Source organism: Streptomyces sp. NPDC091282, assembly GCF_044757385.1.
Classification (GTDB): Bacteria; Actinomycetota; Actinomycetes; order Streptomycetales; family Streptomycetaceae; genus Streptomyces; species Streptomyces gramineus.
This window is the reverse complement of record NZ_JBIVUX010000004.1, coordinates 56891-114561: the sequence shown is the minus strand read 5'-3', so window position 1 is coordinate 114561 and position 57671 is coordinate 56891. Positions and strand designations below refer to the sequence as shown.

38 protein-coding genes (2 of these 38 running past the window's edge) are annotated in these 57671 nt (G+C 74.3%); 16 read left to right on the top strand and 22 right to left on the bottom strand.

The window, feature by feature from the left end:
• The 4 genes from ACIQOE_RS19570 to ACIQOE_RS19555 form a co-directional block, all read right to left on the bottom strand.
• A protein-coding gene (locus tag ACIQOE_RS19570; protein ID WP_401412631.1) for a thiolase family protein crosses the window boundary here: on the bottom strand, positions 1-394 show its beginning. The gene continues 779 nt to the left of window position 1, outside the view; 394 of the gene's 1173 nt are visible here — the first part of the coding sequence; the start codon lies at positions 392-394; the stop codon falls past the left edge of the window.
• A 175-nt stretch (positions 395-569) separates the two neighbouring features.
• A complete protein-coding gene (locus ACIQOE_RS19565; RefSeq protein ID WP_399009644.1) occupies positions 570-1307 on the bottom strand; it encodes a cupin domain-containing protein in 738 nt (245 codons plus the stop codon).
• Positions 1301-2230: a PmoA family protein gene (locus ACIQOE_RS19560; protein ID WP_401412629.1), complete on the bottom strand. Its 930-nt coding sequence runs from the start codon at positions 2228-2230 to the stop codon at positions 1301-1303. Before ACIQOE_RS19560 ends, ACIQOE_RS19565 begins: the two co-directional genes overlap by 7 nt.
• The gene (locus tag ACIQOE_RS19555) at positions 2227-3396 is read right to left on the bottom strand and encodes a Gfo/Idh/MocA family protein (protein WP_401412627.1); all 1170 of its coding nucleotides are present in this window, start codon (positions 3394-3396) and stop codon (positions 2227-2229) included. The genes ACIQOE_RS19560 and ACIQOE_RS19555 overlap by 4 nt, the downstream gene beginning before the upstream one ends.
• Before the next feature lie 276 nt (positions 3397-3672).
• Between ACIQOE_RS19555 and ACIQOE_RS19550 the strand changes: the two genes are divergently transcribed.
• On the top strand, positions 3673-4548 hold the full coding sequence (locus tag ACIQOE_RS19550) for an undecaprenyl-diphosphate phosphatase (RefSeq protein WP_351326917.1): 876 nt from the start codon (positions 3673-3675) through the stop codon (positions 4546-4548).
• Between the two features lie 66 nt (positions 4549-4614).
• On the opposite strand, the gene ACIQOE_RS19545 is transcribed toward ACIQOE_RS19550, so the two are convergent.
• Positions 4615-4980, bottom strand: a complete 366-nt coding sequence (locus ACIQOE_RS19545; protein ID WP_365553596.1) for a DUF4440 domain-containing protein — start codon at positions 4978-4980, stop codon at positions 4615-4617.
• 412 nt (positions 4981-5392) lie between these two features.
• Between ACIQOE_RS19545 and ACIQOE_RS19540 the strand changes: the two genes are divergently transcribed.
• Complete coding sequence (locus ACIQOE_RS19540) at positions 5393-5572, top strand: hypothetical protein (RefSeq protein ID WP_351326921.1); 180 nt, start codon at positions 5393-5395, stop codon at positions 5570-5572.
• 13 nt (positions 5573-5585) lie between these two features.
• On the opposite strand, the gene ACIQOE_RS19535 is transcribed toward ACIQOE_RS19540, so the two are convergent.
• Both ACIQOE_RS19535 and ACIQOE_RS19530 read right to left on the bottom strand, forming a co-directional pair.
• Complete coding sequence (locus ACIQOE_RS19535) at positions 5586-6326, bottom strand: SDR family oxidoreductase (protein ID WP_365553591.1); 741 nt, start codon at positions 6324-6326, stop codon at positions 5586-5588.
• Positions 6327-6358: 32 nt separating this feature from the next.
• On the bottom strand, positions 6359-6991 hold the full coding sequence (locus ACIQOE_RS19530) for a hypothetical protein (protein ID WP_365571094.1): 633 nt from the start codon (positions 6989-6991) through the stop codon (positions 6359-6361).
• Between the two features lie 200 nt (positions 6992-7191).
• Here ACIQOE_RS19530 and ACIQOE_RS19525 point away from each other — a divergent pair, with 200 nt between their 5' ends.
• Positions 7192-7677 carry a nuclear transport factor 2 family protein gene (locus tag ACIQOE_RS19525; RefSeq protein ID WP_365571091.1) on the top strand — a complete coding sequence of 162 codons (486 nt, stop codon included), beginning with the start codon at positions 7192-7194 and terminating at the stop codon, positions 7675-7677.
• A 76-nt stretch (positions 7678-7753) separates the two neighbouring features.
• Positions 7754-9352, top strand: a complete 1599-nt coding sequence (lnt, locus tag ACIQOE_RS19520; protein ID WP_401412623.1) for an apolipoprotein N-acyltransferase — start codon at positions 7754-7756, stop codon at positions 9350-9352.
• Here lnt and ACIQOE_RS19515 read toward each other — a convergent pair.
• Positions 9270-10181: a Gfo/Idh/MocA family oxidoreductase gene (locus ACIQOE_RS19515; protein WP_362642110.1), complete on the bottom strand. Its 912-nt coding sequence runs from the start codon at positions 10179-10181 to the stop codon at positions 9270-9272. The two genes, lnt and ACIQOE_RS19515, sit on opposite strands and share 83 nt — an antisense overlap.
• A 95-nt stretch (positions 10182-10276) precedes the next feature.
• Between ACIQOE_RS19515 and ACIQOE_RS19510 the strand changes: the two genes are divergently transcribed.
• Together ACIQOE_RS19510 and ACIQOE_RS19505 are read left to right on the top strand one after the other, a co-directional pair.
• A complete protein-coding gene (locus ACIQOE_RS19510; RefSeq protein WP_399009636.1) occupies positions 10277-10789 on the top strand; it encodes a DinB family protein in 513 nt (170 codons plus the stop codon).
• A gap of 112 nt (positions 10790-10901) precedes the next feature.
• Positions 10902-11390, top strand: a complete 489-nt coding sequence (locus tag ACIQOE_RS19505) for a hypothetical protein (protein WP_401412621.1) — start codon at positions 10902-10904, stop codon at positions 11388-11390.
• 138 nt (positions 11391-11528) lie between these two features.
• Here ACIQOE_RS19505 and ACIQOE_RS19500 read toward each other — a convergent pair whose 3' ends face one another.
• The 7 genes from ACIQOE_RS19500 to ACIQOE_RS19470 all read right to left on the bottom strand — a co-directional run bounded on the left by ACIQOE_RS19500 (position 11529) and on the right by ACIQOE_RS19470 (position 17848).
• Positions 11529-12029 carry a hypothetical protein gene (locus ACIQOE_RS19500; RefSeq protein WP_401412619.1) on the bottom strand — a complete coding sequence of 167 codons (501 nt, stop codon included), beginning with the start codon at positions 12027-12029 and terminating at the stop codon, positions 11529-11531.
• 301 nt (positions 12030-12330) lie between these two features.
• A complete protein-coding gene (gene ung / locus ACIQOE_RS19495; protein ID WP_351326934.1) occupies positions 12331-13017 on the bottom strand; it encodes a uracil-DNA glycosylase in 687 nt (228 codons plus the stop codon).
• A gap of 92 nt (positions 13018-13109) precedes the next feature.
• A complete protein-coding gene (locus tag ACIQOE_RS19490) occupies positions 13110-14687 on the bottom strand; it encodes an ABC transporter substrate-binding protein (RefSeq protein ID WP_365553570.1) in 1578 nt (525 codons plus the stop codon).
• A gap of 231 nt (positions 14688-14918) precedes the next feature.
• Positions 14919-15680: an SDR family oxidoreductase gene (locus ACIQOE_RS19485; RefSeq protein ID WP_365571073.1), complete on the bottom strand. Its 762-nt coding sequence runs from the start codon at positions 15678-15680 to the stop codon at positions 14919-14921.
• Positions 15681-15711: 31 nt separating this feature from the next.
• Positions 15712-16473, bottom strand: a complete 762-nt coding sequence (gene fabG, locus ACIQOE_RS19480; RefSeq protein ID WP_365553567.1) for a 3-oxoacyl-ACP reductase FabG — start codon at positions 16471-16473, stop codon at positions 15712-15714.
• A 152-nt stretch (positions 16474-16625) separates the two neighbouring features.
• The gene (locus ACIQOE_RS19475; protein WP_351326941.1) at positions 16626-17075 is read right to left on the bottom strand and encodes a DUF3037 domain-containing protein; all 450 of its coding nucleotides are present in this window, start codon (positions 17073-17075) and stop codon (positions 16626-16628) included.
• Positions 17072-17848: a HipA family kinase gene (locus ACIQOE_RS19470; protein WP_365553564.1), complete on the bottom strand. Its 777-nt coding sequence runs from the start codon at positions 17846-17848 to the stop codon at positions 17072-17074. Before ACIQOE_RS19470 ends, ACIQOE_RS19475 begins: the two co-directional genes overlap by 4 nt.
• A 230-nt stretch (positions 17849-18078) precedes the next feature.
• Here ACIQOE_RS19470 and ACIQOE_RS19465 point away from each other — a divergent pair, with 230 nt between their 5' ends.
• Genes ACIQOE_RS19465 through ACIQOE_RS19455 form a run of 3 tightly spaced genes read left to right on the top strand, consistent with a single transcriptional unit; the run spans position 18079 to position 22706 of the window.
• Positions 18079-19779 (top strand): ABC transporter ATP-binding protein, encoded by a 1701-nt coding sequence (locus ACIQOE_RS19465; protein ID WP_401412615.1) that lies wholly within the window; start codon positions 18079-18081, stop codon positions 19777-19779.
• Entirely contained in the window at positions 19776-21584 is a 1809-nt protein-coding gene (locus ACIQOE_RS19460) for an ABC transporter ATP-binding protein (RefSeq protein WP_401412613.1), read from the top strand. Before ACIQOE_RS19465 ends, ACIQOE_RS19460 begins: the two co-directional genes overlap by 4 nt.
• A 51-nt stretch (positions 21585-21635) precedes the next feature.
• Positions 21636-22706 (top strand): iron-siderophore ABC transporter substrate-binding protein, encoded by a 1071-nt coding sequence (locus ACIQOE_RS19455; RefSeq protein ID WP_365571064.1) that lies wholly within the window; start codon positions 21636-21638, stop codon positions 22704-22706.
• Between the two features lie 69 nt (positions 22707-22775).
• On the opposite strand, the gene ACIQOE_RS19450 is transcribed toward ACIQOE_RS19455, so the two are convergent.
• Both ACIQOE_RS19450 and ACIQOE_RS19445 read right to left on the bottom strand, forming a co-directional pair.
• Entirely contained in the window at positions 22776-22979 is a 204-nt protein-coding gene (locus ACIQOE_RS19450) for an MbtH family protein (protein ID WP_351326950.1), read from the bottom strand.
• A gap of 41 nt (positions 22980-23020) precedes the next feature.
• Positions 23021-44998, bottom strand: a complete 21978-nt coding sequence (locus ACIQOE_RS19445; RefSeq protein WP_401412610.1) for a non-ribosomal peptide synthase/polyketide synthase — start codon at positions 44996-44998, stop codon at positions 23021-23023.
• 296 nt (positions 44999-45294) lie between these two features.
• Between ACIQOE_RS19445 and ACIQOE_RS19440 the strand changes: the two genes are divergently transcribed.
• Genes ACIQOE_RS19440 through ACIQOE_RS19430 form a run of 3 tightly spaced genes read left to right on the top strand, consistent with a single transcriptional unit; the run spans position 45295 to position 48264 of the window.
• Positions 45295-46281, top strand: a complete 987-nt coding sequence (locus ACIQOE_RS19440; protein WP_401413384.1) for a FecCD family ABC transporter permease — start codon at positions 45295-45297, stop codon at positions 46279-46281.
• Positions 46282-46283: 2 nt separating this feature from the next.
• The gene (locus ACIQOE_RS19435) at positions 46284-47372 is read left to right on the top strand and encodes an iron chelate uptake ABC transporter family permease subunit (RefSeq protein WP_365553547.1); all 1089 of its coding nucleotides are present in this window, start codon (positions 46284-46286) and stop codon (positions 47370-47372) included.
• Between the two features lie 4 nt (positions 47373-47376).
• Positions 47377-48264: an ABC transporter ATP-binding protein gene (locus ACIQOE_RS19430; protein ID WP_365553544.1), complete on the top strand. Its 888-nt coding sequence runs from the start codon at positions 47377-47379 to the stop codon at positions 48262-48264.
• A 101-nt stretch (positions 48265-48365) separates the two neighbouring features.
• Here ACIQOE_RS19430 and ACIQOE_RS19425 read toward each other — a convergent pair whose 3' ends face one another.
• Positions 48366-49319: a methionyl-tRNA formyltransferase gene (locus ACIQOE_RS19425; RefSeq protein WP_351326961.1), complete on the bottom strand. Its 954-nt coding sequence runs from the start codon at positions 49317-49319 to the stop codon at positions 48366-48368.
• Positions 49320-49373: 54 nt separating this feature from the next.
• On the opposite strand from ACIQOE_RS19425, the gene ACIQOE_RS19420 reads away from it, so the two are divergent.
• Complete coding sequence (locus tag ACIQOE_RS19420; protein ID WP_401412607.1) at positions 49374-50729, top strand: lysine N(6)-hydroxylase/L-ornithine N(5)-oxygenase family protein; 1356 nt, start codon at positions 49374-49376, stop codon at positions 50727-50729.
• Positions 50730-50810: 81 nt separating this feature from the next.
• Here the strand turns inward: ACIQOE_RS19420 and ACIQOE_RS19415 are convergent, their stop codons facing one another.
• Positions 50811-52319, bottom strand: a complete 1509-nt coding sequence (locus ACIQOE_RS19415) for an amidohydrolase (protein WP_401413382.1) — start codon at positions 52317-52319, stop codon at positions 50811-50813.
• Positions 52320-52609: 290 nt separating this feature from the next.
• Between ACIQOE_RS19415 and ACIQOE_RS19410 the strand changes: the two genes are divergently transcribed.
• The gene (locus ACIQOE_RS19410) at positions 52610-53101 is read left to right on the top strand and encodes a Rieske (2Fe-2S) protein (protein WP_365553537.1); all 492 of its coding nucleotides are present in this window, start codon (positions 52610-52612) and stop codon (positions 53099-53101) included.
• An 8-nt stretch (positions 53102-53109) separates the two neighbouring features.
• Here the strand turns inward: ACIQOE_RS19410 and ACIQOE_RS19405 are convergent, their stop codons facing one another.
• Positions 53110-53754, bottom strand: coding sequence for a cysteine hydrolase (locus tag ACIQOE_RS19405; protein ID WP_351326968.1), 645 nt, complete (start codon positions 53752-53754; stop codon positions 53110-53112).
• A gap of 78 nt (positions 53755-53832) precedes the next feature.
• Here ACIQOE_RS19405 and ACIQOE_RS19400 point away from each other — a divergent pair, with 78 nt between their 5' ends.
• Positions 53833-54297, top strand: a complete 465-nt coding sequence (locus tag ACIQOE_RS19400) for a pyridoxamine 5'-phosphate oxidase family protein (protein WP_351326970.1) — start codon at positions 53833-53835, stop codon at positions 54295-54297.
• 143 nt (positions 54298-54440) lie between these two features.
• Here the strand turns inward: ACIQOE_RS19400 and ACIQOE_RS19395 are convergent, their stop codons facing one another.
• Positions 54441-55343: a LysR family transcriptional regulator gene (locus tag ACIQOE_RS19395; RefSeq protein WP_401412603.1), complete on the bottom strand. Its 903-nt coding sequence runs from the start codon at positions 55341-55343 to the stop codon at positions 54441-54443.
• Positions 55344-55417: 74 nt separating this feature from the next.
• On the opposite strand from ACIQOE_RS19395, the gene ACIQOE_RS19390 reads away from it, so the two are divergent.
• On the top strand, positions 55418-56362 hold the full coding sequence (locus ACIQOE_RS19390; RefSeq protein WP_399009618.1) for a DMT family transporter: 945 nt from the start codon (positions 55418-55420) through the stop codon (positions 56360-56362).
• Between the two features lie 108 nt (positions 56363-56470).
• On the opposite strand, the gene ACIQOE_RS19385 is transcribed toward ACIQOE_RS19390, so the two are convergent.
• Positions 56471-57671, bottom strand: partial view of an aminotransferase class I/II-fold pyridoxal phosphate-dependent enzyme gene (locus ACIQOE_RS19385; RefSeq protein WP_401412599.1) — the 3' portion only. The gene runs 134 nt beyond the window's last position; only the last 1201 of its 1335 coding nucleotides appear in the window; its start codon lies off the right edge, out of view; it ends in the stop codon at positions 56471-56473.

Genomic DNA, 57671 nt, shown 5'->3' with positions numbered 1-57671 from the left:
GCGGCACGTTGGACCACATCGGCACCCGGCTCATCGACTCGACGCCGCAGGCCACCACGACGTCGTAGGCGCCGGACATGACCCCCTGCGCCGCGAAGTGCACGGCCTGCTGGGAGGAGCCGCACTGCCGGTCGACGGTGGTCGCGGGGACGGTCTCCGGGAAGCCCGCGGAGAGCACGGCGTACCGGGTGGTGTTCATGGCCTGCTCGCCGACCTGGTCGACGGTGCCGCCGATCACGTCGTCGATCAGGGCCGGGTCGACGCCCGAGCGCTCGACGAGGGTGCGCAGGGTGTGCGCGAGGAGTTCGACGGGGTGGACGTGTGCCAGGGACCCGTTCGGCTTGCCCTTCCCGACGGGGGTGCGTACGGCTTCGACGATGACTGCGTCACGCATCAGGGACCTCGATCGCGAGTCTCGATTACCGGTGAGTAGGAAATCCGGACTCACCATAACTCCGTGAGTAGGAAAATCCAACCGTCTCCGGCGGAGGCGCCTCGGCGCCCGCCCGCGCACACGCCGCGGGGCGCGACCGGTCCGAAGACCGGCCACGCCCCGCGGCCCCGCACCCCTACGGTCCCTCCTGCCCCTGCCGGTACACCTCCAGCCGCCCGCACATGCCGAACCGCCCCTGCTCAACAGGCTGTTCGGCCCGTACGACGGCATCGGCGAGGTGGCCGGCGTCACCCCGGCCCAGGCGGTCCAGCTGCTCCCCGGTGGCCTCGGCCGCCGCCCGGGCGCCGCGCTCCCAGCGGGCCCGCCAGTCGGCCAGCCGGGGCCGTACGAGGGCGGCCGCGGCCCGGTGGAAGGCGGCCAGCGGCTCCGGGCCGGTGGCCTCGCACAGCGCCCGGTAGCCCTCCAGGGCCAGGTCGCGGCGGGCGCGGACGATCCGCTCCCGTTCCGCCTCGGGCGCGTCGGCCGGAACGGTGGTCGCCGCGGCGTACGCCTCCGGGTCGGCGAGGTGGCGCGGCGGCAGCGTCAGCACCGCGTCCCCGGCCTCCGGGAGGCCGCCGTTCTGCATCAGCACGGTGATGCGGAGACCGTCCTCGTTGACGAGGCGGTGCACGGTGCCCGGCGTGAACCAGGCGACCGTGCCGGCCGTGAGCGGCGTGACCCGGTACCCGGAGGCGGTGAGCGTCTGCACCGCACCCCGGCCGCCGGTGACCACGTACCCCTCCGAGCAGACCAGGTGCAGATGCGGGGTCCCGCCGCGCACCCCGTCCGCCGCCGGCCAGTCGTACACGCACAGGTGCGAGACCGCGACCCCGCCCGGAAGCCCCGCGAACCCGGACGCCCCGCCGCTCACCACGGATGGTCCGCGAGGTAGGCGGCGATGTCCGCGCGTTCCCAGGCGCCGTCCGCGACGACGACCCGGTAGCGGCGCCGGAGGGTGTCGCCCGGAGCCAGTTCGAGCTCGTCGTGGAAGGCCCAGGAGGGGGCGATGCCGGCGAACGGGTCGTTGCGCACGAACCAGTGCGCCGGATGGGTGCCGCCCGCGCCCGACTGGTCGTTCTCCGGGGCGTGCTCGAAGACGACGGTGGCATGGCCGTCGGCGCCGTCGTGCTCGCCGGACAGCGCGAGCCAGGACGACTGGGAGCCCATCAGCTCCGGCCCCTCCCCGTCGGGGCCGATGATCCTGCCGTCCCGGAAGGCCCGCGGGCCGCGCCAGAACAGGCCGGTGTAGCCCGCCCGTTCGCGTCCCGCGGTGGTCGGGCTGCCGAACCGGAGCGGCTGGTCGCGGACGTTGGTGACGGCGCTGGACCAGGTCAGCGTCCACACGCCGGATTCGAGGTCGACGTCCTGGACCTCGATGCGCCGCCGCTCCCGCGCCCACTGCGTCCCGTCGTACGGATGCCAGGTCAGCCGCTCCGCGACGGTCAGCCGGCCGTCCGCCGCGGACAGTTCGTCGAAGCCGGCGTGCCGCATCGATCCGACCCGCTCCGGCAGGACGAGGTAACCCTCGCCGTGGACATAGGAGTTGCCGCCCCACAGGTTCGCGCCGGACAGGTGCGAGGCGGTCAGGGACAGCCCCTTGTGCCAGCGGTGGTCGTTGGGCCGGTAGTCGGTGACGACGTTCCCGGACAGGGTGCGGACCGGGTGCAGATACGGCTTGGGGGCCTCCCAGGCCGCCTCGGGCCGGTAGACGTACACGAAGAGCCGTACCCCGGTGACCGGTTCGGTCACGGTGACCCGGTCGCCGTGCGTGTGCGTGATCCGCAGTCCGCCGCTCACGCGGGCACCTCCTCGCGCTCGCCGGGCGCCCAGCCCGCGGCACCGCCGTGCAGGGCCGTGTAATAGGGATCGCCGGGACCGATCTCGCCCGCACGTACGGTGGTGTCGGTGAACGCCGACCTGTACAGCGCGGTGATCAGCTCCAGGCTGGTGCGTCCGTCGGCGCCGCTGCTGCGCGGCCGCTCCCCCGCCCGCATCGAGGCGATCAGCTCGCGCAGCTGGGCCAGGTGCGAACTGGGCACGTCCGGGCCGAAGTCCTGCCAGGCCGCCGCCTCGCCGGCGGGCACGCCCGGGGCCGGGGTGATGCGCCAGTCCGCGTTGGAGTGGCCGTAGAGGTGGGTCAGTTCGACGGTGGCGCGCTCGCAGTCGATACGGATGCGGCTGACCTCGTCGGGGCTGAGCACGCTGTTGACGACGGTCGCCAGGGCGCCGTTGCCGAACCGGACCAGAGCGGTGGACACGTCCTCGGTCTCCACGTCGTGCACCAGCCGGGCGGCCATGCCCCGCACCTCGCTCCACGGCCCGAGCAGGTCGAGGAGGAGGTCCATCTGATGGATGCCGTGGCCCATCGCCGGGCCGCCGCCCTCGGTCGCCCAGCGGCCCCGCCAGGGCACGGCGTAGTACGCGGTGTCCCGGTACCAGGTGGTCTGGCAGTGCGCGACCAGCGGCCGGCCCAGCGCACCCCGCGCCAGCAGCCGCCGCACGTGGGTGGCGGCGGAGCCGAACCGGTGCTGGAAGACGATCGAGGCGTACGGCCCCCCGTCGGTGCCCTCCGCCGCCTCGATCGCGTCGAAGTCCGCGAGCGAGGGCACCGGCGGCTTCTCGCACCACACCCAGGCGCCGGCCCGCAGCGCGGCCAGCGTCTGGTCCCGGTGCAGGGTCGGCGGGGTGCAGATGGTGACCAGGTCGGGCCGCTGCTCGGCGAGCATCCGGTCCAGGTCCGTGTAGGCGTGCGGGATGCCGGCCTCGGCGCGGAACGCCTCGACGGCCTCGGCATCGATGTCGACGGCGGCGACGACCTCGGTCTCGCCCTCCGCGGCCAGCCGGGCGAGCGCGGGCAGGTGCGAGCCGCGCCCGATGGCACCGGCGCCGACGACGGCGCCCCGGATCCGGCGGCCGACGAACGGCGAGGAGACGGTCGAGGGGGCGTTGGGCGTGCGAGGCATGGACGTGATCAGCACTCCTCGGGTGGGACCGACGATGGGCGCGAACCGTCGCCCTGCGTGCGCCACACCCGCACCCCGATGTGCGGAGCAAGCGCTTTCTCCTGGGGAAACGTAAGCGCCGGTGGCCGGGCCGGTCAACACCCCCGCGCGTCCGCCCGCCCGCCGAACCCCTGTGTCCGCGCCGCCGTCGCCGCCCGCTACGCTGCCGTTGCACACGCATGATCACGCGCGCCCGCGCGTCCGCCAGCCCTCTCACCCCTGGGACGCCGTACCTTCATGTCTTGGTTTGAATCGCTGATCCTCGGACTCGTCCAGGGGCTGACCGAGTTCCTGCCCGTCTCCTCCAGCGCGCATCTGCGGCTGACCGCGGCCTTCTCCGGCTGGAAGGATCCGGGCGCGGCCTTCACGGCGATCACCCAGATCGGCACGGAGGCGGCGGTGCTGATCTACTTCCGCAAGGACATCGGGCGGATCGTTTCCGCCTGGTTCCGGTCGCTGTTCGACAAGGCGGTGCGCGGCGACCACGACGCCAAGATGGGCTGGCTGGTGATCGTCGGCTCGATCCCGATCGGGCTGCTGGGCGTGACGCTCAAGGACCAGATCGAGGGCCCGTTCCGCGACCTGCGGATCACCGCGACGATGCTCATCGTGGTGGGCATCGTCATCGGCGTCGCCGACCGGATGGCCGCCCGCGACGAGAAGGGCGGGCGGCACCGGGCACCGAAGCAGCGCAAGACGCTGGAGAACCTGAGCGTCAAGGACGGCCTGATCTACGGCTTCTGCCAGGCCTGCGCCCTGATCCCCGGCGTCTCCCGCTCCGGCGCGACCATCAGCGGCGGCCTGTTCATGGGCTACCGGCGTGAGGCGGCGGCCCGCTACTCCTTCCTGCTCGCCATCCCGGCGGTGCTGGCCTCCGGTGCGTTCGAGGTCAAGGACTCGGTGGGCGAGGGCCACGTGGCCTGGGGCCCGACGCTCTTCGCCACGGTGATCGCGTTCGCGTCGGGATATGCCGTCATCGCGTGGTTCATGAAGTGGATCTCCAACAAGAGCTTCATGCCGTTCGTCTGGTACCGCATCGCCCTCGGCGTCGTGATCATCGCCCTGGTCTCGGCGGACGTCCTGAGCCCGCACGCGGCGGAGTCGGCCGGCTAGGGGTACTCCCCCACGCGTCAAGTGCTCTCGGCGGCTCGGTAGCGGTCGTGCGGTCGTGCGGTCGGTTCAGGGGACCAGGGTGCCCTGGTGGAAGTACACCCGCCAGCCGCTCTCCGTCAGCCGCCACACGGAGCTGCGGCGGGCCCGGCGGCCCTGGTTGTCGGCGCGGTACGTCAGGTGGACGATGCCCGGTGCGAGCACGGTCGCGGACATCTCGGAGACCTCGACCGGCGACTGCGCGGACACCGATCCGTCGCCGGTCACCGAGAGGATCGACACCGCGTCCCAGCGGCGGCCGGACGCCCCGATCTCGGTGAACTCCGGGTCGAGGAGTTCCAGGACGAGGTCCGGGCGGGCGCGCACCTCGGGATCGAGCAGCCGCAGCTCGCCGTCGATGGCCGCCTGTACCGCCTGTACGTCCTGGTCCGTCATGCCGGGATGTTATGTCCCCGCACCACGCCCCGACCAGCGGAATTCCGCACGGCCGCCGGGACCGGGGCGGTCGTTCGCGCGTCACCGGCCCGGCGGAGGGCTTCCCGTGGCTTCCCCTCGCCGGACCGCGCGTCCGCGATACGGACAGCGGCGCCCGGATCCGGCCCCGGCGGCGGTCTGTCTCGGCCAATCCGGAGCGCCACCCGCCCGCAGGGGCGCCGGGAGCGCCGTACCGGCTCCGGAGCGAGGAAGTCCAGGGCAGAGGCCTGCCGCCCGGTCCGTGAGGCGACCACTCGCCCGGCACATGCCAGGGCGTGGCGCCCCGACCGCGGCGCCGCCCGTGACCAACCCCATACGGTCTGCGTAGCCGCCCGGTGGCGCACGGTCAGGTTCTGCCCCTACGCTGTTCGGTATGTCCCCCGATTCCCGAACCCCTGGTTCCGCGCGGTCTGCTGCCGAGGTCAACGAGCACATCCGTGCGCTGTGGCTGCGTGCGGGCGGAATCCTGTCGGCACAGGAGCGGGCGGAGTACGAGCTGTTGGTGGTCGAGTGGGCCGAGGCGATCCGCGCGCGGATCATCGAGGCGGCCTGAGCGCGGACCGGGCTCAGCGCCCGCCGGAGACCCGCAGCACCGCGCCCGTCGTGTAGGAGGCGTCAGGCGAGAGCAGCCAGGCGATGGCCGCGGCGATCTCCTCCGGCCGGGCCGCACGGCCCAACGGCACGGCGGCGCCGATCCGTCGGGCGCGGCCCGGGTCGCCCATCGCCGCGTGCATGTCGGTGTCGACGGCTCCGGGCGCGACCGCGTTGACCCGCACCCCGTCCGGGCCGAGTTCCTTGGCGAGGCCCACCGTCAGGGCGTCGACGGCCGCCTTCGTCGCCGCGTAGTGGACGTACTCGCCGGGACTGCCGAGCGTGGCCGCGGCCGAGGACACGTTCACGATCGCGCCCTCGCCCCGCGGGGCCATCAGCCGGGCCGCGCGCCGTGAACACAGCAGCGCGCCCAGCAGGTTGACCTCGACGACCCGGCGCAGATCGGCGGTCCCGGTGTCCGCCAGCCGTCCCAGCGGCCCGGTCACGGCAGCGTTGTTGACCAGCCCGGTGACGGCGCCCAGTTCGCGTTCGGCGGTGTCGAACAGCCGCTCCACGTCGGCCTCCACGGCGGTGTCCACCGGGACGACGGCACAGCGCGCCCCGGTCCCGCGCACCCCTCGCGCGACCGACTCGGCGGCGTCCGCGTCCCGGACGTAGCCGATCACGACGTCGTGGCCGTCGGCCGCGAGCCGCAGACAGGTCGCGGCGCCGATGCCGCGGCTCCCGCCGGTGACGACGGTGACGGGACGGGCCATGCGAACCTCCTGGGACGGACCGGGCGATGATCTTAAGGCCGGCGGGCCCACAGGGACAGATCGCCGCTGGTCGCCACGGCGATGGTCCGCCCGGACGGGGAGAAGCCCGCGGCCCGCAGCTCGCAGTGGCGGGCGTGGAAGAGGTGCCACCAGCGCTCGCCGTGCGGACCGGCGTGCGGCAGCCCGCCGTCGCGGGACAGCAGGACCCGCTCGTGGGGCCAGGCCGGGACGACGACCTCCAGCAGCCACCCGTCGCCGGTGACGGCGTGCAGGCCGCCGCCGAAGAGCCCGGCGATCCGCACCCGGCTCCCGGCGACCGGTCCGAGGCCGGGGCACGACAGCTCGGGATCCGACTCCGGCGTGCTGTCCTCGGGGCCGGGGTCGCGGTCCCGTGCGATCTTCTCGCCGGTCACGGCGTCGAAGAGACCGTGACCGTCGTGCGAGACGACCATCACCAGGTCGTGCCCGGTGTCGGGGTGCACGGTGAAGCCGATCCCGAGGAGACCGCCGACCGGGACGGACGTGACGTCCCGCCAGGGCTCCGGCGCGGGGACCTCGGGGGCGGCGAGGAGCCGGTCCCGCAGCGCCCGCTGGTAGGAGGTGAGCCCCGGCTCGGGCACCGGCTGCCCGGCGGCGGACCCGCTCGTCCTCGTCCACTTCGTCACGCGGCCATGATCCGGACTCCGGCGGCCGTGTCCAAGGGGTTTGTCACCGGACGCCGTTGACCGAACCCGCGTTCCCGCGCGGACCGCCGGTCGCGCACCTGACCGAGATCCGGTCAGGTGCTGTTCGAACATCGCCGAATATCACGCGCAGATCGTCCGCACCCCTTGGCTGTGCCCGTCCCGTGCCCAACACTGAGCCGATGACGCAGCGTGTGGAGCTCGCGACCGTGATGGACCGGCTGGCCGTGGACGGACTGGTCACCGACTACGCGGTGGCCGTCGACGACGGGGACTGGACGGCGTACCGCGGGCTGTTCAGCACGGACGGGCGGGCCGACTACCGGTCGGCCGGCGGGATCGAGGGGGATGCCGCGGAGGTGGCCGGGTGGCTCGCGGAGAGCCTGACGCTGTTCTCGATGCGGCAGCACCTGATCGTCAACCGCCGGGTGCGGTTCGAGGTCCTGGAACACGACACGGGCGACACGGCACAGCTGCAGGCCGACTACATCAACCCCATGCGGTTCGCCGGCGGCGGCACCGCCGCGACCGCCCCGGACTTCGTGTGCGGCGGCCGCTACGCCTTCGCGTTCCTGCGCACCGGCGACGGCTGGCGGCTGCGCCGGGTGGTCGTCGAGGAGAAGTGGCGCAGAACGGCCGGACCGCGCGCGGCGGTCGCACCGGACTGACCCCGCTCCCACGCCCCCTGTCGGAGATCGCCGCCGGTCCCGCACACTGGAAGGACCCGCAGGCAGGAGGCGACGCATGAGGACCGTCGAGCGCTGGCTCACCTCGCCCTGGCGGCGTTCCTGCGTGGCGGCGCTCGCGGGCGCGCTGCCCGTACTGGCCTTCCCCGCACCGTCGCTGTGGTGGTTCGCCTACGTCGCGCTGGTCCCCTGGCTGCTGCTGGCCCGGTCGGCGCCGACCGGGCGGCGGGCGGCGTACGACGGCTGGTGCGGCGGGTTCGGGTTCATGGTCGCCGTGCACCACTGGCTGCTGCCGAGCCTGCACGTCTTCATCTTCCTGATAGCCGGGCTGCTGAGCGTCCTGTGGGCGCCCTGGGGTCTGCTGACGCGGCGGCTGCTGGGCGGCACGCCCTCACCGGGGCGGGCGGCGGCCGCGGTGCTGGTGCTGCCGTCGGCGTGGCTGACGGTGGAACTGGTGCGGTCCTGGCAGGGCCTGGGCGGCCCGTGGGGCATGCTCGGCGCCACCCAGTGGCAGGTGACGCCCGCGCTGCGGCTGGCCTCCGTCGGCGGGGTGTGGCTGCTGAGCTTCCTGGTGGTGGCCGTGAACGTGGCGGTGACGGTGCTCGTCCGCGTGCGCGAGGCGCGGGTGCCTGCGGTGGCCTCGCTGGTGGCCACCGCCGCCGCGACCTCCGCCGCCTGGGTCTGGTCGCCGCGCCCCGACGTCGAGGGGCAGGTGCGCGTCGCGGTCGTACAGCCCGGCGTCGTGGAGGGCGGTGCGGGTACGGACGGCACCGCCGGAGCCGACCGGCGCTTCGCGATCGAGGAGCGGCTGACCCGGCAACTGGCCGGGCAGCGCCCCGACCTGATCGTCTGGGGCGAGAGCAGCGTCGGGTACGACCTCGGTGACCGGCCCGACCTCGCCCGGCGGATCGCCGCCCTGTCCCGCGAGACCGGAGCGGACATCCTGGTCAACGTGGACGCCAGGCGCTCCGACCGGCCCGGCATCTACAAGAGTTCCCTCCTGGTCGGCGCGGACGGCCCCACCGGGGACCGGTACGACAAGATGCGGCTGGTCCCGTTCGGCGAGTACATACCGGCCCGTTCGCTGCTCGGCTGGGCCACCTCGGTCGGCAAGGCGGCCGGCGAGGACCGGCGCCGCGGCACCGAGCAGGTGGTGATGAACGTCGGCCACGGGCTGCGGATCGGGCCCCTGGTCTGCTTCGAGACCGCGTTCCCGGACATGAGCCGGCAGCTCGCGCGGGACGGCGCCGAGGTGCTGATAGGCCAGACGTCCACCTCGTCCTTCCAGCACAGCTGGGCCCCCGAACAGCACGCCTCGCTGGCCGCCCTGCGGGCCGCCGAGACCGGCCGCACCATGGTCCACGCCACGCTGACCGGCGTCTCCGCCGTGTACGGCCCGGACGGGAGGCGGCTGGGCCCGTGGCTGGGCACGGACACCGTCGCGGCGCGGGTCTACGAGGTGCCGCTCGCGCACGGGACCACGCCGTTCGTGCGGTTCGGCGACTGGACCGTGGACGGCGCGCTGCTGGTGCTGGCCGGGTACTGCCTGGGCGAGGGGCTGCGGCTGCGGGCGGTCAGGCTGCGCCGGGGTACCGCCCGACCTCTCGTACCACCCGCTCGCACAGCTCATGAGTCGCCAGTGCGTCCCGGGCGCTGAGCACCTTGCCGGCGCCGACCGCGTCGAGGAACGTGAGCACGGCCTGCTCGATGCCGCGCTGGCGGGCCACCGGCACCCAGTCGCCGCGCCGCCTGAGCGTCGGCTGCCCCTTGTGGTCGATCACCTCGGCGAGGTTGAGGACCTGACGCTTGGTGTCCTGGCCGGAGACCTCCAGGATCTCCTCGGCGGAGCCGCTGAGCCGGTTCATCACGCCGAGCGCGGTGAAGCCGTCGCCGGACAGCTGCAGGACCACGTGGTGCAGCAGGCCCTCGGCGACCCGGGCGCGCACGGTGATGTCGTCGACCGGGCCGGGCACCAGGAAGCGGAGGGTGTCGACGACGTGGATGAAGTCGTCGAGGATCATCGCGCGCGGCTCCTCGGGCAGCCCGACGCGGTTCTTCTGCATCAGGATCAGCTCGCGGGGGTGGTCGGCGCACTGGACGTAACCGGGCGCGTGGCGGCGGTTGAAGCCGACGGCCAGCGACACGTTCCGCGCCTCGGCGAGTGCCACGAGCCGCTCGGAGTCGGCGAAGCGGTACGCGAGGGGCTTGTCGACGTACGTCGGGACGCCCGCCTCCAGGAGCCGGGTGACGATCTCGGGGTGGACGGCGGTGGGCGCGTGGACGAAGGCGGCGTCGAGGTCCTGGGCGAGGAGGTCGTCGAGGGTCGCGTGCCGGTTGCCTTCGGGCAGCCGGAGGCTGTCGGCGACCTCGGTGAGGGTGGCCGGGGTGCGGGTCTGGAGATGGAGGTCCAGGCCCGGCCGGGCGCCCAGTACCGGCAGGTACGCCTTCCGCGCGATGTCGCCGAGTCCGATGCAGCCGACCTTCACCGATGCGCTCCCCGTGGTTGCCCCTGTGCCTGCCGGGAAGCATACGGGCCGATAATCCGTGGTGGGACGGGGCGGGGTGGGCGAGGATGCCGGGCATGACGACGGAACGCCGCGAGCCCGCCTTCGACGCCGACGAGCGCACCTCGCTGGAGGGCTGGCTGGAGTTCCACCGGCGGACACTCGCGATGAAGTGCGAGGGCCTGACCGACGCCCAGCTCAAGACCGCGTCCGTGGAGCCGTCGCCCATGTCCCTGATGGGGCTGGTGCGGCACATGACCGACGTGGAGCGGTTCTGGTACCGCACCGTCCTCGTCGACGAGGCGGTGACGCCGCTCTACTGGACCGACGAGGACCCGGACGCCGATTTCCGTCTCGGCGAGGGCACCGGCTGGCCAGAGGCGTACGCGAACTGGCGGGCCGAGATCGGGACGGCCCGGCACAACGCGGCCGGCTTCGCCCTGGACGACCTCTCCCGGGGCCGCCACCGGCGCAGCGGGCAGCGGATGAACCTGCGCTGGATCCACACCCACATGATCGAGGAGTACGCCCGGCACAACGGCCACGCCGACCTGATCCGGGAGCGGATCGACGGCGTGACGGGCGACTGACGTCAGCCTCGCACCCGCCCGTCCCCCGTACGGGCCACGAGATCACCCGGGCGGGTCACCGAACTCCCGTGGACGGTGTCAACCGTCGTGCGGACCCAGCAGAGTTGCGCGGGTGCATCGAACGACCACCACCGCAGCGCTCCTGGTCACCGTGACCGTCGCGGCCCTCTCCGGCTGCGTGACGGTCCAGCGTCCGGCGGCGCCCGGCTCGCCGCCCGGTTCCGCGCCCCTGCAGCCGTCGGTGCCCCGCCCGGACGGCTCCGCGGAGCCCCGGGTGGTGCAGGCGCCGGCCAAGGAGGCACTGGAGATGGTCGGCCCGTCCCGCCCGTCCCGCCCGTCCCGCCGGGCCGCCCCGGCCTCGCCCCGGACCGCGGTGCCCCCGCCTCCGCCGCCGGCGCACCCGCACTCCGCCGCTCCGCACGCGGCCGCCCCGCAGCCGCAGCCGCGTCCGCGGCGGACCCTCGGCCCGCGGGCCGAGGCCCCGGGCCTCTCCGGCCCCGTCCCGAAGGCCCCGGACGTGTGCTCCCTGGGCAGGCAGTACGGCGGCTGGCCCCAGGACAGCCCCCAGGCGCGGATCTGCGACCAGACGTACGGCCACTGACGGCCCGGCCTGGCACGGGACGGCGTCACGGGACGGCGTCACGGGACGACAGCCACGTCCGCGGACAGGGGCCTGCGACGACGGGGCCACGGGACCGCGGTCACCGGTAGGGCGGTGGCCGCGGCGGCCGGCCGGGCGCTAGTTCGGGCGCTGGCGAGGCGGGCCCCAGGACTCGCCGTCCGGCCTGTCGTCCTCGCCCAGCCGCAGCTCCAGGCGGCTGATCGCGGCCCGCACCCCGTCGCCGTACCCGTCGTCGCCGAGGGCGACGGCCGCGCCGCGGGCCCGGCGCAGGTGGGTACGGGCGGCTTCGGCGCGGCCGAGCTTGACGTAGTCGGCGGCGAGGTTCAGGTGCAGGGAGGGGTAGAAGGCGCGCAGCCCCGCCGCTCCCTCCGCCTCGTCCGCCGCCGACAACGCCCTGAGGTCCCAGGCGAGTTCGTCGGACGGGTCGTCCTGGGTGTCGGCCAGATAGTGGGCCAGGGTGCAGCGGTGCAGCGGGTCGCCGTGTTCGCCCAGCTCGGCCCAGAGGTCGAGCAGGCGCCCCCGGGCCTCCTCGCGGTCCCCGGCGTGGTGCAGCATCACGACCTGCCCGATCCGTGTGAGCACGGCATCGGGTGCCGTGCGCTCCTGTCGCTCCGCCACCGCGTCCCTCCGAGCTCGCCGGCTGTCTGCCACGACGCTAACCGCCACCGCGCCCCCACCCGGCCATCCGACCCGCCCCGGCCCCCACGTGTCCCCACCCATGGTCCCGCCGGCCTCCCGCCGGACACCCCCTCGCGCCCCGCGCCGAGCCGCCCCCGGCGGCCCACCCCCGTCAGCGGTTCCCCGCGGCTGCTCCCCCGGCGGCCCGGTGCCCCTCCGGCCGTGATGCCCCGACCGGCGTGCCGCCCCCACGGATCCACCGCCCCGTCTCACAGCCTCTCGGCCTCTCGGCCGTCCGGCCTCAGCCCAGGTTCGGGATCCGCCAGTCGATCGGCTCGTGGCCCTGCGCCGCGACCGCCTCGTCGATCTGCGTGAAGGGGCGCGAGCCGAAGAACTTCTTCGCCGACAGGGGCGACGGGTGGGCGCCCTGGACGACGACGTGCCGACTCTCGTCGATCAGCCGGAGCTTCTTCTGCGCGTACCCGCCCCAGAGGACGAAGACCGCCGGGTCGGGCCGCTCGGCGACCGCGCGGATCACCGCGTCCGTGAACTTCTCCCAACCTTTGTTCTTGTGCGAGTTGGCCTCACCGGCGCGGACGGTGAGCACCGCGTTGAGCAGCAGGACGCCCTGCCGGGCCCACGGCATCAGATAGCCGTTGTCCGGCGTCTCCTCCCAGCCCAGCTCGCCCTTCATCTCCTTGTAGATGTTCCGCAGGGACGGCGGGATCCGCACTCCGGGACGGACGGAGAAGCACAGGCCGTGTCCCTGGCCCTCGCCGTGGTACGGGTCCTGGCCGAGGACCAGCACCTTGACCTGGTCGTAGGGCGTGGCGTCCAGCGCGGCGAAGACCTCCTCGCGGGGCGGGTAGACAGGGCCGTTCGCCCGCTCCTCCTCGACGAACTCGGTCAGCTCCTTGAAGTAGGGCTGCTGCAGTTCGTCGCCCAGAACCCCGCGCCAGGACTCGGGCAGCATGGCGATGTCGGTCACGTCAACGTCCTCACGATCTACGGTCACTTGCGGTTCCTGCTGATGCCCAAGAACCTACAGGCGGCCACTGACAATCGCCCCCGCGGACGGCTTCACCAGCTGGTCTTGCGGTGCAGCTCCCACATCATCATGATCGTCGACGGGTCGAGGGCCTGCTCGCCGCCTGAGATGTCGTCGCTGGCGGCGACGTACTGCCGGCCCTGCCACAGCGGGATCAGCCGGGCGTCGTCGACGAGGATCTGCTGGGCCTCCTCGAACTCCTTGACGACCTCGCCGCGGTCGCTCTCGGAGCGGGACCTGGGCAGCAGCCGGTCCGTGATGACGGGCGACGGGTACGGCGTCCCGAGGGCGTTCTCCTGGCCGACGAACGGGGCGATGAAGTTGTCGGCGTCCGGGAAGTCCGGGAACCAGCCGCGCCCGAACACCGGGTACTCGCCCTTCTGGTAGCCGACGACGTAGGTCTTCCACGGGCGGCTTCTGAGGGTGATGGCGAACAGTCCGGAGGCGTCCAGCTGCCGCTTCAGCTCCTGGAACATGCGGCCGGTCTCGGAGCCGTACCGGTCGGTGGTGTACCAGAAGGTGAGCGGGACCTTCGCGGTGACGCCGGCGTCGGTGAGGATCTTGCGCGCCTTGGCGGTGCTCGGGTCGCCGTAGTCGTCGAAGAAGCCGGTGCTGTGGCCGGTGAGACCGGCCGGGACCATCGAGTACAGCGGGTCGACGGTGTCCTTGTAGACGGTGTGGGCGATCGCGGAGCGGTCGACGAGCTGGGCGACGGCCTTGCGCACCGCGGGCACCTTCGCCCACCGGTCCCTGGGGTTGAACACCAGGTAGCTGATGTCGGTGCCGGTGCCGTCGACCAGTTGCAGGTCGGTGTCGGTGCGCGCCTCCAGGCTGACGATGTCGGAGGCGGCGAGGCCGCGGTAGGTGACGTCGATGTCCCCGGTCCGCAGGGCCTTGACCATGGTGGCCGAGTCCTGGAAGTAGCGGATGGTCACCGCGTCGTTCTGCCGGTCGGCGAAGCCCTGGTAGCGGTCGTTGCGGACGAGTTCGGCCCGCTCGCCGTCGCGGTAGGACTTGAGCGTGTACGGCCCCGAGCCGTGCACCGAGTCGTCCTCGCGCAGCGAGTGGGCCGGGTAGTCGTCGGGGTCGACGATCGACATGGCCGGGGTGGCGAGCACGAACGGGAAGGTGGCGTCGGGCTTGCCGAGGTGGAAGACCACCTCGCGGTCGCCGGACGTCTCGATCCTGTCGAGGCTGCCGAGCAGTCCTGCGGGGCCGCTGGGCGCGTTGATGGCGCGGATCCGGTCGATGGAGTACTTGACGGCGGCCGCGTCGAGTGCGGCGCCGTCGGCGAACTTCAGGCCGGAGCGCAGTTCGCAGCGGTAGGTGCGGTTGCCGGAGTCCGTGAAGGCGCACTTCTCGGCGGCGTCGGGCTGCGGGGTGGTGGCGCCGTCGGGGTAGGCCAGGAGGGTCTGGTAGATGTTCCGGAACAGCTCCCAGGAGCCGTCCCAGGAACCGGCGGGGTCCAGGGTGCTGGGAGCGCTGGTGGTACCGACGACGATCGGACCGCCCTTGCCCGAACCGCTCCCGGAGAACATCCCGCAGCCGGCGACGAGCGACAAGGACGCGGCAGCGGCCACTCTGCGTAGGCCTCGGTTGCGGTTGAACACGCGCTCGCTCCTCGATCCGCCGTACCAGGGGTCGGCGGCAGACCATACCGCAGCGTTGTCCTCCTTGAACCGCCCCGGAAACACGGGCGTTGATCGAATGTGGTATGACGACGTTGTCATCCGGCTGTGCGGATCCTGTACGCCGGACCGGGCGCCGTTTCCGTCATTTCTGCGAGGAAATGTCTGTGACGAAAACGACGCCCGGAGCGAGCGGACCGGTCTGGCGTACCGTCAGGCGACGCCCGCGTTGAGGAAGATGCCGCCGTCGACGACGAGGGTCTGGCCGGTGACCCAGTCGGACTGCTCCGAGGTGAGGAAGGCGGCGGCGCCGCCGATGTCGGAGGGCACGCCGAGCCGCTTGAGCGGGTAGCCCGCGGCGGCCTCGGCCTCGCGTCCCTCGTAGAGGGCCTCCGCGAACTTGGTCTTGACGACCGCGGGGGCGATGGCGTTGACCCGGACGCCCGGCGCGTACTCGTGCGCCAGCTGCTGGGTCAGGTTGATCATCGCGGCCTTGCTGATGCCGTAGACGCCGATGAACGGCGAGGCCGAAAGACCGGCGACGGAGGCGATGTTGACGATGGCGCCGCCGTTCTCCTTCTGCCAGGCGTGCCAGGTCTTCTGGGCGAAGCCGAGGGCCGAGACCACGTTGGTCTCGAAGACCTTGCGGGCCACGTCCAGGTCGACGTCCGCGATCGGCCCGAACACCGGGTTGGTGCCGGCATTGTTGACCAGGTAGTCGACGCGGCCGAAGGCCGCCATGGTGCGCTCGACGACCTCGCTCTGGTGGGCCAGGTCGTGGGCCTTGCCTGCGATGCCGATGACGCGCTCGGAACCCAGGCTCTGCACGGCCTCCTTGAGCGCGTCCTCGTTGCGTCCGGTGATGGCGACGCGGTCGCCGCGGGCGACCATCGCCTCGGCGACGCCGTAACCGATGCCGCGGCTGGCGCCGGTGACGACGGCGACCTTGCCGGACAGCTCGGGCAGTTCAGTCATGTCGGTGATCCTCGATAGTCCCTGGTGCCCGCTAGTCCAGCGGTCCGCCGGCCACGTAGAGCACCTGGCCGGAGACGAAGCCGGCGGCCTCGTTCGTGAAGAAGGCGATGGCGTTGGCGATGTCCTCGGGCTCGCCGACGCGCTGCACCGGGATCTGGGTGGCCGCGGCGGCCTTGAACTCCTCGAAGCCCATCTTCACGCGCTCGGCGGTGGCCTTGGTCATCTCGGTGGCGATGAAGCCGGGGGCGACGGCGTTGGCGGTGATGCCGAACTTGCCGAGTTCGATGGCGAGGGTCTTGGTGAAGCCCTGCAGACCGGCCTTGGCGGCGGAGTAGTTGGCCTGGCCCCGGTTGCCGAGCGCCGAGGAGGAGGACAGGTTGACGACCCGGCCCCAGCCGGCCTCGACCATGTGCTGCTGGACGGCCTTGGTCATCAGGAAGGAGCCGCGCAGGTGCACGTTGAGGACCGTGTCCCAGTCGGACGCGGACATCTTGAACAGCAGGTTGTCGCGGAGCACGCCGGCGTTGTTGACCAGGATGGTCGGGGCGCCCAGCTCCTCGACGACCCGCGTGATCGCGGCGGCGACCTGGGCCTCGTCGGAGACGTCGGCGCCGACCGCGACCGCCCTGCCGCCGGCTGCGGTGATCTTCTCGACGGTGTCCTTGCAGGCCGCCTCGTCGAGGTCGATCACGGCGACCGCGCGGCCCTCGGCGGCCAGTCGTACGGCGGTGGCGGCGCCGATCCCGCGCGCGGCACCCGTGACGACCGCGACCCGCTGCTCTGTGGTGGACATTCCTGTGTCTCCTCGCCCTTGAGAGAACCTGATCGAGTGAGCCCGCTCGCGGAGCCCGCCCTGCGGTGAGCGACCGCTTAGTACCTTCAGCAGACGTGACGCTAGAAGCCCTGGCACGCGGTGTCAACGTCACACCGCGCGGGTGTGATCCATTACCTCACCAGGAGGTCGAGCAACCGCTCCGTCTCGGCCGCCGCGTCGCGGGTGAGTCCGGTGTGCACGGGACCGGGCTGCACGATCGTCGAGCGGGGCGCGACCAGCCAGCGGAACCGCCGCCCGGGATCGTCCCCGGCCGCGCCTCCGGCCGCCTCCCCGCCGGCGCAGACGGCCTCGACCGCACCGAGCGCTGCCCGCACCCCGGCGACGTCCGCGGCCGGGTCCAGGGCGAGCAGCCGGGCCTCGTCCAGATGGGTGCGGGCGCCGACGTAGGCCTTGGCCCGGCAGTAGACGAGCACGCCCGCGTTGATGCACTCGCCGCGCTCCACCCGGGGCACGACGCGGAGCAGGGCGTACTCGAAGACGTCGCGGTCGCCGCCCTGGCCGGAGCGGGTGATGTGGCGCTCGACCACATGTCCGGCCACGTTGATGTGGGTCTGGCTCACTTCGCTCCCTGGGTGCCGGGCTCGATGCCGGTGATGCGGTCGTGGATGCCGGCGGCCCGCGCGAGCAGCGGCCGGGCGTAGGTCCGCCGCAGGTCGTCGGGGGTGTCGAAGCCCGGCTCGCCGGCCAGCCAGACGTCCGGGATCTCGGCGGTGACCTCGGCGAGCAGGTCCTCGGTGACCCGGGGTGCCAACTCGGCGGCGGCGGCCCGGACATCGGGGGCGAAGCGGCTCAGTGCGTGGTCGGCGGCGTCGTAGGGGCGGGCGGCGGAGGCCTCGGCGGCGGGCCAGTTGTGCTGCCAGATCATGGTGGCGCCGTGGTCGATGAGCCACAGGTCGCCGTGGTGCACCAGCAGGTTGGGGTTGCGCCAGGAGCGGTCGACGTTGTTGATCAGCGCGTCGAACCAGACGACCCGCCCGGCCTCCTCGGCGCTGACCGTGAAGGCGAGCGGGTCGAAGCCGAGGGCACCGGAGAGGAAGTCCATGCCGAGGTTGGTGCCGCCGCTGCCCCGCAGCAGGTCCTGCACCTGCTGTTCGGGTTCGCCGAGGCCCAGCACCGGGTCCACCTCGACGGTGACCAGACGGGGCATCCGGAAGCCGAGCCGGCGGGCGAGTTCGCCGCAGACGACCTCGGCCACCAGCGTCTTGCGGCCCTGCCCCGCGCCGGTGAACTTGGTGACGTACGTCCCGAGGTCGTCGGCCTCGACGAGCCCCGGCAGGGAACCGCCCTCACGCAGCGGCGTGACGTAGCGGGTCGCGATGACCTCTGTGAGCACTTTCCCAGGCCACCCGTCTCTTCGGCTGCACGGTCCACGGCCGGCCGCGGCACCCGCTGGGCTCCGGCCTCCGGCACGAAGTGAGCATAGTAACCGAGGGTGATCACAGGCGGGGAGGACCGGCCGGGAGACCGTCACCGGCCGCCATGCGAACGGGAATCGGGGATTGACGTCACCACATTTACTTAGAGTAGCCTTGCCTAAGTTGACCGGTTTCCGGAGGGTGGCTGGTGGGATCAGGGGAACCGTCGGGACGCGATGTCCTGGCACGCTCGGTCAGGGGGCAGGGGCGGCGGCTCGCCCTCGGCTCCACGCTCGGCTGTGTGCACCAGCTCGGGGAGGCACTGGTCCCCGTACTCATCGGTGTCGTCGTCGACCAGGCCGTCGCCGGTCAGGACGCCGGACGCCTGACACTGTGGCTGGCCGTCCTGGCCGTCCTGTACGTGTGTCTGTCGTGGAGCTTCCGGCTCGGCGCGCGCGCCGGGGAACGCGGCGCCGAGGAGGCCGCGCACACCCTGCGGCTGGCGATCGTGCACCGGGTGCTCGATCCGCGCGGCGGCGCCGAGGAGGACCGGCTCTCCGGCGAACTCGCCAACGTGGCCACCGAGGACGCCAAGCGCGTCGGCGCGGTCACCATGGCGCTCATGAGCGGGATCTGGGCGGTCGCCGGCGTCACCGTGAGCGCCGTGGCCCTCCTGCTGACCTCCGTGCCGCTCGGTCTGATCGTGCTCCTTGGCACGCCCGTGCTGCTGTGGCTCGGCCATCTGCTCAGCAAGCCGCTGGAGCGGCGCAGCGAGGCCGAGCAGGACATGGCGGCGGGCGCCGCCGGGGTCGCGGCCGACCTGGTCGCAGGACTGCGGGTGCTCAAGGGGCTCGGCGCGCAGCGGGCGGCCGTCGAGCGCTACCGCCGCACCAGCAGGGTCTCGCTGGCGGCCACCCTGCGCGCGGCCCGCGCCGAGGCGTGGCAGACCGGCCTGGTGCTGGCCCTCACCGGCGGGTTCATCGCACTGATCGCCTGGATCGGCGGCCGGCTGGCGCTCGACGGCTCGCTCACGCTGGGGCAGTTGGTCTCGGCGGTCGGTCTCGCGCTGTTCCTGCTGGGGCCGTTGGAGACGTTCGCCTGGGTCAACACCGAACTGGCGCAGGGCCGCGCCTCCGCCGCCCGGATCGCCGAGGTGCTGGCCGCGGGCCCCGCCGTCGTCGGCGGCGAGGAGCCGGTGCCGGACGTGGTGCACGGCCGGATGCGGCTGCGCTCAGTGCGGTTCGGCGGCCTGGACGGCGTCGACCTCGACCTGCCCGCGGGACGGCTGACCGGGATCGCGGTGACCGATCCGGCGTGCGCCGAGGCCCTGTTGAGCTGTCTGGGCCGGGACGCGGACCCGGAGTCCGGCTCGGTCGAACTGGACGGGGTGCCGCTGACCCGGCTGGATCCGGCGGGCCTGCGGGCCGCGGTGCTGGTCGCCGCGCACGACGCCGCGCTGTTCGAGGGGACCCTCGCCGAGAACGTGAGCCCGGACGGCGGCGACGGCCAGGACCCGCGCACGGACCGGGCGATGGCCGCCGCCGACGCCGACGAGGTCGCCCGTTCGCTGCCTGAGGGGGCCCGCACCGGCGTCGGTGAGGGCGGCCGGTCGCTCTCCGGCGGACAGCGGCAACGCGTCCTCCTCGCACGGGCGTTGCGCGCCGAACCGCCCGTCCTGGTGGTGCACGACCCGACGACCGCGGTGGACGCGGTCACCGAGGCCCGCATCGCCGAGGGCCTGCGGGAGATCCGACGGGGCCGGACGACCGTCGTGGTGACCAACAGCCCGGCGCTGCTCGCCGTCACCGACCGGGTGGTGTTCCTGGACGGCGGCCGGGTCGGCGCCGAGGGCACGCACGCCGAACTCGCCCTGACCCACGAGACCTACCGGACGGCGGTGCTCGCATGACCCGGACCGACCAGGCAGCCGGTCCCGGGCGGGCCCTGCTGCCCACCGCCACGCCCGCCCGCACCCGCGCGGCCGTCCGCGACCTGCTGCGCCCCAGCCGGGGCCTGGCCGCCGCCGGCTTCGGCATGATGGTGCTCGCCACCGCCGTCGGCCTGCTCACCCAGCCCCTGCTCGGCCACATCGTCGACCTGGTCACCCGGCACCGCTCCGCCGACGCCCTGACCCTGCCGGTGCTCGCGCTGGCCGGAGTGGCGGTGGTGCAGGGCGTGACGACCTCGCTGGGCATGTCGCTGGTGTCCCGGCTCGGTGAGACCGCGCTCGCCCGGCTGCGCGAACGGTTCGTGGAGCGCGCCCTGGCGCTGCCGCTGGAGCGGCTGGAGCGGGCCGGATCCGGCGACCTGAACGCGCGGGTCACCCGGGACGTCTCGCGGGTGGCCGACGCGGTCCGCACCGCCCTGCCCGAACTCGCCCGCTCCGCCCTGTCGATCGTCCTGACGCTGGGCGCCCTGGCCCTGCTGGACTGGCGGTTCCTGCTGGCCGCGCTGCTCGCCGTGCCGGTGCAGGCGCACACGGCGCGCTGGTACGTCCGCAATGCGGTCCCACTGTACGCGCAGGAGCGGATCGCCACCGGGGAACAGCAGCAGCAGTTGCTGGACACCATCGGCGGGGCGCGCACGGTACGGGCGTACCGGCTGCAGGACGGGCACGCGCGCCGGGTCGCCGAGCGTTCGCGGGCCGCGGTGGAACTGACCATGCGCGGGGTGCGGCTGGTGCTGCGCTTCTACAGCAGGCTGCACATCGCCGAGTACGTGGGCCTCGCCGCCGTCCTGGTCACCGGGTTCCTGCTGGTGCGGTCCGGGTCCGCCTCGGTCGGCACGGCGACGGCCGCCGCCCTCTACTTCCACAGCCTCTTCGGTCCGGTCAACACCGCGCTGGTGCTGCTCGACGACGCCCAGTCGGCCACGGCGGGCCTGGCGCGGCTGGTCGGTGTGATCGACGAACCGGCGCCCGCGCCCGCCGCCCGGCCCGGCTCCCCCGCGGCCGGCGAACCGTCGGTGACCCTGGCCGGTGTCTCGCACGCCTACGTACCCGGCCGTCCGGTGCTGCACGAGGTCGACCTCCGGGTGCGGGCCGGGGAACGGATCGCGCTGGTCGGCACCACCGGCGCGGGCAAGACGACGCTGGCCAAGCTGGTGTCCGGGCTGCACCGCCCGGCGGCCGGCCGGGTCGACATCGGCGGCGCCGAACCCGACGAGTCCGGCCGGCTGGTGGGACTCGTCACCCAGGAGGTGCACGTCTTCGCCGGACCGCTCGCCGACGACCTGCGCCTGGCCCGCCCGGACGCGAGCGACGAGGAGCTGTGGGACGCGCTGGCCCGGGTGGGCGCCCTCGGCTGGGCCGAGGCCCTGCCGGAGGGGCTGGACACGGTCGTCGGCGACGGCGGCCACCGGCTCACCGCCGACCGCGCCCAGCAACTCGCCCTGGCCCGCCTGCTGCTGGCCGATCCGCCGGTCGTCGTGCTCGACGAGGCGACCGCCGAGGCCGGCAGTTCGGGTGCGCGGGTCCTCGACGAGGCCGCCGAGCAGGCGCTGCGGGGCCGTACGGCGCTGGTGGTGGCCCACCGGCTGAGCCAGGCCGCCGCGGCCGACCGGGTCGTCGTCCTGGACGCCGGCCGGATCGTCGAGGAGGGCACCCACGACGAACTCCTCACCGCACGGGGCCGGTACGCGGCCCTGTGGCAGGCCTGGAGCGGCAGCCGCGCCGCCCGCGGCCATCCCGCCGACACCTCCCGAGCCCCCCACTGACCCAAGCGGCCCCCCGCCGGACCCCGTCGCCCAGAACAGAAGGATCATCCGATGCCCCGCGCCACCAGAGTCACCAGGCTCACCGGCCTGCTCGCCTCCGTACTCCTGCTCACGGCGACGGCGGTCGCCTGCGGTTCCTCCGACTCCGACTCGGCTGCGTCCTCGTCCGGTTCCACGGGGTCGTCCGCGTCGGCGGGCGCCTTTCCGGTGACGATCGCCCACAAGTACGGCAGTACGACCGTCAAGTCCGAGCCCAAGCGGATCGTGACGGTCGGCCTCACCGACCAGGACGCCGTCCTCGCCCTCGGCAAGGTCCCGGTCGGCACCACCGAGTGGGTGGGCGGCTACAAGGGCGCGATCGGCCCGTGGGCCCAGGACAAGCTGGGCGGCGCCGCCGCGCCGACCGTGCTCAAGGACACCGGCACCGGTCCCCAGGTGGAGAAGATCGCCGCGCTCAGGCCGGACCTGATCCTCGCCGTGTACTCGGGGCTGACCAAGGCGCAGTACGAGAGCCTGTCGAAGTTCGCTCCGGTGGTGGCCCAGCCGAAGCAGTACAACGACTACGGCGTGCCGTGGCAGCAGCAGACCGAGGAGATCGGCCAGGCGCTCGGCAAGGCGGCCGAGGCCAGGACGCTGGTCTCGGGCGTCGAGGCCAGGTTCACGGCCGCCAAGAAGGAACATCCCGCGTTCGCGAAGGCCACGGCGGTCATGGCGACCCCCTACGAGGGCGTGTTCGTCTACGGCAGCGAGGACCCGCGCTCCCGGCTCCTGTCCGACCTCGGCTTCGCGCTGCCGAAGGACCTCGACAAGGCGATCGGTGACCAGTTCGGCGCCAACATCAGCAAGGAGCGCTACGACCTGCTCGACCAGGGCGTGGCCGTGTGGATCGTGCCGGACACCACGGCGGCGGTGGCCAAGCTGCACGGCGACCCGATCTACGGCGATCTGAACGTGGTGAAGCAGGGCCGTGAGGTCTTCGTCAAGGAGACGAGTGACTACGGCAACGCGGTGTCCCTGTCGACCGTGCTGAGCATCCCCTACGTCCTGGACCGGCTGGTGCCGCAGCTGGCGGCGGCGGTGGACGGAAAGGCCGCCACGAAGGTCGGGCAGCCGGCGTCGTAGCGGAGGGACGGAAGAGAGGGTGGGCGGATCCGGGACCGGATCCGCCCACCCTCTCTTCCGTGCCGCGGGTCAGGAGCCCTCGACGAGGCTCCTGGGACGCAGGTCCGTCCAGTGGGTCTCGATGTGGTCCAGGCACTCCTGCCGGGCGGCGGGGCCGTGCACGACGGTCCAGCCCGCGGGGACGGCCACGAAGTCGGGCCACAGGCTGTGCTGGCCCTCGTCGTTGACGAGTACGGAGTAGACGCCGTCGGGGTTCTCGAACGGGTTGGTCATGTCAGCGGGTCCTTGCCTCTCGGTCTGTTCGGTGGATGTGGTCAGTTCAGTTCGTCCGCGCGCGCGACCAGCGTCTCCAGCACGCGGAACCAGGTCTCGCCCAGGTCCCGTACCGCCTCCTCGGTAAGGAGTCCGGCCGCGTACGCCCAGTGGGCGCCGAGTTCGGGACCTTCGGGACGGTCCTCGGTGAGGGCGTTGAGGGTGAGGGCGTGCGACATCGGCATGCCCGGTTCGGCGTCGAGGTCGGCGGCGGACTCCTCGGCGGCGTAGGACCAGTCGGCGGCCGCGGGCCGGTCGAAGCGGCCCATGTAGTTGAACTCGATCTGCGGCTCGCCGAGTTCGGCCAGGAGCGGGCCGGTCACGGGGTTGAGGTGCCGCAGCAGGCCGTGCCCGATCCCGGCCGCCGGGAGGCCGGTGAGGTGCTCCCGGATCCGGGCCACCGCCGCGTCCAGCGCGGCCCCGCCCGCGAGGGCGTCGGGTCCGGCCGGGCCCGGGTCGAGCCGTACCGGGACCACGCTGGTGAACCAGCCGACCGTGCGGGACAGGTCGGCGTCGCCCGCGAGTTCCTCCTCGCGGCCGTGGCCCTCCAGGTCGACCAGGACCGGGCCGCCCGCGCCCGGCGCGCCCAGGGTCCGCGCCCGCCAGTCGCCGACGGCCAGCGCGAACGCGGTGAGCAGGACGTCGTTGACGCTCGCCCCGAACGCGGCCGGGGCCCGGCCGAGCAGCGGCCCGGTGATGTGGGCCGGCAGGGTCAGGGAGAGGTAGCGGGTGCTCGCGACGGTGTCCCGCGCGGGGTCGAGCGGGCGGGCCAGGGGCAGTCCGGCGCCGTCGGCGAGGGCGGACGTCCACCACGGCATCTCGTCCTCGGCCGCCGGGTCGACGGCACGGGCGCCGAGCAGCCGCGACCAGCGGCCGAACGACATTTCCACCGGGGCCGGTTCGGGGGTGCGGCCGGAGCGGACGGCCGCCCAGGCGGCGGCCAGGTCGGGCAGCAGCACCCGCCAGGAGACACCGTCGACCACCAGGTGGTGGACGAGGAGCAGCAGCCGGCCGGGCCGACCGGGACCGGCGTCGAACCAGACCGCCCGCACCATCGCCCCGGCGTCGGGGTCCAGGCCTTCGAGGGCCGTGCGCGCGTGGCGGGCGATGGCCTCCCGCAGCGCGGACTCGTCGGCCACGGCGTCGCGTACGTCGACCCGGGTGAGCCAGGTCCGCACGTCGGTGTCCGGCGCGGCCGGCACCCGCAGGACCGGCTCCGGTGCGCGGACGAGCCGGGCGCGCAGCATGTCGTGCCGGGCGGCGAGCGCTCCGAGCACGGTGAGCAGGCCGGGTTCGGTGAGGTCGGCGGGGGTGCGGATCAGGGCCGCCTGGTGGTAGGCGGCGAGCGGGCCGCCGCGGTCGAGCAGGGCCCGCATGATCGGGGTGAGCGGGACGGCGCCGGTGCCGTCGTCGTGGACGGCGTGCCGGTCGGCCAGGTCCAGCGGGACGGCGACGGCGGCGAGGGCCGCGACCGTGCGGTGCTGGAATACCTGGCGGGGCGTGATCCTGAGGCCGCCGGAGCGGGCCCGGGCGACGAGTTGCATGGCGACGATGCTGTCGCCGCCGAAGGCGAAGAAGTCGTCGTCGGCGCCGACGGCCTCGGCGGGCAGGCCGAGGGCGTCCGCGAACAGGTCGCGCAGGGCGTGCTCGGTGTCGTTCCCGGGGGCCCGGCCGCCGCCCGCCGCCGCGAAGTCGGGGGCGGGCAGCGCGGCCCGGTCGAGCTTGCCGTTGGACAGCAGCGGCAGCCGTTCCAGGACGACGACGGCGGCCGGGACCATGTAGTCGGGCAGCCGGGCGGCGGCGTGGGCGCGCAGGGTGGCGCCGTCCGCCTCGCCGGACACCGCGTAGGCGATCAACTGGCGCACGCCCGGACGGTGTTCACGGGTCACCACGACGCTGCGCGCGACCGCCGGGTGGGTGTCGAGCGCGGCCTCGATCTCGGCGAGTTCGACCCGGTAGCCGCGGATCTTCACCTGGTCGTCGGTGCGGCCGGCGAACTCCAGCAGCCCGTCCTCGGTCCAGCGGGCCAGGTCGCCGGTGCGGTACATCCGCTCCCCCGGCATGCCGAAGGGGTCGGCGACGAAGCGTTCGGCGGTGAGTTCCGGTCGGCCGAGGTAGCCGCGGGCCAGGCCCGGCCCCGACAGGTACAGCTCGCCGGTGACGCCCGGCGGGACCGGGCGCAGGGCCGTGTCCAGGACGTAGGCGCGGGAGTGGTGGACGGGGCGTCCGACGACCGGGCGGGCGCTGTCGCGGACCCGGCCGACGAGGGCGTCCACGGTGGCCTCGGTGGGGCCGTAGAGGTTGACGGCCTCGGTGTCCGGGAGGGCGGCCAGCCGCTTCCACAGCGCCTCGGACACGGCCTCGCCGCCGAACCCGGCCAGCGCGAGCGGGCAGTCGCCGTCCGGGCCGATCAGGCCGCTGTCCGCCATCCGGGCGAGCAGGGACGGGGTGACCTCGATGAAGTCGATGCCCTGGTCGCGGACGAAGGCGGCGAGGAGTTCGGGGTCGCGGCGGGTCTCGTCGTCGGCGATGTGCAGGGCGTGCCCGTCGAGGAGCCACAGCTGCGGCTGCCAGGAGGCGTCGAAGGAGAACGACCAGGCGTGTCCGACCCTGAGGTGCCGCCGCCCGGTCCGTTCCTTGGCCGGGTCGTGCAGGTCGTGGCGGTGGCTGTGGAAGAGGTTGGCGATGCCGCGCTGGGTGACGACGACGCCCTTGGGGCGGCCGGTGGAGCCGGAGGTGTAGATGACGTAGGCGGGGTGGTCGGGGCCGGGCGGGGTGGGCTCGGCCTGCGGCAGGCCGTCCGCCGGGGCGTCCAGGAGCAGGACGGGGGTCTCGGTGCCGGGCAGTTCCGCGGCGGTCTCCGCGGTGGCGAGGAGCAGCGTCGGCCGGGCGTCGGCGAGCATCGCGGTCAGCCGGGCCGCGGGCAGGTCGGGGTCGAGGGGCAGGTAGGCGGCGCCCGCCTTCATCACCGCGAGGACGGCGGCGATGTGGCCGGCGGTGCGGGGCAGGGCGAGCGCCACGAGCCGCTCGGGTCCGGCGCCGTGCCCGGCCAGGGTCCGCGCCAGCTCGGTGCTGCGGGCGTCGAGTTCGGCGAAGGTCCAGGTGGTGCGGCCGTCGGTGACGGCGACCGCGTCCGGGGTGGCGGCGGCCTGCGCGGCGAACAGCGCCGGTACGGTGCCGGGCCGTTCGGCGGCCGGGAGCGCGGTGTCGTTCCAGGTCTCCAGGACGGTGTACCGGTCGGCGGAGCCGAGCAGTTCGAGCCGTCCGACGGGGCCGTCCGGGTCGGCGGCCATGCCGGTGAGGAGTCCGGTCAGGGCGTTTGTGATCCGCCGTACGGTGGCCGCCTCGAACAGGTCGGGGCGGAACTCGGCGGTCAGCCGCAGCCGTTCGGCGGGCTCGACGGCCCAGGCCAGCGGATAGTGGGTGGAGTCCGCGTGGTCGTGGACGGTGACCCGCGGGGCGTCCCCGGCCGGCTCGCCGTCCTCGGCCACCGGGTAGGACTCGAACACCACCAGGGTGTCGAAGAGTTCGCCGAGTCCGGCGGCGCGCTGAATGTCGGCGAGGCCCAGGTGCTGGTGGGCGATGAGCCGGGACTGCTCGTCCTGGAGCCGTGCCAGCAGGGCGGCCGTGCTCTCCTCGGGGCGGACCCGGACGCGGACCGGGACGGTGTTGATGAACAGGCCGATCATCGTCTCGGATCCGGCGAGTTCGGGCGAGCGGCCGGCGACGGTGGCGCCGAAGACGACGTCCTCGCGGCCGGTGAGGCGGCCGAGGAGCACGCCCCAGGCGGCCTGCACCAGGGTGTTGAGGGTGACGCCGTGCTGCCGGGCGAACGTCTCCAGTTCCGCGGTGCGTCCGGCGTCCAGCTCCACCGTGTGGGTGTCGGGGAGGGCGGTGGCCCGGTCGGGGTCGGCGGGCGCGAGCCGGGTGGGCTCGGCCAGCCCGGCGAGCGCCTCGGACCAGGCGGCGGCGGAGAGCGCCGGGTCCTTGGCGGCCAGCAGCCGCAGGTGGGCGCGGTAGGGGGCGGCCGGTGCCGGGGTGCGGCCCTCGTAGCGCGCCCAGAGTTCGGCGGCCAGCAGCGGCAGCGACCAGCCGTCGAGGAGCAGGTGCTGGTGCGAGAGGACCAGCCGGTGCCGGTCCGGCCCGACCCGGGCGAGCAGCATCCGCAGCAGCGGCGGCCGTTCGGGGTCGAAGCGGCGGCGTTCCTCTTCGAGTAGCCGGGCCCAGTGGCGCGGTTCCGCGGTGAGGTCGAGCTGCCGCCACGGCAGCACGGCGGTACGCGGTACGACGGCGACGGGGCGTCCGGAGGAAAGGTGCCGGAAACCGCTGCGCAGGTTCTCGTGGGCGTCGAGCACGCCCTGCGCGGCGGCCCGCAGCCGCCCCGCGTCCAGGGGGCCGTCGAGGTCGTAGGAGACCTGGACGGTGTAGACGTCGGGTCCCTCGTCGCCGGAGTCCAGGGCGGTGTGGAAGAGCAGGCCGGCCTGGAGCGGGGAGACGGGCAGGACGTCGGATCCGGCGGGCAGCGCGGCGAGTTCGGCGCGCTCGCTCTCGTCGAGGTCGAGCAGGACGGTCTCGTCCCGGCGTTCGGCGGCGGCCGCGGTGGTGACCGTGGCGAGCCCGGCGGCCGACTTGTGCCGGAACACGTCCCGCGGGCTGAACGCCAGCCCGGCGGCGCGGGCGCGGGCTACCAGTTGCATCGCGACGATGCTGTCGCCGCCGAGGGAGAAGAAGTCGTCGTCGGCGCCGACCCGTTCGAGGCCGAGCACGTCGGCGACGAGCGCGCACAGGGTCTCCTCCAGGGGGGTGCGCGGCCGGACGTCGCCGACCTCGGCGGCGAAGTCCGGCGCGGGCAGCGCCCGGCGGTCCAGCTTGCCGTTCGGGGTGAGCGGGAGGGCGTCGAGGGTGACGACGGCGGCGGGCACCATGTGGTCCGGCAGCGACCGGGCGGCGTGGGCGCGGAGTCCGGCGGGGTCGGTGCCGGGCCGGGCGGGGACCACGTAGGCGACGAGCCGTTCGTCGCGGAGCACGACGGTGGCGTGCGCGACGTCGGGGTGGGCGGTGAGCACGGCCTCGATCTCGCCGGGCTCGATCCGGAAGCCGCGCAGCTTGACCTGGTCGTCGACGCGGCCGAGGTACTCCAGGGCGCCGTCCGCGTTCCAGCGGGCCAGGTCGCCGGTGCGGTACATGCGGGCGCCGGGCTCGGTCGCGTACGGGTCGGCGACGAACCGTTCGGCGGTCAGGCCGGGACGCCCGAGGTAGCCGCGGGCCAGCTGGACGCCCGCCAGGTACAGCTCGCCGGTGACGCCGGGCGGCACCGGGTTCAGGGCGGCGTCCAGGACGTGGGCGCGGGTGTTCCACACCGGGCGGCCGATGGGCACGGTGACCGGGTCGGCGGGCACCTCGTGGGCGGTGACGTCGACGGACGCCTCGGTGGGGCCGTACAGGTTGTGCAGGCGGGTGCCGGGCAGGACCTGGTGGAAACGGGCGGCGAGCGGGACGGGAAGGGCCTCGCCGCTGCACATCACCTGGCGCAGCGCGGTGCGGCCGGCCGCGGTCGGTTCGTCGAGGAAGGCGCGCAGCATCGACGGCACGAAGTGGGCCGTCGTGATCCGCTCGCGCCGGATCAGGCCGGCCATGTAGGCCGGGTCCTGGTGGCCCTCGGGCCGGGCCACGACCAGGGTGGCGCCGGTGATCAGGGGCCAGAAGAACTCCCACACGGACACGTCGAACCCGGCGGGGGTCTTCTGCAGCACCCGGTCGTCCGCGTCCAGGCGGTAGGTGTCCTGCATCCACAGCAGCCGGTTGGCGATGCCCCGGTGCGGGACGGTGACGCCCTTGGGGCGGCCGGTGGAGCCGGAGGTGTAGATGACGTAGGCGGGGTGGCGCGGGTCGTGGGCGGCGGGCAGCGGGGCGTCGGCCGGGTCGGCGGGGCGGCCGTCGGCGTCGACCGCGACGCGGGGCACGGCGGTGCCGGGGAGGGCGACGCCTTCGGTGGTGACCAGGCAGACCGGGCGGGCGTCGGCGAGGGTGTACGCCAGCCGCTCGGCCGGGTGGGCGGTGTCCAGGGGCAGGTAGGCGGCGCCCGCGCGGTGCGCGGCCAGCAGGGTCACCACGAGGGCGAGGGAGCGGGGCAGGGCGACGGCGACCGTGGCCTCGGCGGCGGCGCCGTGCGCGGCGAGGGTGCGGGCCAGCAGTTCGACGCGTGCGTCCAGTTCGGCGTAGGTGAGCGCGGTGTCCTCGAAGACGACCGCGGTGGCCGCGGGGGTGCGTTCGGCCTGGGCGCGGAAGAGTTCGGGGAGGGTGCGGTCGGGGACGTCGTGGCCGGTGTCGTTGAACTCGGTCAGGACCAGGGCGCGTTCGGTCGGGCGCAGCACGTCGAGGGTGCCGACGCGGCGGCCGGGGTCGGCGGCGACCTGTTCGAGGAGCGACTCCAGCCGGGCGGCGAGGGCTTCGGCGGTGGCGGGGTCGAACAGGTCGGCGCTGTACTCGATCCAGCCCTGGATGCCGTCGCCCTCGCCCTGTTCGACGAAGTCGAAGCTGAGGTCGAACTTGGCGCTGTCCTGGCCGACGGTCTCGCGGTGGGCCGTGAGACCGGCCAGGTCGGGGGTTCCTCCTCGGCCCGCGAGGTGGACGACCATCACCTGGAACAGCGGGTGCCGGGCCAGGGAGCGTTCCGGGTTGAGGGCCTCCACCAACCGTTCGAAGGGCAGGTCCTGGTGCTCGTAGGCGGCCAGGTCGGTCTCGCGGACGCGGGCGAGCAGCTCGGCGAAGGTGGGGTCGCCGGACAGGTCGGTGCGCAGGACGAGGGAGTTGACGAAGAAGCCGACGAGGTCTTCCAGCGTCTCGTCGCCGCGCCCGGACACGGGGGCGCCGAGGGGGATGTCGTCGCCCGCGCCGAGCCGGTGCAGCAGCGCCGCCACGGCCGCCTGGGCGACCATGAACATGGTGACGCCGTGGTCGCGGGCGAGGGCGCGCAGCGCGCCTTCCAGGCGGGGCGCGACGGTGAAGCCGACGGTGCCGCCGCGCCCGCTGGACTCGGCGGGACGCGGCCGGTCCGCAGGCAGGTTCAGCTCCGCCGGGAGGCCGGCGAGCGTGTCCGTCCAGTGGGCCAGCAGGTCGGCGCCGGTCGCCTCCAGCAGGTCGCGCTGCCACAGCGTGTAGTCGGCGTAACTGGCGGGCAGCGGGGCCCAGTCGGGTGCGCGGCCCGTGGTGCGGGCGGCGTAGGCGGTGGAGAGGTCGGCGAGCAGCGGGCGGTCGGACCACTCGTCGGTGGCGATGTGGTGCAGCACCAGCAGCAGCACCTGCTCGTGCGGTGAGTCCGTCTCCGACAGCACCGCGCGCAGGGGCAGTTCGCGGGCGAGGTCGAAGGGGCGGGCGGCTTCGGCGGCCAGTGCGCAATGCGGTGCGGTCCCGAGCCGGACGCGGGCCTGTGCCGGGTCCAGCACCTGCTGGTACGGCACCCCGTCCACGGCCGGGAAGACGGTCCGCAGCGGCGCGTGCCGGGCGACGACGTCGTTCAGGGCGGCTTCCAGGGCGGCCCGGTCCAGGGCGCCGGTCAGGCGCCAGGCGGCGGGGATGTTGTACGCCGGGTTGGGGCCCTCGACCTGGTCGAGCAGCCACAGCCGGTGCTGGGCGGAGGACAGCGGCAGCCGTTCGGGGCGTGGCCGCGCGGTGTCCGGCGCGGGGCGGGGCACGGTGTGACCGGTGTCGAGGCGGGCGGCGAGCCGGGCGGGGGTGGGCGCGTCGAAGACCGTGCGCAGCGACACGTCTCCCCCGAGCACGGTACGGACCCGGCCGATCAGTCGCATGGCGATCAGTGAGTGGCCGCCGAGGGCGAAGAAGTCGTCGTCGGGTCCGACCTGTCCGACGCCGAGGACGGCGGCGAACTCCGCGCACAGCAGTTCCTCGCGCGGGGTGCGCGGGAGCCGTCCGCCGGCGGTGGCGGCGGCCGTCGGGTCGGGTGCGGGCAGGGCGGCGGTGTCGAGCTTGCCGTTGACCGTGCGGGGCAGCGCGTCGAGGGCGACGAAGGCGGCGGGCACCATGGGTGCCGGCAGTGCGGCCACGGCGTGGGCGCGCAGGCGTACCGGGTCGGGTGCCTGTCCGCTCGTGCGGTCCGGGACGACGTAGGCGACCAGGCGGGGTGAGCCGGGCGGGTCCTCGCGGACGACGACGGCCGCGGCGGCGACGTCGGGGTGGCCGGCCAGCACGGCCTCGATCTCGCCGGGTTCGATCCGGAAGCCGCGCAGTTTGACCTGGTCGTCGGCGCGGCCGAGGAAGACGAGGGTGCCGTCGGGGCGGCGGCGCGCCAGGTCGCCGGTGCGGTACATGCGCGCGCCGGGCTCGGTCGCGTAGGGGTCGGCGACGAACCGTTCGGCGGTCAGGCCGGGACGCCCGAGGTAGCCGCGGGCCAGGCCCTCGCCGGCCAGGTACAGCTCGCCCGGGACGCCGACGGGGCTCGGCCGCAGCCGCTCGTCCAGGACGTGGGCGCGGATGTTGTCGAGTGGGGCGGCCAGGTCGGCGGCGCGGTCCGTGCCGGGGGCGTGGTGCCAGCCGTAGGCGTCGACGGCGCACTCGGTGGGCCCGTACAGGTCGTGCACGGCGGTGTCCGGCAGGGCGGTCAGCCGCGCCCAGAGGGCGGGCGGGGTGGCCTCGCCGCCGACGGCGAGGACGGCCGGGACCGGGCCGGTGCCGTCGGCCGCGAGGAAGCCGTGGTGGAGCAGTTCGCGCAGATAGGTGGGGGTGAGGTCGACGAAGTCGATGTGCGCGTCGGCGAGCCGGCGCAGCAGGGCAGCGGGGTCGAGCATGGTCGGCTCGTCGACGACGTGCAGTTCGTGCCCGGCGAGCAGCCACAGCAGCGGTTCCCAGGAGCCGTCGAAGCTGAAGGAGGCCGCGTGGACCGCGCGCAGCGCGTCCCGTCCGGTGGCGCGGACGGCGGGTTCGATCAGGTCGCGCAGGTGGGCGGCGTACAGGTTGGCCAGGCCGCGGTGGGTGCCGATGACGCCCTTGGGACGGCCGGTGGAGCCGGAGGTGTAGATGGTGTACGCGGCCTGGAGCGGGTGCGGTGCGGGGGTGGCGGGAGCGGGCCCGGCCACCGGCCACGGCTCGTCGAGCAGCAGGCGCGGTACGGCCGGGCTGTCCGGGAGCCGTGCGCCGAGCGCAAAGGTGCTGAGCACGCAGACCGGTGCCGCGTCGGCGAGCATGAACTCCAGGCGCTCCAGCGGGTGTTCGGGGTCGAGTGGGAGGTAGGCGGCGCCGGCGGCGAGGACGCCGAGGAGTGCGGGCACCATCTCCTTGCGGGGCAGGGCGAGTCCGACGACGGTGCCGGGACCCGCGCCGTGCGCCCGCAGCCGTGCCGCCAGCGCCTGGACGTCGCCGTGGAGCGCGGCGAACGTGGTGCGGCGCGGGGCGTCGCAGGGGCCGGTGACCAGGGCCGTGCGGCCGGGGTGGCGGCGGGCGGTGTCGGCGAGGATCTCGGGGACGGAGCGGGTCTCCACCGGGCGGGCGGTGTCGTTCCAGGCGCCGGTGGCGCCGGCCCGTTCGTCCGGCGTCAGGATGTCCAGGTCCGCGACCGGGGCGTCCGGGGTGCGGGCGGCGTGGCCGAGGAGCAGGACGAGTCGTTCGGCGAGCAGCGCGGCCGTCCTGGGGTCGGCGAGGTCGGTGGCGTACTCCAGCAGGAGGGTGATGCGGCCGGAGACGTCGGACTCGTCGACGAAGGTGAAGTCGAGGTCGAACTTGGCGGTGCCGGTGTCCATGTCGTACCACTCGGCGGGCAGTCCGAGCAGGGTGTCCGGGTCGCCGTCGGGGCGGTGGTGGTAGCCGAGCATGACCTGGAAGAGGGGGTTGCGGCCGGCGGCGCGGGGCGGGTTGACGGCCTCCACGACGCGGTCGAAGGGCACGTCCTGGTGCTCGAAGGCGGCCAGGGACGACTCCCGTACCCGCTGGAGCAGTTGGCGGAAGGTCAGTGGTCCGGCGTCGGTGCCGGACAGGTCGGTGCGCAGGACGAGGGTGTTCACGAAGAAGCCGACCAGGTCGTCCAGCGCGCTGTCGGTGCGGCCCGCGATGGGGGCGCCGAGCGGGATGTCGTCGCCCGCGCCGAGCCGGTGCAGCAGGGCCGCGGTGGCCGCCTGGAGCAGCATGAACATGCTGGTGCCGGTGGCGGTGGCGAGGTCGCGCAGGGCGCGGCCGGTGTCCGCGGGCACGGCACGGCGTACGGTGCCGCCGCGCCCGGAGGGCTCGGCCGGGCGGGTCCGGTCGAGGGGCAGCGCCAGTTCGGCGGGCGCTCCGCGCAGCGCTTCGGTCCAGTAGGCCAGTTGGCGCTCGCCGAGCTGGTCGAGGAGGCGGTCCTGCCACAGGGTGTAGTCGGCGTACTGCACGGGCAGCGGTGCCCGGTCGGCGACCGTGCCGGCCCGGCGGGCCGCGTAGGCGGTGTCGAGGTCGGCGAGGAACGGCCGGTCGGACCACTCGTCGGTGGTGATGTGGTGCAGCACGACGGCCACCACGTGGTCGTCGTCGGCGAGCCGGAACACCTCGCAGCGCAGCGGGAGTTCGGCGGCGAGGTCGAAGGGGCGGCGCTGGGCGGCCTCGATCAGCGCGGGCAGCCCCTCCTCGGAGGCGTCGGTGACGGTGAGCGGCGGGTGCGCCTCGTCGGCCGGGACGATCCGCTGGTAGGGCTCGCCCTCGTACGACGGGAACACCGTGCGCAGCGACTCGTGGCGGCCCGCGACGTCCCCGAGCGCGGCACGCAGGGCCTCGGTGTCGAGACCGCCGCGCACCCTGACGACGAGCGGGAAGTTGTAGGCGACCGTGCTCCCGGTGATCTGCTCGACGAGCAGCAGCCGGCGCTGGGCCGGGGAGAGCGGGATCCGGCCCGGCCGGTCGGTCACCGGGGTGACGGGCGGCCGGGCCGGGCTCGCGGCGCCGACGCGGGCGGCGAGGCGGGCCGGGGTGGGTGCCTCGAAGAGGTCGCGGATGGCGAGTTCGGCGCCCAGTTCGGTACGGGCGCGGCTGACCAGGCGGGTGGCGAGCAGCGAATGTCCGCCGAGGTCGAAGAAGTCGTCCTCGGCGCCGGCCTCCGGCAGTCCCAGCACCTCCGCGAACAGGCGGCACAGCACCTCCTCCCGCGGGGTGCGCGGGCCGCGTCCGCCGCCGAGGGCGACGGCGGGTTCGGCCTCGGGCAGGGCGCGGACGTCGAGCTTGCCGTTGGCGTTCATGGGCAGGCCGTCGACGGTGACGAAGGCGGCCGGGACCATGTATTCGGGCAGTTCGCGGCCGAGGTCCTCGCGCAGCCTGCGGATCAGCGCACCGGTCTCGCGGGCGGAGGTGGGGTCGTTGGTGTGCGGCCCGGTGCCGCCGCCGGGCCGGAACAGGCCTTCGGTGAGCCGGTGTTCGCCCGCGTCGGCCGCGACGAAGACGGCGTCGTAGGTGCCGGCCGGCGCCGACCAGGTGGTCAGGACCCGGTGTCCGGCCGTCGCGCCGAGCGCGTGCAGCGTCTCCGGGTCGATGCCGTCCTCGCGGGTGCGGCCGTCGGGGATGCCGGTGACGCGCAGGGCGGCGGGCCGGCCGTCGCGCGAGCGGCTTCCGAGGTGGCCGGACAGCCGCCCGGCGGCGCCGAGGAGCCGTCCGACGGCGTCGGAGGTCCAGCCGCCGCGGGCGAGTTCGCCCACGGTGTGGGCGGTGGCCCAGGCGACCGTCGGGGCGTCGGTCAGGCGCAGGTCCGGCTCACCGGCGTACAGGACGACGTCGTAGCGGTGCCGGGTCAGTTCGTTGTGGTGCCGGCCGCGCTTGGTGCGCAGGTCGACGCCGTGGCCGAGCGCGGTGAAGAAGTCGGGGTCGACGAGGAGTTCCTTCTCCAGGCGCAGGCCGCGCTCCACGGCCCGCTCGCGTTCGGCCTCGGCCGTGCCCCGGGCCCGCTGGATCTCGGTGTGGAAGGTGCGGGCGAGCCGCAGGTTGCGCACGTCGCCGATGAAGAGGGCGCCGCCGGGCGCGAGCAGCGCCATGGCGCCGTCGATGACGGTGGTGAGGTAGTCGGCGCTCGGGAAGTACTGGATGACGGAGTTGATGACGATGGTGTCGAAGTAGCCGGTGGGCAGTCCGGCGAGGTCGTCGGCGGGACGGCAGCGCAGTTCGACCCTGGCCGCCAGTTCCGGGTCCGTGGCGCGCAGTTCGGCGCCGATCTTCCGGATGACGGGGGCGGCGAAGTCGGTCGCCCAGTAGGCCTCGGTCTCCGGGGCGAGCCGGGACAGCAGCAGGCCGGAGCCGACGCCGATCTCCAGGACGCGGCGCGGGTTCAGGGAGCGGATGCGGGCGAGGGTGGCCTCGCGCCACTCGTGCATCTCCTCGAAGGGGATGGGCCGTCCGTCGTAGGAGCTGTCCCAGCCGTCGTACTGCTCGGTGGAGACGGCGGTGCCGATCTCCTCGTACTCGTCGGAGTAGATCTCCTGCCACTCGCCGACCTGGGCGGCCTCGGCGGCGGTGCGTTCGGCGGTGCCCGCGCCGGAGGGCACGACATAGCCGACGAGGCGCTCGTCGCGGACCACGACGGCGGCCTGGGAGACCAGCGGGTGGCGGCTGAGGGCGGTCTCGATCTCGCCGGGTTCGACGCGGTAGCCGCGGATCTTCACCTGGTCGTCGGTGCGTCCGAGGAAGTCGAGGTTGCCGTCGGGGTTGCGGCGCACCAGGTCGCCGGTGCGGTACATGCGCTCGCCGGGCGCCCCGAACGGGTCGGCGACGAACCGTTCGGCGGTCAGGCCGGGGCGGTCGAGGTAGCCGCGGGCCAGGCCGATGCCGGCGATGTACAGCTCGCCTGGGACGCCGTCGGGGACCGGGCGCAGCCAGGGGTCCAGGAGGTGGGCCCGGGTGCCGCGGATGGGCTTGCCGACGGTGGGCGTGGCGCTGTCCAGGGTGCCGCCGCCGAGGGTGTTGATGGTGTACTCGGTGGGTCCGTACAGGTTGTAGCCGTAGGTGCCCTCGGTGTCGCGCAGCGCCGTCCAGACCGTCTCCGGGACCGCCTCGCCGCCGAGCAGCACGAGCGGCGGCACGTGCCCTTCCAGCAGGCCCTGTTCGATGAGGAGCCGGGCGTAGGTGGGGGTCACGTTGACGACGTCGACGCGGTGCCGGTCGCAGTAGGCGACCAGTGCCTCGGCGTCCCGGCGCAACTCCTCGTCGCACACGTGCACTTCGTGGCCCTCGACGAGCCAGAGCAGTTCCTCCCAGGACATGTCGAAGGCGAAGGACACGGTGTGCGCGATCCGCAGCCGTCGTCCGCCGGCCGCCGCGATGGCCGGTTCGAAGATCTCCTTCTGGTGGTTGAGCTGCATGTTCGTCAGGCCCCGGTAGGGGGTGACGACGCCCTTGGGCCGGCCGGTGGAGCCGGAGGTGTAGATGACGTACGCGGGGTGTTCGAGGCTGAAGCGGCGGTGCACGGGCGTGTCCGGCAGGCTCGCCAGTTCCTCCCGTACGGCCGGGTCGTCGAGCAGCACCCGGGTCGTCTCCCCGTCCAGCGTGGCCGATACGGCCGTGGTGGAGAGCAGCAGCAGCGGGCGGGCGTCGGCGAGGGTCAGGGAGAGCCGGTCGGCGGGGTGGTCGAGTTCCAGCGGCAGGTAGGCGGCGCCCGTGCGCAGCACGGCGAACAGGGCGACGACCATGTCGAGCGAGCGGGGCAGGGCGAGGGCGACGACACGCTCGGGGCCCGCGCCGCGTGCGATCAGCAGCCGTGCCGTGCGGTTCACGGCGGCGTCGAGTTCGGCGTAGGTCAGGGTGTGCGCGCCGAAGACCAGGGCGCGGGCGTCCGGGGTGCGGGCGGCCTGTGCGGCGAGCAGGTCGGCGACGGTGTCCTCGGGGTCCTCGACCCGGCCGGCGGCCCGCTCCTCGCGCAGCGCGGCGTGTTCGGCGGGCAGCAGCGGGTCCAGGGAGCCGACAGGAGCCGTCAGGTCGATGGTGAGGCGGTCCAGGAGCAGGGCGAAGCGGTCCAGGAGGGCCCGCGCGCGGTCCGCGGGGACGAGGTCGGGCCGGTGGGTGAGGGTGACGGCGATCCGGTGGCCGGGGGTGACGACGAGGTTGGCCGGGTAGTGGGTGGCGTCGACGTTGGCGACGGCGGTGGCGCCGTGCCGGGTGCGCAGCCGGGCCAGCCGGTCCTCGGTGTCGTTGTTGCGGAGCACGAACAGGGTGTCGAAGAGCTTGCGGTGCCCGGTCTCGGCCTGGAGCACGCCGAGGCTGAGGTGTTCGTACGGCATCAGGTCCAGCCGCTCGCCCTGGATGCGGCGCAGGAGGCCGAGGACCGGTTCGGCGGGGTCGAACACGATGCGGGCCGGGACCGTGTTGAGGAACAGCCCGATGATGTTCTCGACGTCGTGGACCTCGCTGGGCCGGCCGGCGACGGTCGTGCCGAACACGACGTCGGGGCGGCCGGTGGCGGAGGCGAGGGTGAGGCCCCAGGCCGCGTTGAGCACGGTGTTCAGGGTGAGGCCGTGGACGCGGCCGGTCTCCCGCAGCCGGTCGCCGAGTTCGGCGCTCAGGCGCAGGTCGAGCTGGTCGGGGATGACCGGTTCGAGACCGTCGGCGGCGGTCGGGGCCAGCAGGGTGGGTTCGTCGAGACCGGCCAGCGCGGTGCGCCAGGCGGCGGTGGCGGTGGCGTCGTCCTGCTGGTCCAGCCAGGTCAGGTAGTCCCGGTAACTGCCGGGCGCGGCCAGGTCACGGGCGTCGCCGCCGGTCTCGTACAGCGCGAACAGCTCGTCGAGGAAGAGCCAGGCCGACCAGCCGTCCCACAGGATCAGGTGCCGGCCGACGACGAGCCGGTCGCCGCGTTCGGCGCCGAGGCGGAGCAGGAGCAGCCGGAACAGCGGCGGCGCGGACAGGTCGAACCGGCGGTCGCGCTCGGCGTCGGTCAACTCCTTGATGCGGGCGTCCTGTTCGGCGGCTGGCAGGTGCGCGAGGTCGACCTCCTCCAGCGGGATCCCCGGGTCCTCGACGATGAACTGCACCGGCCGGTCCAGGCCTTCGCTGGTGAATCCGGCGCGCAGGCCGGGGTTGCGGTCCAGGAGGGTGCGGACGGCGGCGCGCAGCCGGGCCGCGTCCAGGCGGGTGGCGAAGTCGAAGGTCTCGTGGACGGTGTAGACGTCCAGGGCGTGCCGGTCGTAGGCCGAGTGGAAGAACAGGCCTTCCTGGAGGGGGGCCAGCGGCCAGACGTCGGCGACGGCGGCCGGGGCGGCGAGGGCGCGGATCCGGGCGTGCTCGGCCTCGGTGAGGGCGAGGGTGGCGGCGGTGGCGGGCGCGGCGGCCGGCGCGGTGCCCGCGGCGGTGGCGAGCGCGGCGGGCGTGCGGTGGGTGAACACGTCCCGCGGGCTGAGGTCCAGGCCGGCGGCGCGGGCGCGGCCGGCGACGCCGATGGAGCTGATGCTGTCGCCGCCGAGCCGGAAGAAGTCGTCGTCAGGGCCGACGTCGGCGATGCCGAGCACGCCCGCGAAGATCTCGGTGAGGCGCCGCTCCAGCGGGCCTGCGGGCTCCCGGCGGACGGCGCGTTCGGCCTCGGGGGCGGGCAGTGCGGCCTGGTCGAGCTTGCCGCTGGGGGTCAGCGGCAGGTCGTCGAGGACGACGTACGCCTCCGGGACCAGCGGTGCGGGCAGGGCGGCGGCGAGCGCGGCACGCACGTCGGCGGGGTCGGCGACGGCACCGGCGGCGGGGACCAGGTAGGCGACCAGCCGCTGGTCGCGGACGACGACGGCGCCCCGCGCCACCGCCGGGTGCCGGGTCAGGGCGGCCTCGATCTCGCCGGGTTCGATCCGGTTGCCGCGCAGCTTGACCTGCCGGTCGGTGCGGCCGAGGTAGTCGAGGGTGCCGTCGGGGCGGCGGCGCACCAGGTCGCCGGTGCGGTACATGCGGGCGCCGGGCTCGGTCGCGTACGGGTCGGCGACGAACCGGTCGGCGGTGAGCGCGGGCCGCCGGTGGTAGCCGCGCGCCAGCTGGACGCCGGTCAGGTACAGCTCGCCGGGCACCCCGTCGGGCACCGGGCGCAGGCAGGTGTCGAGGACGCGCAGGCCGGTGTTCCACACGGGTGTGCCGATGGGCACGGTGGTGCCGGGTGTGCCGTCGACGGCGTGGTGGGTCACGTCGACGGCGGCCTCGGTGGGGCCGTACAGGTTGTGCAGCGGTACGCCGGTCAGCTCCCGCCAGTGGGCGGCGGCCCGTCCCGGCAGCGCCTCACCGCTGCTGAAGACCCGGCGCAGGCTGTCCGCCCACGCGGGATCGGCGGTGACCTCCTCGGAGGCGAGGAACGCCGCCAGCATCGACGGCACGAAGTGCGCCGTCGTCACGTTCTCGGCCCGGATCAGCCGGGCGAGGTAGGCCGGGTCGCGGTGGCCCTCGGGGGCGGCGAGGACGACGGCGGCGCCCTCGTGCAGCGCCCAGAAGAACTCCCAGACGCTGACGTCGAAACCGGCCGGTGTCTTCTGCAGCACCCGGTCGTCGGCGGTGAGCGGGTACGCGCCCTGCATCCAGGCGAGCCGGTTGCCGATGGCCCGGTGGGTGACGACGACGCCCTTGGGGCGGCCGGTGGAGCCGGAGGTGTAGATGAGGTAGGCGGGGTGGTCGGGGGTGAGCGGCCGGGCCGGGGGTGCGTCCGGGAGGTCTTCGGCGTCCTCGACGTGCAGGACGCGCAGGCCGTCGGTGTCCGGCAGCCGTACGGCGTCCCGTGCGGTGGTCACGACGGTGCGGGTGCCGGAGTCGGCGAGCACGTACGCGATCCGGTCCGCCGGGTAGTCGAGGTCGACCGGCAGGTACGCGGCGCCCGACTTCAGCACGCCGAGCAGGGCCACCATCAGCTCGGCGGAGCGGGGCACGGCGACGGCGACGAACTGCTCGGGTCCGGCTCCCGCGGCCCGCAGCCGCCGGGCCAGGGCCTCGGCGCGGGCGTCGAGTTCGGCGTAGGTGAGGGTGGTGTCCGCGAAGACGACGGCGGGGGCGTCGGGGGTGCGGGCGGTCTGTTCGGCGATGGCGGCGGGCAGGGTGCGCGCGGGCACGGCGTGCCGCTCGCCCTCGGAGTGGGTCCGCTCGGCCGGGGTCAGCAGGTCGAGGGCGGCGACCGGACGGCCGGTGTCCTCGGCGAGCGCGTCCAGGACCAGGGTGAGCCGGTCGGCGAGGGTCTGCACGGCGTCGGCGGGGAGCCGGTCGGCGTGGTGCTTGAGGCGCAGGTCGAGCCGGCGGCCGGGCTTGACGACGAGGGCCAGCGGATAGTGCACGGCGTCGTGGAAGGCGTGCCCGGTCAGGCGGACGGTGCCGGTGGGATCGGCCGGGTTCGCGTCGGCGGGGTAGTTCTCGAACACCACGAGGGTGTCGAAGAGTTCGCCGCCGCCCGCGTGTCCCGCCGCCCGCTGGATCTCGGCGAGTCCGAGGTGCTGGTGGTCCAGGAGGGCGCTCTGCTCGCGCTGGAGCCGTTCCAGGACGGCACCGAGGGTGTCGGCGGGGGTCCAGCTCAGCCGGGTGGGCAGGGTGTTGATGAAGAGGCCGACCATCGACTCGATGCCGGGCACGGCGGCGTCGCGGCCGGAGACGGTGGTGCCGAACAGCACGTCCTGCCGGCCGGTGAGGCCGCTCAGCAGCAGGCCCCAGGCGGCCTGTACGACGGTGCCGAGGGTGACGCCGTGCTCGCGGGCGCGGGCGGTGAGGCGGGCGGTGGTGCGCTCCGGCAGCTCGACGCGGATCTGGGCGGGCTCGATCGGGCCGGCCGCCGGGGTCTCGACCAGGCGGGTGGGCTCGTCGATCCCGGCCAGCGCGGCCCGCCAGGCGTCCCGTGCGGCCCGGCGGTCGGCGCGTGCGACGCGGGCCAGGTGGTTGCGGTGCGGGGCGACGTCGGGGAGCGGGGCGGGCTCGGCGCCGTAGAGCGCGAGGAGTTCGCGGTGCAGGACGGGCAGGGACCAGCCGTCCGCGACGATGTGATGGAAGGTCAGCACGAGGCGGCTGCGGTCCGGGCCGAGGCGGACCAGGGCGCAGCGCAGCAGCGGCGGGCGGGCGAGGTCGAAGCGGCGGGCGCGTTCGTCGGCGGCGACGGCCTCGGCGAGGCCCGTGCGGACCGCGGTGTCCTGGGCGGCGAGGTCGACCTCGCGCCAGGGCACGTCGAGGCCGGTGGCGACGATCTGGGCGGGGCGGCCGTCCGGGAGGCGGCGGAAGCAGGCCCGCAGCGGGGCGTGCCGGTCGAGCAGCCGCTGGGCGGCCTGGCGGAGCAGACCGCCGTCGACGGGTCCGGCGAGTTCGAGGACCTGCTGGACCACGTAGGCGTCGTGCTCGGCGCCGTCCACCAGGGCGTGGAAGAAGAAGCCCTCCTGGAGCGGGCCGAGCGGCAGCACCTCGGCGACCGTGAGCGGGTCGCCGCCCTGGAGCGCGGCGAGTTCGTCGTCGGTCGGGTCGGCCCAGGGCAGCTCGGCGGCCGCGTCGCCGTCGGCGGGGGCGGTGCGGGCGACGGTGGCGAGCTGGGCGACCGTGCGGTGCCGGAACACGTCGCGCGGGGTCAGTTCCAGGCCGGATCCGCGGGCCAGGACGAGCAGTTGGATGGCGGTGATGCTGTCACCGCCGAGTGCGAAGAAGTCGTCGTCGACGGTGACCGAGGGCACCCGCAGGGCCCGCGCGTACAGGTCGCACAGCAGGCGTTCGCGCTCGGTGCGCGGGGCGCGGCCCGAGCTGAGCAGGCCGTAGTCGGGTTCCGGCAGGGCGGCCGAGTCGAGCTTGCCGCTGGGGGTGACGGGCAGCCGCTCCAGCGGGACCAGGGCGGCCGGGACCATGTACTCGGGCAGGAACTCGGCGGCGTGCGCGCGCAGTTGTGCCATCAAGGCGGTGACGTTGCGGAACGGCGCCGGGCAGTTGGCGTACGGGTGGTGCTGGGCGGGGCGGTAGAGCGGGCCGGGCGGGGTGTCGCCGCCGAGGGCGAACACCGCGTCGAGGCTGCCGTCCTCCGCGTCCGCGGTCCAGGTCAGGGCCGCGCGGTAGCCGTGCCGGGCGGCGGTGTCGTGGAGGGCCTCGGGGTCGACGCCCGGTCCGCCGGTGCGGCTGCTGTCGTCGAGGGTGCCGAGCGCGGCGAGGTCCGGGGCGAGGCGGGCGTTGGGGATGCCGGTGACCCGCAGCAGGGGCGGGCGGCCGGCGGCGGTGAACCGGGCGGCGAGGGCCTGGGTGGTGCCGAGGGCGGACCAGGGGACCTCGGTCGCGGGAACGGCGGGGTGCCGGGCGGGCGCGGGGCGCAGGACGACGTCGTAGCGGTAGCGGGTCAGCTCGTTGTGGTGGCTGCCGCGCTTGATCCGCACCTCGGCGGTGAAGCCCTCCAGGGCGGCGAAGTAGTCCGGGTCGAGGAGGAGTTCGCCCTCCCAGGCCACGGCCCGGTCGACGGCGGCGCGCAGCGCGTCCTTGTCGTCGGTGCGGGTCCGGCCGGTCTCGACGGCGGCGCTCAGGGTCCGCAGCAGCCGCAGGTTCCGTACGTCGCCGACGAACAGGGCGCCGCCGGGTGCGAGGAGGCGGGCCGCCGAGCGCAGCACGCCGGTGAGGTAGTCGGCGCTCGGGAAGTACTGGACGACGGAGTTGACGACGACCGTGTCGAAGGAGCCCTCCGGCAGGCCGGTCAGCTCGTGTGCGGGCCGGGCCAGCAGGGTGACCTTGCCGGCCAGCTCCGGTACGGCGCCGACCTGGGCGCGCAGGGCGCGTACGGCCTCCTCGGAGAGGTCGGTGCCGACGTACTCCTCGCAGTCGGGGGCGATCCGGGACAGGAGCAGGCCGCTGCCGACGCCGATCTCCAGGACGCGGCGGGGCCGCAGTTCACGGATCCGGCCGACGGTCGCGTCCCGCCACTCGCGCAGGTCGGCGAGCGGGATGGGCAGCCCGTCGTACATGCTGTTCCAGCCCGCGAAGTTCTCCTCGAAACCGTCCGAACCGGCGGCGGAGTAGAGGAGTTCGTGCAGGTCCTTCCAGTCGGACACGGCCTCGTCGGGCTCGGCGGCGGCGTCCAGGGACGGCACGACGTAGGCGGCGAGGCGGCGGTCGCCGGGGCGGTCCTCGCGGACCACCACGGCGGCCTGGTCGACGGCCGGGTGGGCGCGCAGCACCGATTCGATCTCGCCGGGCTCGATGCGGAAGCCGCGGATCTTGACCTGGCTGTCGGCGCGGCCGTGGAACTCCAGCCGCCCGTCGGCCTTCCAGCGGACCAGGTCGCCGGTGCGGTAGAGGCGCTCGCCGGGTGCGCCGAACGGGTCGGCGACGAAACGCTCGGCGGTCAGCGCGGGCCGGCCGAGGTAGCCGCGGGCGAGTCCGGCGCCGCCGAGGTACAACTCCCCCACCACGCCCGCCGGTACCGGCCGCAGCCGGTCGTCGAGCACGTAGGCGCGGGTGCCGGGGTCGGGGACGCCGATGGGCACGATGGTGCCGGCCGGGGTGTCCGGGTCGCACAGGCCGAGCGTGGAGTTGGTGGTGGCCTCGGTGGGCCCGTACGCGTTGAACATCATCCGGCCGCGGGCGAACCGCCCGACCAGTTCCGGCGAGACCCGCTCGGTGCCCGCCAGCAGGGTCGCGGCGGGCGGCAGGCGGACGTCGTCCGGCAGCGCGGCGAGCAGCGCGGGCGGCAGGATCATGAAGGTGATGCCGTGCTCGTTCGCGTAGTCGGCGAGCGGGGCGCCCGGCACCCGGCGGTCCGCGGGCACGACGACCAGCCGGCCGCCGGAGAGCAGGCCGAGGCACAGGTCCCAGAAGGCCACGTCGAAGCTGGGCGAGGCGAACTGCAGGACCCGGCTGTGCGGGCCGATCCCGAACCGTTCGCGCTGGGTGGCGACCAGCTTGGCGACGCCGCCGTGGGAGAGCACCACGCCCTTGGGGCGGCCGGTGGAGCCGGAGGTGTAGATGACGTACGCCGCGTGCGCCACGGTCAGCTCGGCGGCGGCCGCCGGGTCGTGGGCGGGGTGGGCGGCGAGTTCGGCGCGGGTCGCGGGGTCGTCGAGGACCAGCGGGTCCTGGCCCGGCGGCAGGTCGGGGAGCATCTCGGCGGTGGTGACGAGGCACACCGGCCGGGCGTCCTCCAGCATGTAGGCGATGCGGTCGGCGGGGTAGTCGGTGTCGACGGGCAGGTAGGCGGCGCCCGCCTTGAGCACGGCGACCTCGGCGACGATCATGTCGGCCGAGCGCGGGACGGCGAGGGCCACCACCTGTTCGGGACCGGCGCCGCGGGCGACCAGGGCGTGCGCCAGCCGGGCGGCGCGCGTGTCGAGTTCGGCGTAGGTGAGGCGGACGTCCTCGTGGATCAGGGCGATCTCGTCGGGACGGGCGGCGACCTGGTCGGCGAACATCCGCGGCCAGGTGAGCGCGGGCACGTCGTGCGCGGTGTCGTTCCACTCGACGAGGATCCGGTGCCGTTCGTCCGCGCCGAGGAGTTCCAGGGCGGCGACCGGGGCGCCGGCCCAGTCGAGGGCGGCGGTGAGCAGGGTGGCGTAGTGGCCGAGGATCCGGTCGACGGTGGCGGCCTCGAAGAGGGAGGGGTCGTAGTCCGCGTGCACGTGCCCGTCGGACACGGACAGCGCCAGGTCCAGCGGGCCGCCGTCGTCCCAGGGCGCGGCGCCGAAGCCGGTGGCGCACAACAGGGCGCCGCCGCGGCCGGGTTCGGGGGCGAGCAGGCGCAGCAGGCCGGCGGTCGGCAGCCGGTGGGCGGCGGCCTCGGCGCGGGCGGCCGTGACGCGTGCGCGGAGCTGGGCGAAGGAGAGTCCGCCGGTGACCGTCAGGCGCAGCGGCAGCCCGTCGTGGGCGACCGTCAGGTCGGTCGCCCCGGTGCCGCCGTAGCGGTGCAGGAGCGCGACGAAGGCGGCGAGCCGGGTCGCCTCGTCGGCGGTGGTGGCCAGCACGGCCGTACGCCGGGCCGGCCGCGGCCGCTCCTGGGCGCGGGGCCGGTGCGGGAAGTCGTGCGGCAGCGCGGTCTCCGGTGCCGGTGCGGCGAACCTCTGCCGCCAGTAGTCCTCGGTGCTGGTCACGCTCGTCGCCGAGTCCGCGGAAGCCGGAATCGCCGAAGAGGGTGCGGAAGAACGCGTGTTGCCCGACACAGCTGCCCGTGCCTCCCCATAGGTGTGGAACGGCTCAGCGGAGCCGCGACCGCTCGCATAGTAAGGTAAGGATTGCCTAACTCAACAGGGTCGATGTGATTTCAGCGGTCCACATCACAGCGGCTGAGGTTATGCTCACCTAACCTGCCCTCAGAAGTCCTCGGGGGCCCGCCGGAAGACGGTATGGAGACCGGAAAGTGGCTTCAGACAGCAGGCTTCGCACGACGGTGCTGGTGTCACTGATCGTCGCGCTCCTGGTCCTTCTGTCCCTTCTCTCCGTGGCACTGGGCGCGTTGAACGTCCCGCTCGGCCAGGTGGTGCGCTCGGTCCTCGGCCATCCGCCCAGCCGGCTCGTGGACAACGTGATCTGGTCGGTGCGCATCCCGCGCACCCTGCTGGGACTCGCGACCGGCGCGGCGCTCGGCATGTCCGGCGCGCTGATGCAGGCCCTGACCCGCAACCCGCTGGCGGACCCGGGGATCCTCGGGGTCAGCGCCGGTGCCTCCTTCGCGATCGTCGTCTCGGTCGCGGTGTTCGGGGTCGGATCGCTGTACGGCTACGTGTGGTTCGCGTTCGCCGGGGCGCTCGCCGCCAGCGTCCTGGTCTTCCTGCTCGGCCGGTCCGGCGCGACCCCGGTGAAGCTGGCGCTCGCCGGAGTGGCCGTCACCTCGCTGCTGTCCTCGCTCACCAGCGCCGTGGTCCTGACCGACCAGGACGCGCTGGACCGGTACCGCTTCTGGTCCGCCGGCACCCTGGCCGACCAGGACTCCGGCGACCTGCTGCGCATCCTGCCGTTCCTCGCGGTGGGCGCCGTCCTCGCGCTGTCCTGCGCTCCGGCCCTCAACAGCATGGCCCTCGGCGACGACGTGGCCGCCTCGCTGGGACGGCGGCTCGGCCTGGTGCGGCTCCAGGGGGTGACCGCGGTCGTCCTGCTGACCGGTGCCTCGGTCTCCGTGATCGGGCCGGTGGTCTTCCTCGGCCTGGTCGTCCCGCACATCGCGCGGGTGCTGGCCCAGGCGGCCGGCATCGGCCCCGACCACCGCTGGCTGCTGCCGATCTCGGCGGCGCTGGCTCCCGTACTGCTGCTGACCGCCGACATCGCCGGCCGGCTCGTGGCCAGGCCCACCGAGATCCAGGCCGGCGTGCTGGTCGCGTTCCTCGGCGGCCCGTTCTTCATCGCCCTGGTCCGCCGCCGCAAGCTCGCGGAGGTGTGACCGTGACCGCTCCCCCGACCGTCCGTTCCGGTGCCCGGACCCGGCCCGCGCTGCGCGACCGTACCTTCCGGCTGGCCGCGCCGCCCGTCTCCGGGACGTTCCGGCCGCGCCTGGTGCTGACCGGCGTGCTCGTCGCCCTCGGCGCGTTCGCGCTGTTCTGCTGGGGACTCGCCCTCGGCGACTACCCGGTGAGCCTGCCCGACGTCGTCAAGGCCCTGTTCGGCGCGGGCGATCCCGGCACCCTCACCGTCGTACGGGACCTGCGGCTGCCGCGCGCCCTCGCCGGGCTCCTGGTCGGCGTCGCCTTCGGGGTCTCCGGGGCCGTGTTCCAGACGATGACCCGCAACGCGCTGGCCAGCCCCGACATGATCGGGCTGACCGAGGGCGCCGGGACCGCCGTGGTGGCGGCCGTGGTCCTCGGCTGGACCGGCGGCCTCGGACTGTCCACGCTCGGACTGCTCGGCGCCCTCGCGACCGCGCTGCTCGTGTACGCGCTGGCCTGGAAGGGCGGCACCACCGGCTACCGCATCATCCTCGTCGGCATCGGCGTGTCCTGGATCTGCACCAGCGCCACCGACTTCCTGGTGGCGCGCGGCAACCGGTTCCAGGCCGAGGAGGCCCTCGGCTGGCTGGTCGGCAACCTCAACGGCCGCACCTGGGACCAGGTGGACGCGCTGGCCGTCGCGCTGGCCGTGCTGCTGCCGGTGACCCTGGGCATGGGCCGCTGGATGCGCACGCTCCAGCTCGGCGACGACGTGGCGGCGGGACTCGGCACGCCCGTCCAGCCGGTCCGGCTGGCGCTGCTGCTCACCGGGGTCGGCCTGATCGCCTTCGGCACGGCCGCGGCCGGCCCGGTGGCGTTCGTGGCCCTGGCCAGTCCGCAGATCGCCCTGCGGCTCGCCGGCACCGCGTCGCCGCCCCCGCTCGTCTCCGGCCTCACCGGCGCGTTCGTCGTCCTCGGCTCCGACCTCCTCGCACGCGAGGCGATCCCCGGGACGGAACTGCCGGTCGGGGTCGTCACCGGCGCCCTGGGCGCGCCGGTCCTGCTGTGGCTGCTCATCCGCGCGAACCGCGCGGGCTCTGGAGGCTGATCCCATGTCGACCACCGACTCGCGCACCCCCGGCTCATCCGAAGCGCCCGCATCCGGACCCGAGTTGCGTGCCGCGGGCCTTCATCTGGCCTACGACGGACGCACCGTCGTGGAGGACCTGGACCTCACCGTCCCGACCGGGCGGATCACGGCCATCGTCGGCGCCAACGCGTGCGGCAAGTCGACCCTGCTGCGGGCGCTCGCGCGGCTGCTCGCCCCGCGCCGGGGCGTGGTCGAGCTGGACGGCGCCGCGCTGCGCTCGATACCGACCCGTGAACTCGCCCGCACCCTGGGCATCCTGCCGCAGACGCCGGTGGCGCCGGAGGGGCTGACCGTCACCGACCTGGTCGGGCGCGGCCGTTCCCCGCACCAGACCTGGTGGCGGCAGTGGTCGGCGGCGGACGAGGAGGCCGTGCGGGCGGCGCTGGCCGCGACCGAACTCACCGACCTCGCCGACCGGCCGGTGGACGAGCTGTCCGGGGGGCAGCGGCAGCGCGCGTGGATCGCGATGGCGGTCGCCCAGGGCACCCCGGTCCTGCTGCTGGACGAGCCGACGACCTATCTCGACCTCGCGCACCAGATCGACGTGCTGGACCTGATCACCGACCTCAACCGGCGCGAGGGCCGCACGGTGGTGATGGTCCTGCACGACCTCAACCAGGCCTGCCGGTACGCCGATCACGTCATCGCCATGAAGGCGGGCCGGATCGTCGCCGAGGGCCCGCCGGCCGAGGTGGTCACCGAGGCCGTCGTCGAGGACGTCTTCGCGCTGCGCTGCCGGATCACGCCCGACCCGGTCAGCGGCACGCCGATGGTCATCCCGCTCGGCCGCCACCACCACGACGACCACGCCCCCGCCCCGCGGAAGGCGGTCCCGGCCACGGTCGACTGAGCCGCACGCGCGGGCACCGGCGACACGGGGCCCGCGACGGCCGCGGTGCCACCGGTCCGGCCCCGGAGCCCGTCCGAGGGCTGCCGGGGCCGGTTCCGCCGTCAGGGACGGGACGTCAAGTAGCCGCCCATGGTGCGGAAGTAGTCCGCCGCCGCGTGCTCGGCGCCGTCGTCGGTCCGTACCCGGCGGACCAGCAGGCCCCGGTCGCGGCCCGTGTGGGCCTCGGGACCCGCCACCACGACCACTCCGTCGCCCTCGCGGATGAAGATCCGGCCCGGCGTGCCGCCGTACCGCCCCTCGGAGACGGCCGCGGAGACGATCCTCAGCCGCTCGCCGCGGTGGAAGGCGTACGCGTTGGGGTACGGGTCCGACTGGGCCCGCACGAGGCGCTCCAGGCGCTCCGCGGGCCACGTCCAGTCGATGCGGCTGTCCTCCAGGGACCGCTTGTGGAAGAAGCTGGCACGGCCGCGGTCCTGCGGGATCCACTGGCCGGCGTCCCGCCCGGAGGCGATCAGGTCGAGCGACTCGCGGACGATGGGCGCGATGAGGCCGACGGTGCGGTGGAACAGGTCGGTGGCCGTGTCGGCGGGCCCGACCGGCACCGAGCGCTGCACGAGGACGTCCCCGGCGTCGAGTTCGGCGTTCATGCGGTGCGCGGTGACGCCGACCCGCTCCTCGCCGTTGAGCAGCGCCCAGATGATCGGCGAGAACCCGGCGTAGGCGGGCAGCAGCGAGTCGTGGACGTTCAGGGTGCCGTGCGGGGGCAGGTCGAAGAGTTCGGGCGGCAGCCAGGTGCGCCAGTTGTTGGCGACGATGATGTCGGGGCGCGAGTCCCTTACGGCGGCGAGGAGTTCGGCGTCGTCGGGCCGGTTGCGCAGCAGCACCGGCACGCCGTGCTTCTCGGCCAGTTCGGCGACGTTGTCGTCCCAGATCTTCTCGTAGGCGTGCTCGCTCTTCGGGTGCGTGACGACGAGGACGACCTCGTGGTCGGAGTCCAGCAACGCCTGCAGCGTCCGGTGACCCCACGTCTGGTAGCCGAGCATGACGACCCGCATGACGGTCCTTCCCTTCCAAGACTCCATTGCTAGGTAAGCCTTACCTTATCTAGCATGGGCAGGCCTGAGGGAGGCGATGCCAAGGTGAAATCACCGATCAGTGGTCCCGACGTCGTGCACGACATCGTCGGGATCGGTTTCGGCCCGTCAAATCTCGCTCTGTCCATAGCGGTTGAGGAACACAACGCGGGTCTCGCGGCAGACCGTCGCATCGACGCCCTGTTCCTGGAACGCCAGCCGCGGTTCGGCTGGCACCGGGGCATGCTGATCGACGACGCCACGATGCAGGTCTCCTTCCTCAAGGACCTCGTCACGCTGCGCAACCCGACCAGCGACTACAGCTTCCTGTGCTTCCTGCGCGAACGCGGCAGACTGATCGACTTCCTGAACCAGAAGACGCTCTTCCCGCTGCGGATGGAGTTCCACGAGTACTTCGAGTGGGCGGCCGCCCGGGTCGCGCACCTGGTGGCCTACGACAGCGAGGTGGTCGCGGTCGACCCGGTGCGCGGCGAGGACGGCCGGGTGGCGTACTTCGACGTCGTCCGCCGCGACCCGGAGCGCCCCGGCGCGACCGTGACCCACCGGGCCCGCAACATCAGTGTGGCGATGGGCCTCGAACCGCACGTGCCGCCCGGCCTTGAGCTGGCCGAACGCATCTGGCACAACAGCGAGTTGATTCCCCGCGCCGGGCAACTGGCGGACACCGGCGCCCCGGTGCGCCGGGCGATCGTGCTGGGTGCGGGGCAGAGCGCGGCCGAGACGGTGGACTACCTCCACCGCACGTTCCCGGACGCGGAGGTGTGCTCGGTCTTCGCCAAGTACGGCTACACCCCGGCCGACGACAGCCCGTTCGCCAACCGGATCTTCGATCCGGAGGCGGTCGACGTCTACTTCTCGTCGCCCTCCGAGGTCAAGCAGTCCCTGCTCGACTACCACCGCTCCACGAACTACTCGGTGGTCGACATGGAGTTGATCGAGTCGCTGTACGCCACCACGTACCGGGAGAAGGTGGCGGGCCGGGAGCGGCTGCGCTTCCTCAACGTCTCGCGGGTGCGCGGCGTCACGCCCGCGGACGGCGGCGGTCTGGAGGTCGCCGTCGAGTTCCTGCCCACCGGCGAGCGGCAGGTGCTGCCCGCCGACGTCCTGGTGCTGGCCACCGGCTACCGGCCCCGGGACCTGACGGCGCTTCTCGGCGACGCGGCCAAGCTGTGCCTGAAGGACGACGGGGACGCGATCCGGGTGGGCCGGGACCACCGCGTCGAGACGGCGCCGGAGGTCACCGCGGGCATCTACCTCCAGGGCGGGACCGAGCACACCCACGGGCTCAGCAGCACGCTGCTGTCGACCGTGGCGGTCCGCGCGGAGGAGATCCACCGGTCCGTGCTGGGCGACCGGCTGACGGCGGTCTGACCCGCCCCGTACTCCCGTGGCCCGGACGGTACGGTCCCGTCCGGGCCACGGGGCGTCCCGCGCCGCCGGCACGGCGCGGGGTCAGTACGGCCCGTGGGTCCAGCGGCCGTCGGTCAGGGTGGCGTGCACGGGCATCACCCGCAGGGTGTCCGGGTCCGCCGTCAGCGGGTCCGCGTCCACGACGACCAGGTCGGCCGGGTCCCCGACCCGGATCAGGCGGCGGCCGCGGGCGGCGGCGGCCAGCGCGGCCGGCACCGGCAGGCGCTGTTCCGGGTGCCAGGCGGGGCGGCCGTCGTCGGTGCGGCTGACGGCGGACGCGACGGCGAGCCAGGGGTCCAGCGGCGAGACGGGCGCGTCCGAGCCGAACTCCAGGCGCGCTCCAGCGGCCAGCAGGTCGGCGTAGGCGAAGGCGCGCGCGGTGCGGCCCGCCCAGTGCCGGTCCGCCACGTCACGGTCGTCCGTGGCGTGCCGGGGCTGCACGCCGGCGACGACGTCCAGCTCCGCGAAGCGCGGCAGGTCCTCGGGGCTGAGCAACTGGGCGTGTTCGATCCGGCCGCGGCAGCGGACGGCCTCGAAGGCGTCCAGGGCCACGGTGTTGGCACGGTCGCCGATGGCGTGCACCGCGGGTTCGACGCCGTGGGCGGCGGCCCGCCGCATCAGCCGCACCAGTTCGCCGGGCGGCGTCTGCTCGATGCCGTACGCCTCGCCGGTGTCCTCGAGGCCGGGATAGGGGTCGCGGCACAGCGCGGTGCGGGTGTTGAGCGAGCCGTCCGTGAAGAGCTTGAGCGGGCCGACCCGCACCAGCTCTCCGTGCGGGCCGATCCGGGACCCCGTGCGCAGGCCGCGCTCCAGCGCCGCGTCCAGGTGGGCGGGGTAGACGGCCGCGGCCACCCGGACGGCCGGCGGGCGGTCCGCCGAGCGCCGCTCCCAGGCGCCCACGGTGTCGCCGAACTGGAAGTCGATGACGCCGGTGACCCCGCGGGCGGCGGCGGCCCGACAGGCGTCCGCGACCCAGCCGTCCACCACCTCGTCCGGAGCCTCGGGCAGGGCGGAGAGGATCACGTGTGCCTCGTGCTCCCGGACCAGCCCGGTCGGATGGTCGCCGCGGCCCGCCAGGGCGAGGCAGGCGGAGTTCAGCCAGACGGCGTGCAGGTCGGCGCTGACCAGAGCGACCGGACGGTCCGGCAGGGCCGCGTCGAGCAGGTCCTTGTGCGGGGCGTCGCTCCACAGCCCGTCCCTGAAGCCGTATCCGAACAGCACCGGTCCTGCGGGGGCCGTCCGGCCGTGCTCGCGCACCCGGTCCGCCACCTCCCGCGCGGAGGAGGTGCCGGACAGGTCGAGCCTGCGACGCGCCCCGGCCCACTCGGCGAGGTGGACGTGGGCGTCCCACAGTCCGGGCAGCAGGACCCGCCCGTCCAGGTCGAGGACCCGGTCCCCGGCGGCGAGGCCCGCCGCCGCCGGATCCTCGCGCTCGGCGACGACGTGGGTGACCGTGCCGTCCGCCACCCGCACGCGCGCGAGCGGTCCGCCGGACCCGAGCCGCACCCGGGCCAGCGTCGTCGGCGTCCCCCGGGGCGGCGCCTTCGCCATCCGGTCGCGCGATGTGCCTGCGAACTCCGTCATCGAGCCTCCCCTGGCGGGACAACCGGCAAGTCGTGAAAAGAACTTAGGCTGACCTTACCTGCTTGATCGCGTCCGGTCCCCGTCCAATGTCGTGGCCGATCGGGGTCCCGGCCGCGGCCGACAGGCAACCGACAGCGCTCTTTCACCGGGGGCTCATGTCCGGGTGGTCACTATCGGATGCCGTCTGAACAGGTGCGGCCCGACGGCCGTACCCCTGGACGGATCAACGAGAAGCTCCGCTGAAGGGAACCCCTCACATGACCGGCGCATCGTTCAACCCCTCGGCCGAACCGGCCCGCCGTACGATCATGGCGGCGGCCGGAGCGGCGGGGCTCGCCGCCGCGCTGACCGCCTGCGGGTCGTCCGACGACTCGTCGGGCTCGGCCACGGACAACTCCGGCGCGGGCTCCACCACCCAGGACAGCAACGGCTCCGGCGGCAACTCCTCGGCGGGCGGCGGCGGTTCGGCGCTCGCCAAGACCACGGACATCCCCGAGGGCGGCGGCACGATCTACAAGGACCAGTCCGTGGTCGTCACCCAGCCGACGTCGGGCACCTACAAGGCGTTCTCGACGAAGTGCCCGCACGCGGGCTGCGCGGTGTCGAGCATCGCCGACGGCGCGATCGTCTGCCCCTGCCACGGGAGCCAGTTCGCCATCGCGGACGGCAGCGTGAAGAAGGGTCCGGCGACGACGGGTCTGACGGCCGCGAACATCACCGTGTCCGGTGACCAGATCACGCTGGCCTGACCCGCGGTTCAGGGGCGTCGGCGCGGGTTCTTGAGGCAGCCGAGCACCTCGTCGGTGGTCGCGACCGTGGCGACCAGCGCGAGGGTGTTGCGGACCATCGCGGGGGTGTACTCGGAGGGCACTCCCGCGATGGCGTCGGCCGGGACGACGGCCGTGTAGCCCCGGTTCACCGCGTCGAACACGGCATTGGGGACGGCCACGTTGGCCGAGACCCCGGTGACGATCAGGGTGCGGCAGCCGAGGTTGCGCAGCAGCGGATCGACGTCGGTCCCCTGGATCGGCGACAGGCCGTGCAGCCGCCTCACCAGCAGGTCCTCCTCCGAGACCTCGATGGGGGGCGCGACGCGGACCGCCTGGGTGCCGGACAGCTGCTGGACGGGCAGCCGCTCGGCGGCCCGGAACAGACGGGCGTTGCGGTTCGCGCCGCGGCCGTCGGGACGGCGTTCGGCGAGCGCGTGGATCACCTGGACGCCGGTGTCGTGGGCGGCGGCGACCAGCCGGGCGATGTTGGCCAGGGCGCCGGACGCCCGTGCCTCGTGGGCGAGTTCGGGCAGCGCGCTCCGCGGGCCGACCACGCCCTGCTGGCACTCCACGGTGAGCAGGACGGTGCTCACGGGATCGATGAGCTCCGCGAGCCGTTCGTACGACGGCATGTGACGCCCCCTTCCGCCTTGGTGCGGGGCGGGCGAGACTAACCAGCATCGCGCGGGAACGGAAGAAGAGGGGGCCGCATGACCGTGACTCAGCGCCGGGGCCGGAAGATCATGATGACGCCCGGTGAGCTCGACGAGTTCCTCACCGCACAGCGCACCTGCCGGGTGGCGACCGTGTCGGCGTCCGGCGACCCGCACGTGAGCGCCCTGTGGTTCGCCTGGGACGGCACGTCCCTGTGGCTGTACTCGGTGGTGCGCAGCCAGCGCTGGACGGACCTGAGCCGCGACCCGCGGGTGGCGGTCGTGGTCGACTCCGGTGAGGAGTACGACCAGTTGCGCGGCGTGGAGCTGAGAGGGACCGTCGAGTTCGTGGGCGAGGTGCCGCGCACCGGTGAGCTGGTGGCCGAACTCGACTACGTCGAGACCCTGTTCGCCCGCAAGAACTTCGGCCTGGACGAGATGCCGCACGACGGCCGGCACGCCTGGGCCCGGCTGACCCCGACGAAGATCGCCTCCTGGGACTTCCGCAAACTGGGAGGCTGAGGCGCCGCGCGCCCGACGACGACCGCCGTACCGGACGGCCGGGCGGTGGCCGGGCCGTGCGGCACGGCCGTCGCGTCCGCCCGCGCGCCCAGCCCGCCGGGCCCGCCGGCTCCGGACACCGGCCGGCACGCCGCTCCGCACGATCAGGAGATGGCCTCGGCGGCGCTCCGCAGGGCCTGGACGGCGGCCCGGATCGAGGGGCGGCGGTCGGCGTCGGCCCGCCAGACGACGTACACATGGCGGCGCACCCGCTGCTTCAGCGGCACCGTCACGATCCCCTCCGGCACCGGGTGGCGGCCGAGCAGCGGCGCGATGCAGACCCCCAGTCCCGCCGCCACCAGGTTGAGCTGGGTGTGGGTCTCGGCGGCCCGGTGGCCGATGATCGGTTCGACGCCGCGGGAGCGCAGCGTGAACATCAGCCACTCGTGGCAGAACTCGCCCTCGCCCCAGGTGATCCACTCGTCGTCGGCGAACTCCCCGAGGTCCACCTCGTCCCGTCCGGCCAGCCGGTGCCCGGCCGGCAGGGCGACCTCGGCCGGGTCGTCCAGCAGCGGGGCCTTGACCAGGCCGTCGGGCAGCGGCATCGGCTTGTTGTACCAGTCCAGGACGACGGCGAGGTCGAGGTCGCCGCGCACCACCCCGGCGACGCCGTTCTCCGGTTCGAGTTCGCCGGAGCGCACGCGCAGCGCCGGGTGCCGGGCGCGCAGCGCGGCGAGCGCGGCCGGGAACAGGCCGCGGGCGGCCGTCGGGAACGCCGCCACCCTCAGCTCGCCGACGACCTGTCCGCGGTGCGCCTCCAGGTCGGACTGGGCCAGTTCCACCTGGGAGAGGATCCGGGAGGCGTGCTCGGCGAGCAGCCGCCCGGCGTCGGTGAGCCGGACCCCCCGCCCGTTCCTGGCCAGGAGCTGCTGGTCCACCTCGCGTTCCAGCTTGCCCATCTGCTGCGACACCGCGGACGTGGTGACGTGCAGGGCCTCGGCGGCCCCGCTCACCGAGCCGTGCCGGGCGAGGGCGTCGAGGGTGCGCAGGCGCTCCAGATTCAACATGTAAGCGATTCTAAGAGGTACCACTCGGGAAATCTCGATTGTGCTACGACGTCACCTCCCGCATGGTGGACGGCATGAGCACCGTCACCCGCACCAGGACCGGCGCGCCGACGCCCGCGTCCGCCCTGCCCCGCCCCCGCCTCGACTGGCGTCTCCGGTTCGCCGTCCTGTCGCTGATCTGGGGCTTCAGCTTCCTGCTGATCAAGGTCGGGACGGACGGCTACGCGCCGTTCCAGGTCACCCTGGGCAGGCTGGTCTTCGGTACGGCGGTGCTGGCGGCGGCGATGGCCGTCAAGCGGGAGCGGCTGCCGCGCGGGGTGCGTACCTGGGGGCATCTGGCGGTCGCCGCGTTCCTGCTCAACGCGCTGCCGTTCTCGCTGTTCGCCTACGCGGAGCTGTCGATCCCGTCCACGCTGGCCGGCATCTGCAACGCGACCTCGCCGCTGTGGGGGATGGCGCTGTCGCTGGTGGCGCTCTCGGAGGACCGGCCGACCCGGATCCGGGTGGCCGGACTCGGTCTGGGGTTCCTGGGGGTGCTGACCGTGCTGGGCGCCTGGCAGGGGTTCCACGGGCTGGACGTCATGGGAACGCTGCCGGCGCTGCTGGCCTCGCTGAGCTATCCGGTCGGGTGGATCTACGTCCGCCGGACGCTGGCGGGCACGGGTCACTCGCATCTGTCGATGACCGGTGCGCAGTTGCTTCTCGCGACGCTTCAACTCGCCGTCGTGACGCCGTTGTTCACCTCGATGCCGGCGCACTTCGCTCTGGTGCCGCTGCTGGCGGTCGCGGCGCTCGGCGCGCTGGGGACCGGGCTGGCGGTGCTGATCCAGTACGGGCTGGTCGCCGAGGTGGGCCCGACCACCGCCCAGATGGTCACGTACTTCATCCCGGTCATCGCCACGGCGGCGGGGGTCGCGGTGCTGGGCGAGTCGCTGCGATGGAGCACACCGGTCGGGGCGGCCGTGGTCCTCGCCGGAGCGGCACTGACGCAGGTCCGGCCCAAGGCACGCGCCTCCTGAACGACCGGTCGCACACGGCACGCGTCTCCTCGACGGCCGGTCGCGCGGGGCCCGTCGAGGCCGGGCGGACACCGGCGGCCGGCCGCTCACGGTCGCATCGGCCGGCCCCTACGCCTGGACGCGGCCCCGTGCCGGGGCGACCGCCGCCGCCACCGCCGCCGCCAGCGCCGGGGCCTCCTCGGGGGTGAGCGTCGAGACCGTGACCCGGATGCCGGGCGGCGAGGCCAGCCGGTACCGCGCCCCCGGTGACACCGCCCAGCCCTCGTGCAGCAGCCGCGACACCGCGCCGGTCTCGTCCGGGACCGGGATCCAGAGGTTCATGCCGCTGCGCCCGTGGGCCTCGATGCCGTGGTCCGCGAGCGCGTCGACGAGCAGCTCGCGGCGGGCCCGGTAGGCGGCGGCCACCTCCGGGCCGCGCACCGCCTCGTCCGTCCACAGCCGGACCACGGCGCGCTGCAGCAGGCGGCTCACCCAGCCCGGTCCGAGCCGCTGCCGGCCGCGTACCCGGTCGACGGTGGTCTCGTCGCCGGTCATGGCGGCCAGCCGCAGGTCCGGGCCGTAGGCCTTCGCGACGGAACGGACGAAGGCCCAGTGCCGGGTGGCGCCCGCCAGCGGGTGCAGGGGCAGGTCGACGATGCCGTGGCCGTGGTCGTCCTCGATCAGCAGGGTGTGCGGGTGGTCGCGGAGCACGGCGCGCAGCGCACGCGCGCGTGCGGCGCTCACCGCGGCTCCGGTGGGGTTGTGCGCGCGGGCGGTGACGATCACCGCGCGCGCCCCGGACTCCAGCGCCGTGCGCAGGCTGTCGGCGCGCGGTCCGTCGTCGTCCACGGCCACCGGCACGGTGCGCAGGCCGAGCGCGGGCACGAGGTCGAGGGTGCGGCCCCATCCGGGGTCCTCGACGGCGACCCCGTCGCCCGGCTTGAGGTGGGCCAGCAGGACCCGCTCGACGGCGTCGAGGGAGCCGGAGGTCACGGTGAACGGACCGTCGGGCACGCCGTCGGCGGTGAGTTCGGCGCGCGAGAACCGTTCCAGCTCCGGTTCGACGGGGTCGGCGCCGTACAGGACCGGGGCGCGGCCGTCCTCGTCGGCGGCCAGCGCCGCGAGGACCGGACCGAGGGCGGGGAGCAGCGCGGGGTCGGGGTTGCCGGAGGACAGGTCGCGCACGCCGGCCGGGACGTCGGCGCCGATCCCGTCCCGGCCGGTGGTGGCCGGTCTGGACCGGACACGGCTGCCGCGCCGGCCGGCCGTCTCGATGACCCCGCGCTCCCGCAGGGTGCGGTAGGCGGCCGCGACCGTATTGGGATTCACA

What these genes read in the sequence shown, in the direction of transcription:
- ACIQOE_RS19555 (WP_401412627.1), bottom strand. Translation starts at nt 3,396, where the DNA reads ATGCCTCGCACGCCCAACGCCCCCTCGACCGTCTCCTCGCCGTTCGTC.
- ACIQOE_RS19550 (WP_351326917.1), top strand. Translation starts at nt 3,673, where the DNA reads ATGTCTTGGTTTGAATCGCTGATCCTCGGACTCGTCCAGGGGCTGACC.
- ACIQOE_RS19545 (WP_365553596.1), bottom strand. Translation starts at nt 4,980, where the DNA reads ATGACGGACCAGGACGTACAGGCGGTACAGGCGGCCATCGACGGCGAG.
- ACIQOE_RS19540 (WP_351326921.1), top strand. Translation starts at nt 5,393, where the DNA reads ATGTCCCCCGATTCCCGAACCCCTGGTTCCGCGCGGTCTGCTGCCGAG.
- ACIQOE_RS19535 (WP_365553591.1), bottom strand. Translation starts at nt 6,326, where the DNA reads ATGGCCCGTCCCGTCACCGTCGTCACCGGCGGGAGCCGCGGCATCGGC.
- ACIQOE_RS19525 (WP_365571091.1), top strand. Translation starts at nt 7,192, where the DNA reads ATGACGCAGCGTGTGGAGCTCGCGACCGTGATGGACCGGCTGGCCGTG.
- lnt (WP_401412623.1), top strand. Translation starts at nt 7,754, where the DNA reads ATGAGGACCGTCGAGCGCTGGCTCACCTCGCCCTGGCGGCGTTCCTGC.
- ACIQOE_RS19510 (WP_399009636.1), top strand. Translation starts at nt 10,277, where the DNA reads ATGACGACGGAACGCCGCGAGCCCGCCTTCGACGCCGACGAGCGCACC.
- ACIQOE_RS19485 (WP_365571073.1), bottom strand. Translation starts at nt 15,680, where the DNA reads ATGACTGAACTGCCCGAGCTGTCCGGCAAGGTCGCCGTCGTCACCGGC.
- fabG (WP_365553567.1), bottom strand. Translation starts at nt 16,473, where the DNA reads ATGTCCACCACAGAGCAGCGGGTCGCGGTCGTCACGGGTGCCGCGCGC.
- ACIQOE_RS19460 (WP_401412613.1), top strand. Translation starts at nt 19,776, where the DNA reads ATGACCCGGACCGACCAGGCAGCCGGTCCCGGGCGGGCCCTGCTGCCC.
- ACIQOE_RS19455 (WP_365571064.1), top strand. Translation starts at nt 21,636, where the DNA reads ATGCCCCGCGCCACCAGAGTCACCAGGCTCACCGGCCTGCTCGCCTCC.
- ACIQOE_RS19450 (WP_351326950.1), bottom strand. Translation starts at nt 22,979, where the DNA reads ATGACCAACCCGTTCGAGAACCCCGACGGCGTCTACTCCGTACTCGTC.
- ACIQOE_RS19430 (WP_365553544.1), top strand. Translation starts at nt 47,377, where the DNA reads ATGTCGACCACCGACTCGCGCACCCCCGGCTCATCCGAAGCGCCCGCA.
- ACIQOE_RS19425 (WP_351326961.1), bottom strand. Translation starts at nt 49,319, where the DNA reads ATGCGGGTCGTCATGCTCGGCTACCAGACGTGGGGTCACCGGACGCTG.
- ACIQOE_RS19420 (WP_401412607.1), top strand. Translation starts at nt 49,374, where the DNA reads ATGGGCAGGCCTGAGGGAGGCGATGCCAAGGTGAAATCACCGATCAGT.
- ACIQOE_RS19415 (WP_401413382.1), bottom strand. Translation starts at nt 52,319, where the DNA reads ATGGCGAAGGCGCCGCCCCGGGGGACGCCGACGACGCTGGCCCGGGTG.
- ACIQOE_RS19410 (WP_365553537.1), top strand. Translation starts at nt 52,610, where the DNA reads ATGACCGGCGCATCGTTCAACCCCTCGGCCGAACCGGCCCGCCGTACG.
- ACIQOE_RS19405 (WP_351326968.1), bottom strand. Translation starts at nt 53,754, where the DNA reads ATGCCGTCGTACGAACGGCTCGCGGAGCTCATCGATCCCGTGAGCACC.
- ACIQOE_RS19400 (WP_351326970.1), top strand. Translation starts at nt 53,833, where the DNA reads ATGACCGTGACTCAGCGCCGGGGCCGGAAGATCATGATGACGCCCGGT.
- ACIQOE_RS19395 (WP_401412603.1), bottom strand. Translation starts at nt 55,343, where the DNA reads ATGTTGAATCTGGAGCGCCTGCGCACCCTCGACGCCCTCGCCCGGCAC.
- ACIQOE_RS19390 (WP_399009618.1), top strand. Translation starts at nt 55,418, where the DNA reads ATGAGCACCGTCACCCGCACCAGGACCGGCGCGCCGACGCCCGCGTCC.